Source organism: Thalassotalea mangrovi, from assembly GCF_005116735.1.
Taxonomy (GTDB): Bacteria; Pseudomonadota; Gammaproteobacteria; order Enterobacterales; family Alteromonadaceae; genus Thalassotalea_A; species Thalassotalea_A mangrovi.
Genome location: NZ_SWDB01000009.1, coordinates 1 through 57,671, shown reverse-complemented (window position 1 = coordinate 57,671; position 57,671 = coordinate 1). Strand labels below are relative to the sequence as shown.

Below are 57,671 nucleotides of genomic sequence, written 5' to 3'. Positions count from 1 at the left end.
TCTGAAAAATTACCTGCAGCAAATGATGGAAGAGGAATAGACGAGCGAGGTCTCAGGTCTCAGGTTTCAGAGGGGCGAGATCCCGGTCGACACCGGGATGACTAAGGTTTGGGCTGTTCGTTGTCACCGACGTAGGTCTGTCACCGAAAATGCGACAACAAGAGTATTTTATCCACCAGCGTAGCTTACCTCTTTAATATTGGCGTTGCGTAAGCATCGACAATAAACCTTTCCGTCATTTCCTGCCACGACAGGAAATCTCGGTCTATAGGTGGATAGAGCAGATCTCCACTTTCGCGGAGATGACGGGAAGTAAAGGTTTCGGGATTCAGGTTTCAGGTTTCAGGTTTAAGCACAAGCGACTTGGCAATTAACATGTGTACCTAACCGGTCCGTCATTTCCTACCACGACAGGAAATCTCGGTTTATAGATGGAAAGAGCTGATCTCCACTTTCGCGGAGATGACGGGAAGAGCGAGATTTCGGGATTCAGGTTTCAGCTTTCAAAGAGCGAGATCCCGGCTTTCGCCGGGATGACTGGGTTTTGGGTTGTGGGCTGTTTGTTGTCACTCTAAGTCAGCCATTGTCACCCTTAGTCAGCATTTGACATCCTCAACAGTCGGTATTTGTCACCTTTAGTCGGCATGTGACACCCTTAGATATCCACAAAAATCAGCTGCTTTCAGTGACACGCACAATAAAAAAGTCCGGTATCTCTACCGGACTTTTTTATACGGGGAAGAATTTTTTGATTAGGCGACGGCTTTTGCTTCGACGGCTAAATCCAACAGGCTTTCATCGAGTACCATTTTCGCCACCTGCGAACATTTACCACAGGTAGAGGCGATAGCCAGCTGAGTTTTCAGGCAGCGCATTGAACTTGCGCCTTCCGCCGTTGAATCTTTAATTTGTTGTTCGGTAATACCGTGACAAATACAAACGTACATGAGTGAATCTGTTGAAACATTGAACTGCTGTTAAGATTAATCTAAATGATAATGATTATCAACAATATTTGGGTTATAAAATTGTAAATTTTTAGGCAATTATTGCTCGTTATATCCATATTTAGTCTACAAACGTTGTTCTGCAGTGATATCAAATTACCTGTCCAATCTTGAGGCCTCATAGAACTCATTGATAAAATATTGGTTTTTTGATGTCTATGGAGTTGTTGTGAATAAAAGCTACATCACCAATACCATTGCCCTGGGTCTGGCGCTGGTCGGTTATTTTTTATCCCAGGATATTTTATTTTCAGTGGGTGTGTTCGCACTGTCTGGTGCTGTTACCAATGTATTGGCTATTCATATGCTGTTTGAACGCGTGCCCCTGCTCTATGGCTCCGGCGTGATTCCGTCGCAGTTTGAAGAGTTTAAGCGGGCGATTGCCAACATGATGATGACCCAGTTTTTTACCGATGAGAATATCGATAAGTTTCTTTCCCAGGGTGACGGCCAGGCGGTGCATTTCGACTTTTCTAATGTGATTCAAAAAGTCGATCTTGAACCGGCATTTAACTCATTAGTACAAACCATCGAAGAATCTTCATTTGGTAGCATGCTTGCCATGTTTGGCGGCAGCGAGGCTCTGCAACCGTTAAAACAGCCATTTATCGATAAGATGCAAACCTCATTATTAAACATCAGTGAACAGGATGCGTTTAATGAACTGGTGCGCGAGCAATTAGAACAACCGAATGTGATACGCGGTATGCGCGAAAAAGTAGAAGCCATTATCAACCAACGACTTGATGAGCTAACCCCGCAAATGGTTAAAGATATTATTCAGCAGATGATTCACAAACATCTTGGCTGGCTTGTGGTCTGGGGCGGCGTGTTTGGTGGTCTGATCGGCCTGGTGGTGGCACTGTTGTCTCGCTTTTTATAGTACACACTCAACTAGCTATAGGGCGATTGATTTTACCAAGTCAGTCGCCCTTTTTCTGCGTATAAAAAAGTTTGCAATATTTAATCAATTTCCCCCACTTTAGCCTTAATTTCCAACGACAACTAAGGTATGCTTTGCGCTTAACCCATCTTACTTTTTTCATTAAATAAGGTAGCAAAAACCATGTTTGGTAATTTATCAGCATTGCCAGCTGATCCTATTCTTGGGCTACTGGCAAAATATCGTCTTGACGAAAATCCTAATAAAATTGACCTTGGTGTCGGTGTCTATAAAAACGAATACGGTGATACCACCATACTGGATTGCGTTAAGAAAGCTGAAAAGTACCGATATGATAACGAAGAATCCAAGGTTTACATCGGTCCGGCCGGTTCACCGTTATTCAATGAAAAAATGACGGATCTCATTTTTGCTGAACATCAGGTCATTTCCGAAAATCGTGTACGCACGGTTTCTACCCCAGGCGGTACTGGTGCACTGCGTGTTGCCGCCGAGTTTATTCGTGCCTGTAAACCCGGTGCGACGGTTTGGGTGAGCGATCCGACCTGGGCAAACCACACTGGATTGTTCCAGGCATCAGGCCTGACGGTAAAAACTTACCCATATTACGATTATGAGAACAAATCGTTAAAGTTTGAGGAAATGAAAGCGGCATTATCGCAAGTTGCTGCTGATGATGTGGTGTTGTTGCATGCCTGTTGTCATAACCCAAGTGGTATGGACTTAGACCAGCAACAATGGCAGGAAATCGTTGAACTGGCCAAAAACGTTGGTTTCACGCCGCTAATCGATATGGCGTACCAGGGTTTTGGTGACGGTCTCGATGAAGATGCCTATGGTGTCCGTTTAATGGCAGCCAACGTCGAAGAAATGATCCTGTGCAGCTCATGCTCGAAGAACTTCGGTTTGTACCGTGAACGTATTGGTGCCTGCTCTATTATTGGCAAAGACATAGCGACGACAGACGTAGCCTATTCAGTATTATTGTCGGTAGTGCGTTGTATTTATTCAATGCCACCTGCACACGGTGCGGCGCTGGTTGAAACGATTTTATCGTCTGGCGAGCTAACTCAACAGTGGCACGCGGAACTGGCGGAAATGCGTAATCGTATCAATGATAATCGTCAGCTATTAGTGGATAACTTAAAAGCGCAGGGTGTTGAGCGTGATTTCTCATTCATTACCCGCCAGAAAGGCATGTTCTCGTTCCTGGGGATTACGCCGGAGCAGGTACAGCGCTTACAGGAAGAGTTCAGCATTTATATGGTCGGCTCTTCACGGATGAGCATTGCCGGTATTTCCCGCAGCAATGTTGAATACCTGGCGCAATCGATCGCTAAAGTATTATAACTAAAGCGCTAACAATCAGCCGGCATAGGGCCGGCTGACTTTTCTTCAAGCTAAGTTCAAAAATTCCGCAAAATTCGGTTGCCTGCTTACCATTAACTCGTTAATTTAGTTATTAAATCAGTACAATAACAATAATAAATACGAGTTTTTCATGAGCACTGGTAGCCATCATTCCAATGATGATGCTCGTAATGAGCACATTCAAATCAATATCAATGGCGAACTCTTTCCTCGCCAGCAAGCGAAAATTTCTGTTTTTGATTCCGGCTTTATCCTCGGCGATGGTGTCTGGGAAGGATTACGGTTGCATCATGGTAAACTGCCGTTTATCGACCAGCATTTAAAGCGCTTATATGAAGGTGCTAAAGCCCTGGATTTAGATATTGGCTTAACGCCTGAGCAGTTAAAACAACGGGTGATGGAAACCTGTATCGCCAATGATATGCAGGATGATGTGCATATTCGCCTGATGGTAAGCCGGGGCGTAAAATCGACGCCTTATCAGGATCCCAGGGTCACGGTTAGCCCGGCAACGATTGTTATCATTCCGGAGTATAAAGTGCCAGCACCTCAGACGGCTGATCGCGGGCTAAATCTGTATACCGTGTATGTGCGTCGGGGTTATCCTGATGTCCAGGATCCAAAACTCAACAGTCATTCCAAGCTTAACTGCATTTTTGGTTGCATTCAGGCAACCAAAGCCGGTGCCGACGAGGCCTTGATGCTTGACCCGCATGGTTTTGTTTCTACCTGTAATTCGACCCATTTCTTTATTGTTCGCAATGGCGAGGTATGGACCTCGACCGGTGACTATTGCCTGGCAGGGATCACGCGGTCGAACATTATCAAGCTTTGTAAGCTGGCGCATATTCCGGTTTATCAGAAAAACTTCTCCCTGGCCGAAGTCTATGGCGCCGATGAAGCATTCGTTACCGGTACCTTTGCCGGGGTAACGCCGGTGAAAACCGTCGATGGCCGTGATATTGGCGATTACCCGAGCCGACAAAGCAAAGGCCCGATGGTGCATCGCCTGCAACAACTGTATGCGCAGATGATTGCCAATGAATGTCACAACAGTTTGTTTGAAGTCTAACCAGAAGCCGTAACGGGAGTTGTTATGACCATACGACTGGCGATGTGGTCCGGACCACGAAATATATCGACGGCGATGATGCGCAGCTGGGAAAATCGTGCCGATTGTGAGGTGATTGATGAACCTTTTTATGCCTATTACCTCAAACATAGTGGCAAGGTACATCCGATGCAGGGCGAGATTCTCGCCAGCCAGCCGCAACAATGGCAACAGGTGGTTGAGCAATTACTGGCACCCAGGGATTGTCAGCTGTTTTATCAAAAGATGATGACCCATCATATGCTCGATGATGTCGATTTGAATTTTTGCCGGGAACTTAAGCATTGTTTTTTAATTCGTAATCCAGCGAATGTGGTCAAATCTTATGTTCAGAAAATCAGAGATGTGAGTGATGAAGATATTGGTATTAACCGGCAATGGCGCTTGTACCAGCAAATTTCGGCTATCACTGGTGAGAATATTCCGGTCATAGATAGCCAGGATGTCCTCAGAGATCCCGAGGGTATGTTAAGCGCTGTATGTGAGTACTTTGATTTGGATTTTGATACAGCCATGTTGTCATGGCCTGCGGGGCGCAGAGAGTCTGATGGCGCGTGGGCCCCACACTGGTATCAACGGGTAGAAGCCTCTACCGGTTTTGCTCCGTATCGATCTGATCCCATCAAACTAACCCCGGTACAACAAGCGGTTGCCGATGACAGCATGGACGCTTACCAGCAGATGTATGCAAAGCGAATCATTCCATAAAAAATCAAGGGGTCAGAGTTGTTGAAATTCAACAACTCTGACCCCTTGATTTTTAACCTTAGCTGAGATTCCCTGTCGAGGCAGGGAATGACTCAAGTTTTTTTTTGCTTTTCACTCGAAACAGCGTGTGCTCGGAGCTGATGACATCAGCGTGCTCGGAGTGACGTTTTTTGTCACGTGCTCGGAGTATCGTTTACGATACGTACTCAGGGAGTTCTAACTCCCGTTTACACCCGAACTGTTCTTTTCTTAGAGAAAACCCTATTTTTAGTTTAAAATAGCGACTTTTAATTTTGATCAATTTGGAGAGCCCGTGTCGGTCCCCGGTAATTTGTTTATTCTTTCTGCGCCAAGTGGTGCAGGTAAGTCGAGCCTTATCAAAGCCTTATTGGCGCAACCCAGCGAACGTGCTATGCAGGTTTCGGTATCTCATACCACCCGTGCACCACGTCCGGGTGAGGTAAATGGCGAACATTACCATTTTGTCTCGGTGGATGAATTTAAGGCTCTGATTGAAGATAATGCGTTTTACGAATGGGCTGAGGTATTTGGTAACTATTACGGTACCTCTGAAGCCGCTATTGACGCGCAGCTGCAGCAAGGCATCGACGTGTTCCTTGATATCGACTGGCAGGGAGCGCAACAGGTACGTCTGCGCCATCCGCAGGTAACCACCATTTTTATCTCGCCGCCCAGCAAAGACGAGCTATTAAAGCGCCTGCAATCCCGGGGTCAGGATAGCGACGAAGTGATTGGCGAACGCATGGCCCAGGCCAAATCCGAGTGCTCACATTTTGAAGAATTCGATTACATTGTGGTTAACGATGATTTTGAAACAGCGCTGGCGGATTTAACCACCATCGTTAACAATCAGCGCCTGAAGCGTTCCCAACAGGCAATTAAACATCAGCAGATGTTCCAGAAGTTGCTGGCGGATTAAATCGCTCTTGCTGATGCAAAAGATCTTAATTCACGGAAAAAGATCCTATGCATATCTAGCATAAACTTTAAGCATTTAGTAAACTACACAATCTTATAAAATATCTGTGGGTTTATAACCCTTGGCACTTGGAGTAAATACATGGCTCGCGTTACTGTTGAAGATGCAGTTGATAAAGTTGGTAATCGTTTTGATTTGGTATTGATCGCGTCACGTCGCGCTCGTCAAATCGCCACTGGTGGTAAAGATGCATTGGTTGAGATTGAAAATGACAAGCCAACCGTACTGGCATTGCGTGAAATCGAAGCCGATTTAATAAATACCGAAATCATGGACAATGCTGATCGCCAGGAACAGGTACAACAAGACTCTGCAGAGTTAGCTGCTGTTGCTGCAATCGTAGGCAACCAGATTTAATAGATCCCCAGCCAATGGCCTTGCACTCTGCTTAGCCATTGGCTTTCTTACATTTTCCACGTATTCTTAGATCAGCCCCTTCTGATTATCACCTGATTGTATTCCCTGGGAGAAATGGGTGTACTTATTTGAACCTTTAAAAAAACAAGCCGAGAGCTATTTACCTGCTGAGCAAATTGACATGCTCAAAAAGGCCTATCTGGTAGCATATGATGCTCATGATGGACAGATGCGCTCAAGCGGAGATCCCTACATTACTCATCCGGTCGCAGTTGCCCGCAACTTAGCGGAAATGCACCTGGATCATGAGACATTAATGGCGGCGTTGCTTCATGATGTCATTGAAGATACGGAAATCACTAAGGATGAACTGGCGGAATTATTTGGTTCTACGGTTGCTGAGCTGGTTGAAGGGGTCAGTAAACTCGATAAGCTAAGTTTTAGCTCCAAGCAGGAAGCGCAGGCGGAAAACTTTCGGAAAATGATCCTGGCCATGGTGCAGGATATTCGGGTCATTCTGATTAAGCTGGCGGATCGCACCCATAACATGCGCACTTTGGGGGCACTTCGTCCCGATAAACGCCGCCGTATTGCCCGCGAAACCCTGGATATCTATGCGCCGATCGCGAATCGCCTGGGTATTCATGGGATCAAGAATGAACTGGAAGTGCTTGGCTTTGAAGCCCTGTATCCAATGCGCTCACGGGCGCTGAAACAGGCAGTCAAGCAGGCCCGTGGTAACCGTAAGGAAATCATCCTTAATATTCAGAATGAGATTGAATCACGCCTCGAAGAATCGGGAATTGAGGCTCAGGTTATTGGCCGGGAAAAGCATTTGTATTCCATTTACCGCAAGATGCTTAATAAAGAACTGATGTTCAATGAAGTGATGGATATCTATGCGTTTCGGATCATTGTCGATAACAAAATCGATACCTGTTATCGCTGTTTAGGTGCCGTCCATAACCTGTTTAAACCCATTGAAACCCGCTTTAAAGATTACATCGCGATTCCTAAAAGTAACGGTTATCAATCGCTGCATACTTCGTTAATCGGGCCACACGGGATTCCGGTGGAAATCCAAATCCGTACTAAGGATATGGATCAAATGGCGGACCGGGGTGTCGCCGCACATTGGTTGTATAAGCAAGATGGCGACGATGATAGTGGTACAACGGCTCAGGTACGGGCGCGTAAATGGATGCAGAGCCTGTTAGAGTTACAGCAAAGTGCTGGTAGCTCATTCGAATTTATTGAAAACGTAAAAACTGACCTGTTCCCGGAAGAGATTTACGTCTTTACCCCGGAAGGTAAAATCATTGAATTGCCGATGGGGGCTACCGCCGTCGATTTTGCCTATGCGGTACACTCTGACGTTGGTAACAGCTGCGTTGGCGCCAAGGTTGAACGCAAGCCCTATCCGTTGCGCCAGCCATTACTATCGGGTCAGACGATTGAAATTATTACCGCCAGTGGTGCCCATCCCAATGCGACCTGGCTAAACTTCGTGGTTACCGCCAAGGCGCGCTTGCAAATCCGTCATTATTTGCGTTCCCAGGAAAAGAACCAGTCACTGGCACTGGGTAAACGCCTGTTAACGCATGCTTTAGGGCAAACCAAGCTGGAAGATATTCCAGAGGATAAGATCGAGCAGGTGGTTAATGACACTGGTTATCACTCGATGGACGAGTTGATGATCAATATCGGTCTGGGTAATGCGTTAAGTATTGGTATTGCCCGTCGCCTGACCGGCGATTTTACCTCTGAGAATGATGAACCGGTATACGGTAAAGCAAAAATGCCGATCAAAGGCTCAGAAGGCATGCTGGTGACTTATGGTAAATGCTGTCACCCGATTCCAGGCGATGACATTGTTGCCTATATTTCTTCCGGTAAAGGATTGATGGTGCATCAGCACGGCTGTCGAAACATAAGTGGCCGGGAAAAAGAACTAGGTAAATTCTTCCCGGTTAAATGGGATCCGGATGTCGATAATGAATTTATTGCCCTGTTGCGGGTCGAGATTATTAATCACCAGGGCGTACTGGCAAAGTTAACCACAGTGATTTCCCAGTGTGAGTCGAATATTCGCACGCTCAATACCGAAGAAAAAGATTCAAACCTGTACCTGATTTCGATCGAACTCACCTGTCGAAACCGGGTGCATATTGCTAATATCATTCGCAAGATCAAAATAATGCCGGATGTACAAAAAGTGATTCGGCCACGAAAATAATAATGTATAAACGCAACAAGGAATTAACATGAAAACCATCATATCAACCGATGATGCCCCAAGCGCGATCGGTACTTATTCACAAGCCGTAAAGGTCGGCAATACGGTCTATTTATCAGGCCAAATCCCATTAGATCCACAAACCATGGAAGTGGTATCCGATGACTTTAGTGAACAGGCCGAGCAGGTGTTTAAAAATCTGGCGGCAGTATGTGAAGCTGCTGGTGGTGAAATCAATGATATGGTGAAAGTAAACATCTTTTTAACGGATTTAAGTGTATTTGCCACCGTTAATGAGATTATGGCGAAATATTTTTCTCAACCCTACCCGGCTCGTGCCGCGATTGGCGTAAACGAACTTCCTAAGGGCGTTGCCATTGAAATCGACGGTATTATGAAAGTGCCGAGCGTAAATTAGTAAAGACTGACATTATGACCCCGCAAAGACATCAGCGTATTCTTGACATGCTAAACAAACGTCAAGTGGATTTAACCGTGTGTATGGAAGGGGTTCATAAGCCTCACAACCTGGCTGCCGTTGTTCGCACCTGCGATGCCATTGGCATCCACGATGTTCATGCCATCTGGAAAAATGAACGGATGCGCGTTGGCGGTGGCAGTGCCGTTGGTTCACAGAACTGGGTCAATGTTCATCATTATGATAACACCCGGGATGCGGTGCTGCGGTTAAAAGAGCAGGGAATGCAGGTACTGGTCACCAACCTTTCGGAAACGTCTGTCGATTACCGGGAAATTGATTACACCAAACCAACGGCGATTATTCTTGGCCAGGAAAAATTTGGTGCCAGTGAAGAAGCCCTGGCGCTTGCCGACCAGGACATTATTATCCCGATGGTGGGGATGGTGCAATCATTGAATGTGTCGGTAGCCTGTGCAGTAACCCTGTATGAAGCGCAACGGCAACGTCAACTTGCCGGCATGTATGATACCCCTAGCAACATCTCTGATGAAGAACGCAACCGGGTATTATTCGAGGGTGGCCATCCTATTTTTGCCAAGGCCTGTAAACGCAAAGGCCTGCCCTATCCGCAAATTGATGAAGAAGGCCACATTGTTGCCAGTGATGACTGGTGGCAGAAAATGCAAATGAACCAGGAAGCCTGGGAAGATTTAGATTCATAATCATGACAACGATGCGCCAGGGACAGGTTCAGGAAGGACTGAATAAACTCGCACAAACACCGGTGACGGTGCTCAAAGGAGTTGGTCCTGGCGTTGCGGCAAAGTTAGAAAAAATCGGCCTGAACACGCTTCAGGACGTGTTGTTCCACTTACCTTTACGCTATGAAGACCGTACCCGGGTATATGCCATCCGCGATTTGTTACCCGGGTTACACACCTCGGTCATCGGAGAGGTGGTTGACTGTCAGATAAGCTATGGCCGAAAGCGCATGCTGTTGTGTCGCATTAATGACGGCACCGGCGAACTTACCTTACGCTTTTTTCACTTTTCCGCCGCCCAGAAAAACAATTTAAGTGTCGGCACCATGTTACGTTGCTTTGGCGAAATTCATCGCGGTGCCCGCGGCTTTGAAATTATCCATCCGGAATATAAAAAATTCGACTCCGATGAACCCCACATTGCAGTCGAAGAAAACCTGACTCCGGTATATCCGACGACCGACGGCCTGCGCCAGGTAAGCCTGCGTAATATATGCGATCAGGCATTACAGCGTTTAAAGCGCGGCAGTGTCGAAGACCTATTGCCCGCCGGTACCTTTGATGAGGCCATCTCCCTGGTCGAGGCAATTCAGATTATCCACCGCCCACCCGCCGATGTGGCGTTGACGGCACTGGAAGAAGGTCGTCATCCGGCGCAACTTAGGCTGATCAAAGAAGAGTTGTTGGCACACAATCTCAGCATGTTGAAACTGCGCCAATCGAGCGATAAACATGCCGCCATTCCGTTACACATCGATGCCCAACTGGAGCGTACTTTCCTGGATTCCCTGCCCTTTTCGCCCACCAATGCGCAACAGCGAGTGGTTAACGAACTGCGCGAGGATTTGGCCAAACCGGTGCCTATGATGCGCCTGGTTCAGGGTGATGTAGGTTCCGGAAAAACCCTGGTAGCGGCATTGGCGGCATTGACGGCGATTGGCCAGGGGTATCAGGTGGCGCTCATGGCACCGACGGAAATTCTCGCCGAGCAACACGCAATAAATTTCAGTAACTGGTTTTCACCTTTAGGTATTAACGTTGGTTGGCTGGCATCGAAAAGCAAAGCTAAGGTCAAGCAGCATGCCCTGCAGGCCATTAGCGATGGCAGTATGCAAATGGTGGTCGGTACTCATGCGCTATTTCAGGAACAGGTACAGTTTGCCAATATGGCGTTGATTATCATCGATGAGCAACATCGGTTTGGGGTACATCAGCGCCTTGAACTCAGGGAAAAGGGTAAAATTGATGATTGTTATCCGCATCAATTAATTATGACCGCGACGCCAATTCCGAGAACCCTGGCAATGACCGCCTACGCAGATTTAGATACCTCGGTCATTGATGAATTGCCACCGGGGCGAACCCCAATCAAGACTGTTGCGATTGCCGATGTGCGCCGTGACGAGGTTATCGACCGGGTACGTTTGTCCTGTACGGAGCAGAACCGCCAGGCTTATTGGGTTTGTACCCTCATTGAAGAGTCTGAAGTGCTCGAATGCCAGGCCGCAGAAGATACCGCAAATTATTTACAGGCGCAGTTACCGCAATTGAAAGTCGGTTTAGTCCATGGACGTATGAAACCGACCGAAAAACAGGAAATCATGGATGCCTTTAAAGCCGGGGACATTCATTTACTGGTGGCGACGACGGTCATCGAAGTTGGCGTTGATGTACCGAATGCCAGTTTGATGATCATTGAAAATCCGGAACGGCTTGGCCTGGCGCAATTGCATCAGCTGCGTGGTCGGGTTGGCCGTGGTGGCGTGGCCTCCCATTGTGTGTTGATGTACAAAAGCCCATTATCGAAAACCGCAACCAAGCGTTTATCGGTATTGCGGGAATCGAATGATGGCTTTTTGATTGCCCAGCGGGACCTGGAAATTCGCGGCCCGGGAGAACTCCTGGGTACCCGACAAACCGGTTTGGCAGAGCTAAAAATAGCCGATTTAGTTCGCGATGGCGATCTAATTCCCGACATCCTACCCAAAGCCAGCGAACTATGGCGTCATCATCCTGATGTTGCCCAGGCATTAATTCAGCGCTGGCTCGGCAATAAAGAGAAATACTCGAACGCCTAATTACTGTCGGGGTTTGCTCCTGCTGCGGGCTTTGCAGTAAACTACCTATAATTACCTATTCGGATCCAAGTTGATGACTATCGATAAAAATTCCACCACGGATTTTGGCTATAAACAGGTCAAAACTGAAGAGAAAGAGCAACTGGTTGCAGGCGTATTTCACTCCGTAGCCCAGCAATACGACATCATGAATGATTTGATGTCATTCGGCATTCATCGCTTGTGGAAGCGCTTTACCATAGATGCCAGTGGTGCCCGTCCCGGCAACAAGGTTCTCGATCTTGCCGGTGGTACCGGTGATTTGACGGCGAAATTTTCAAAAATCGTTGGTGCTAATGGCCAGGTGGTCTTGGCTGACATCAATAGCTCGATGCTCAATGTGGGCCGCGATAAGTTAAGAGACCTCGGCGTCGTTGGTAATGTTGATTATGTGCAGGCAAATGCTCAGGCATTGCCATTTGAAGATAACACCTTTGATATTGTTACCATCGCCTTTGGCCTGCGCAATGTCACCGACAAAGATGAAGCATTGCGCTCGATTTATCGGGTATTAAAGCCAGGTGGTCGCTTGTTGGTTCTTGAGTTTTCCAAGCCTGAGCACGAGTTACTGAATAAGGTCTACGATTTCTACTCATTCAATATTTTGCCCAAAATGGGTGATATCGTTGCCAAAGATGGTGACAGCTATGAGTATCTGGCGGAGTCGATTCGCATGCATCCGGATCAGGAAACCCTGAAAGCGATGATGGAAACGGCAGGATTCGAACAGACCAGTTACCATAACCTGACTGGTGGTATCGTTGCTTTGCACAAAGGATTTAAATTCTAACATGTGGCTACCCGGGCTAATGCCACAATTGCTCTGCGGGGCGTTGGAGAAAGTGATTAATTCGACGTTATCACTGGATCCAAAACAGGCAACTGCCTTGCAGCAGATGGACCAGCAGGCATTGACGTTACAATTGCAGGAATTGCCATTTGCCATGGCCTTTATGGTTAGTCAGGGACAAGTGTTGGTGATGGCTACGCGCATTGAGCACAGCTGCTATCTGGCGACGGATATCTCGACCTTGCCTAAGCTTACCAAGCCCGAGTTATTGCCTGAGCTGATCAAAGTCGGTGCCATTGAAATCGAGGGCGATATTCAGCAAGCACAGCGATTTGCGCAATTGGGTCAGTCGTTGGATATTGACTGGCAACAACAACTGGCGCAGCACCTTGGTGATGTGCCAACCCATTATTTAACGAAAATAATGCAAAAAGTAAGGCAAAAGGCCCGCTTTGCCAAGCGCCAGGTTGAACAGGATGCCAGCGAATACCTGCTTTATGAACAACCCGTGTTGGTGAACCAGGCAGTTACTGACGATTTTAATCGCCAGGTCAGCACTTTAGCTGCCGATACCGATAAGCTTGAGCAACGTCTTAATCAATTGAAACAATCCCTGATAGCGAAGGAATAACGTGCGCAGTCAACGACTCTATCAAATCATTAAAACCTTTTTGCAGTATGGGTTAGATGACCTGTTACCAAAGCATAAAATCCCCTGGTACGGCAAGCTTATCAGGTGGAGCTTTTTCTGGTTGCAAAACCAGCATAAAGATAAGTCACTGGAACAACGATTTCGCCTGGCTATTGAGTCATTGGGACCGGTATACATAAAATTCGGACAGATGCTGTCGACCCGACGTGATCTACTGACACCGGCCTTTGCTGATGAGTTGGCGCGTTTGCAGGATAATGTGGAGCCATTTGACGGTAAACTGGCTAAACAGCGAATTATTGATGCCATTGGCAGCGACAAGTTCAGTCAGGCTTTCCTTGAGTTTGATGAGGCGCCGCTGGCCTCCGCCTCCATTGCCCAAGTGCACGCGGCGAAGATGATGCGAGCCGAAGATGATGAAGCGATCAATGTGGTGATCAAAGTGATTCGCCCGGGCATTGATGCCATTATTCTTGCCGATATCGAAGTGATGCAAATGTTTGCCGGATTAGTGAGCCGCTATTACCACGAAGGTAAACGCCTGCGTCCGGTGGAGGTCGTGGAAGAATATCGCAAGACCATTATCGATGAGCTTGATCTGTTGCGTGAAGCGGCCAATTCGATTCAACTGAAACGTAATTTTGCCGATGACAAGGTGCTGTATGTACCAGAAGTGTATAGTGATTATTGCAGCAAAGAAGTGATGGTGCTGGAACGCATTTACGGTATTGGCGTTGGTGAGGTGGCACAGTTAAAAGCTGCCCATGTAAACATGCAATTACTGGCAGAGCGCGGCGTACAGGTATTTTTTACCCAGGTATTTCGCGACAGCTTTTTCCATGCGGATATGCATCCCGGTAATGTCTTTGTCGATGTCACCAACCCTGAGGATCCGACCTGGATTGCCATTGATTGTGGTATTGTCGGCACTCTGAATAAGGAAGATAAGCGTTATCTGGCAGAAAACTTCGTTGCCTTTTTTAATCGCGATTATCATCAGGTGGCACAATTACACGTCGATTCTGGCTGGGTGCCAGTGGATACCAATGTTGAAGAATTTGAATTTGCGATTCGTACCGTTTGCGAACCGATTTTCGAAAAACCGTTGGCGGAAATCTCTTTTGGCCAGGTGTTAATTAACCTGTTCAACACCGCCCGTCGCTTTGATATGGAAGTACAGCCACAACTAGTGTTGTTGCAAAAAACCTTACTATATATTGAAGGTCTTGGCCGGCAACTTTACCCGGAGTTGGATCTCTGGAAAACCGCGAAACCTTATCTGGAAGATTGGGTGAAAGAGCAGATGGGGCCAAAGGCCTTGTTCAATCAGGTTAAAGAAAACCTGCCGTTCTGGGGTGAAAAGTTACCGGAAATTCCCGATCTGGTATACGACTACTTAAAAACCAGCCAGCAAAGCAAAGTCAATCAGCTAACCCTGGTAAAACAGATGCAACAACAGCATTTGCAAAGCAAGCGCCTGCAACTGACAGTGATATCCGTAGGCCTGTTAATCGCTTCAAGTGTGGTGGCGACTCAGGAGTTTTATCAGTTGGCGGCAATTGGCGGTGTCAGCGGCCTGATCCTGATGCTGCGCTCCCTGAAAGATTAGACCCACAGCGCAGTCACCACTGGTCAGGATTGGTATAACCACATTCTCTGACCAGCACGCCAGTCCGTTCTTCACCGACGGATTACTTGCTTTGTTTGGTGAAATATCCCTCAACCCGTAATGCAATACCTGGTGAGGTATCAAAGTTGCGGTCGTCTTCCCATAACAGGAAAGGCTCTACTTCAAAAAACAACCATTTGCGAATTGCATTGACTCGATACCGGTATCCTAAGCGATATTCGGTAATCTCAAAGCCGTTGTCACCCCAGCGCTCGCCTTCAATGGTCAAATTGGTGACCGATGCCCGGCGGTGGTCGTGTTGTTTAAAATAAAACAGGCCATGACGCCAGCGCGCTCCTGAATAAGATTCGGAACCACTGATCGAATAGTTTATCTGTAATTGTCGATCTAACTTAGGCGTGTAAGCATATTGCAAATAGAGACGGGAACCAAAGCCATCGTCGAGAAAGTAATAGACTGAGGGTTCCGCTTTAAAAGCGTGGGTTTTGGTGTAATCGGTTTGCAGTTTTAATCGGGCGCGGGTGAAAATGTCGCCACCGGAGATACCAATACGGGTATCGATATAACTGCTTTCTTCGTCGCGGTTAATGACCCGCAGCGCTGCGGTAAATCGTTCATCTTCCAGGTCTCGGGTAATTGGCAACTCGTTATTGTAGCTTTCGACGCCACTGGCATCCGCTTCGTCATCGGAAAATATCAAATCAACTTTATTCTCAAGGTGAGGCAGGCGCAGGCGGATGCGAAATCGTTGGGTAAATTCCCCCCAGTTCGCGGCACTTGGTTCCCAGCCAAGGCGGATTCGCGCCAGCGATCTCGGGTTAGCTTGTTCTTCTTCGTCATTAGCAAAAAAACTGTCGAACCACAGGGCGGTATTGAAAAAAGTATCACTGACGGCACCATGAAAACCCTCCAACCAGTGTTGCTCATCACCACTGGGTGCAGAATTCTCTTTTTGTTGGTCGATAGCGGTGACCTCGATGACTTCAATTTCTGGATCGGATGACTGTTGCTGAGCCTGGATATCTCCGGTATTCAACAACATCCCCAGCGCGAAGCACCAAATCACCTTATTGTTATTGTTCACGATGCACAGTAATAAGGTTGATAAGACGTTGGAATTATTGTTTTTTAACTATAGCAGAAACGAATTCGATAATTAAAATAGCTCTAAGCTACAAGGCGTTGGTGTCAGTTATTTGTAGGGCCGTCATTTCCTGCTACGACAGGAAATCTCGTCCAATTTTAAAAAGCGAGATCCCGGCCGTCGCCGGGATGACCATAAATTGGGTTTACCTGATTCAGGCGATAAGTTATCGACAAGGCGAGCATGATCCAGTAACTTGCTGATAGCAACCTGCCGCTTATCGCTTGCAGCTTAAAGCTAATCAGCGTTGTGAAAATTCCCAACGCTGATTAAGGGTATAATTAAACTATGACTCGACTTATAATAAGAACAATATCGTAAAAAGGAATCTAACTATGGCTGGAATAAGTCTTTGGCAATTACTGATCGTACTGGTCATCGTCATTTTGTTGTTTGGCACAAAACGTTTGCGTAATCTGGGCGGGGATTTGGGCTCGGCGTTTAAAGGCTTTAAAAAAGCCATCAATGACGACGATGCTAATAAAGAAGACACGCCGAAAGAGCAGTTGGCTGAGAAGTCCAAGGCAGAGCAAACCGACGCTAACGTTAAAGAGAAAGACCAGGCCTAATCCGTTATGTTTGATATTGGCTTTTGGGAGCTAATGGTGATCGCTGTAATGGGCCTGGTTATCCTGGGTCCAGACCGCTTGCCGACTGCGATTCGTTCGGTACGCCAGTGGGTACGCAACATTCAGCGATTCAGTCATAATGTACAGACTGAACTAAAAGAAGAATTGCGAATTCACGAGCTTCATAACAACCTCAAAGAAGCAGAAAAACAAGGCTTTGAAAACTTAACTGCAGACGTCAAAGAGTCTGTCGAAAGCCTGAAAAAAGCCGCTGATGAAGCCACCCGCCCTTATGCAGATGCAGTAAACGACGAGAGTAAGAAAAATAATGACGGATGATCACAGCCAGGGCTCATCTTTATTTGATCACCTGCTGGAATTACGCAATCGCCTGTTGGCTATGGTCGCATCCATTCTGGTCATCTTTTTGTGCCTTGCCTATTTCGCCAAAGATATTTATCGGGCGCTAGCGAAACCCTTAGTTGAAGTGATGCCTGAGGGTACCAATATGATCGCCACCCATGTCGCATCTCCTTTCCTGGCACCTTTTAAACTGACCCTGGTGGTATCGATCTTTATCGCCATGCCTTATATGCTCTATCAACTCTGGAAGTTTGTAGCCCCGGGACTCTATAAAAATGAAAAGCGCTTGGTTGCCCCGCTATTATTTGGCAGTAGCTTTTTATTTTATGCAGGTATCGCCTTTGCCTACTTTGTGGTGTTTCCGCTGGCGTTTGCGTTTTTTAACTCGGTTACACCGGAAGGTGTCGTCATTGCCACTGATATCAGCAGTTACCTGGACTTCGTGCTAAAAATATTTTTTGCCTTTGGAGCGGCATTTGAAATCCCTATCGCAATTATATTGATGTGCTGGACCGGTTTTACCACACCAGCAAAACTCCGCGAAAAGCGTCCTTATGTCATAGTTTCGGTATTTGTTATCGGCATGTTATTGACGCCGCCAGATGTAATTTCGCAAACCCTGTTGGCGATACCCATGTGGTTATTGTTTGAATTAGGTATTATCCTGTCGTCATTTTATCGTAAACGAGCGACAGAAGAGGAAGTGAGTGAATAATGAAAACCTGGATTAATCTACTACTGTTAACGTCGTTACCTTTCGCGGCAACTGCTACTAATGATATCGACCCTTTATTGTGGGGCTGTAGTGAAATTAGTGATGATAGCAAACGCCTGGCTTGCTTTGACGCATACCTTAAGCAAAAAAGCCAACAGCCTTCCGTGCCAGCTAAATCAACAGAACCTGAGGTAGACAACGTAGCCAACGATGCCGTTGTGCCAGTAAGCCCACAGCCTACTCGTCAGCAGGTAGAACAACAGTTTGGTCTCGAGCATAAGAAAACAGAAGCGGAACAGGAAGTGTCTGAGATCAGCTCTACACTGGCGAAGGTGCAGGAGCGAGCCCATAATGCCTGGTCATTTACCCTGGATAATGGCCAGCAATGGCAAACGGTTGAATCTACTTCAACTCGTTTTAAAAAAGGCCAGGAAGTGATCATCAAACGCGGTATGTTCAATTCATTTTCGCTGAAAAAAGCGGACTCAAACAGAACGGTAAAAGTTAAACGTATCGATTAACATGACGACATCGTTAGTTGATATTGGTGTAAATTTAACCAACTCGAGATTCGACAAGGACCGCGACCTGGTAATTGCACGGGCGAGGGCCGCCGGGGTCAAAGAGATGGTAATAACCGGTACCAGTGTCGATGAAAGCCAGGCGGCCTTGCGCCTTTGCGAGCACGATCCTGATTTATATTGTACTGCTGGCGTTCATCCTCATGATGCGGATAACGTGAGCGCTGATTACCTGCAGCAGCTCACGCGACTTTGCAGCAATGACAAAGTGAAAGCGGTTGGTGAATGCGGTCTCGATTTTAATCGCAACTTTTCAACGCCTGCCAATCAAAAACGGGTTTTCACCGAACATCTGGCTTTGGCGGCTGAATTACAATTGCCGTTGTTTTTGCATCAACGGGATGCGTTCGATACCTGGCAAGCGATTATCAATGAGCAGCGACATGCTTTGGTCGGTGGTGTATCACATTGCTTTACTGGCAACTTACAGGAATTAAAGCAGGTATTGGACATGGGGTTTTACGTGGGTATCACGGGCTGGGTCTGTGATCCTAAGCGAGGTCAGGAATTGTATGATATTGTTCGTTACATTCCCCTGGACCGCTTGTTGATTGAAACCGATGCCCCATACCTGACCCCTAAGAATATTCGTCCACGACCGAAAAGTAGCCGTAATGAACCCGGGTACTTACCTCATGTGGCAGACACTCTGGCATCGGCAATGGCGATAGATAAACACGTATTGATAACGAAAACTACTGAAAACGCCCGGCGTCTTTTTCAATTGAATGGAGATATGTAGAGCATGAACTCTTTTGGCCAATTTCCCGCAAGACGCATGCGTCGTATGCGCAAAGATGACTTTTCCCGTCGTTTAATGGCGGAGAATCAATTGACCGTGAACGATTTAATTTACCCGGTATTTGTGCTCGAAGGAGAGAATCAGCGAGAAGCCATCCCTTCGATGCCGGGGATTGAACGCAAGAGTATTGATTTACTGCTGGAAGAGGCACAGGAGTTGGTAGATCTAGGTATACCGGCGATTGCCATATTTCCGGTGACTCCTACGGAACAAAAATCACTGATGGCGGAACAAGCCTATAATCCACAAGGGTTAGCACAGCGTACCGTCAGGGCATTGAAAGAAAAATTTCCCGAGCTCGGTGTGATCACCGATGTTGCCCTGGACCCGTTTACTACCCATGGTCAGGATGGCATTATCGATGAACAGGGATATGTATTAAATGATGTGACTACAGAAGTATTGGTTAAGCAGGCATTGTCTCATGCCCAAGCCGGTGCTGATGTCGTGGCGCCTTCAGACATGATGGATGGTCGCGTTGGTGCCATCCGTGAAGCGTTGGAAGATAATGGTTTTGTAAACACCCGGATTCTTGCCTACTCGGCCAAATATGCATCTAATTATTATGGACCGTTCCGAGATGCCGTAGGCTCGGCGGGAAATATTAAAGGTGGCAATAAATATTCTTACCAGATGGATCCGGCAAATTCCGATGAAGCGATGCAGGAAATTGCCCAGGACCTGGCCGAAGGTGCCGATATGGTAATGGTTAAGCCGGGAATGCCATATCTGGACATCGTACGCCGTGTTAAAGATGAATTTAAAGTGCCCACATATGCTTATCAGGTTAGTGGTGAATATGCGATGCATATGGCGGCGATACAAAACGGCTGGCTTGCCGAACAACCGTCTGTCATGGAAGGGCTACTGGCATTTAAACGCGCCGGCGCCGACGGCATCCTGACTTATTTTGCTAAGCAAGTGGGCTATTGGCTAAAAGAGGCCAAAAAGTAATTTATTGGCCTCTTTGAGCCAATAGGCATGCAGGATTCAGGTTTCAGGTCGCGGAGAGCGAACGGCCTTTGAGTAAAGCATCAGTTTAAATGCGTCAGATAAAGTCTCTGAAGCCTGAACCCTGAGACCTGAGATCTAAAGTCAGTAGAGTCCGAGGCTTAGGATTCTCCGCCAAAACAATTAAGCAATTGGCTTCTTTGAGCCAATAGGCATGCAGGATTCAGGTTTCAGGTCTCGGATGGCGAACGGCCTTTGAGTAAAGCATCAGTTTAAATGCGTCAGATAAAGTCTCTGAAGCCTGGACCCTGAGACCTGAGATCTAAAGTCAGGAGAGTCCGAGGCTTAGGACTCTCCGCCAAAATAATACTCATACTCATCGATCATCGCTTTCAGCTTTTTGTCTTTACGTAAATCCTGTAAAAACATCGGAACCGTGGATTCCACCCAGGCTTTGGCTTCGTCGGTCAATTCCTGATTAGGCCCAGCCCATAAAAAGCCCGCGTCAGTGAAATTCTTGCTGTAGGAAAACTCACTGATGGTATTTTTTTGTAACCGTATGCGGTAGTAAATGGTTAAGTCATTATTACTGACAACCGGTACCAGTCCCAAGGTGCTTGCCGACAACAAACCCGTGGTAAATTGTGATACCTGACCACCCTGGGTGGCATGGTTTTCCACAAAGGATGCCAGTAAAAACGGACTGCCGTGGAGGTCTTTTTCAAGATTAACCAGTAATGGGTCTTTGATCAGCAAATCAAAGTTAATGTTATCGTCGACGGTGCTGATGAATTTCATCGCCGGAAAAGCCTGCTTAATTAAAATAGCCTCTTCACCTTCCGTCATTGGATTCGCCATGGCGTTGGTTAACGATAACCATAAGCCGGCCATTACCATCATTCGTTTGTTCATCATTGTTCTCCTTACTGGTAACAGGCAACTTGCGCCGTTGATGCTAACGTTGCTTCATTAACGGAGGTTGAGCTGATTTCGCTGGCTTGAGTTGCATAGGCAATCTGGTTACGGTCTAAAAAACGACTAACGTATTGACCATTTAACGCAAAATTGATGTTTTGCGGTACGATACCTTCTTTAATCAGCTCGGCAACGTTTAAGGTACTGGTCACGACACCGATGGCTTCGCCAGATTCGGAGACAATAGCACCGCCACTAGAACCCGGCTGGATCGGCGCGCTGAACTGAAATAAACCTAAGGAACCCTGCAGAGCCTTTTTCGAGGTAACATTACCTAAGGTTAGGTTTGGTGAACTGGCTAGTAATCCTTTTAACGGATAGCTTACTGATACCACTTTTTCGCCTAGTTCCAGGTCACCGGCAGCACGGATTGCCAGATAATCACTAGATTCGATATCGGTTGCCAGTAACGCCAGGTCAAGTAATTGACTGGTATTGGCAATTTTTGCATCGTACACCTGATCGGCAAATTTAATTTTGGTTACCAGGCAGTCACGAATGACGTGCTCCGCGGTTAACAGGTGCCCCGTTTTGTTAATTAAAAAAGCGGTGCCACTGCTGCGAGGTTTTTCTTCATCAATCAACAAATTGGTATTCACATCCTGCATAGCTAACGTTGCCGGATATTTCTCAGCGGTAGGCAGGTGTTTGTTTAACACGCGCACAACCAGTTGCTGCATTGCTTTGTATGTGGAGTTAAAAAACGCCGCATCGGTTTGCGAATAATTTAGCCCCGCTTTGTTACTGACTTTGCCCTGATTAATCACCTTGCCGGTCGTATCAAACAGCTTATAATCAAACGAAGCGATTATCTGCCCATACTCAAATTGCCAGTCAGGCTTGATATCCAGTAGTAAACCGATGGGCTTGTCCGAGCTGACGTCAAGGAAAGAGACGTCGGAAAAATAGGGAGAAAACGCGGCTGCTACCCCTTCCCTCAGGGCCTTACCAGGTTTGTGTAAGCCATTGGAATAGAATTCGCTTTCCAATTCGGATTTGGCGATGTAGATACTAAGTACTGTCTCGTTAGGTATCTGTACCGATTTGCTGACTTTGAACTTATTTTTCGCGGGATCGGTACTGACCCGGGCGGTGTTGGCACAACCAAAGACTAAAAGCGCGCAACAAAATGATAAAAACAGGTTGTGGGACTTCATATTTGTTTCTCTTGTTATGATAAAGCTTGTCACATTGACTGCTCAGTACAGGCTTTTTTCTGGCGACAGACATGACGGATAATATCGTGCAATATACGTCCATTCTGTATAAATTTTATCAATAGGTAAATAACAAAATGAATAAAAACAGGAAACTGGCTTATCTGAAACTGCAACTTGCGGTCTGGCTGTTTTCCCTATGCGCCTTGTTTGCCTATTGGGTTGATGTTGGCACTGTGCACCTGGTGTTTGGCCGTACCTTGTTTGCCGCCCTGGCAATATTTCTATTGCTTGGCTACCGTCAAAAACTGCAATGGCGCTTTTCTCCGGTCATCAAAATACGCTTATTTGTCTCTGCCCTATTACTCGTTATCCATTGGTTGGCATTTTTTTATGTAGCCCAGAACGTCAGTGTCTCAACGGCATTGATAACGTTTGCCAGTTATCCGTTATGGGTATTGCTGATTGATTGGGTCCGAGGAAACCGATGTAGTGCCTTGCTGATGTTATCTCAGTCGCTGCTGATCATAATCGGAATCGCCCTGGTCAGCGGTCATTACACGCAGCAAAATCCGGGTATCTGGATCGATGGGATTGTCATAGGCCTGGTTTCGGCATTCACCTTTGCGCTTCTGACGTTTGTGAATCAGGCTTTGTTGGCAGACATTCAACCGGTATCCTTGACCATGTGGCAAAATGCACTGGCGACCCTGTTCCTGATCCCCGGAGTGCTGTATTTACCCTTTACCGGGACCGGAGCAGACATTGCTAAGCTGATGTTGCTTGGGGTGATATTTACCGCGTTTGCCCACTCATTGTTGTTAATGGCAATGCGCAGTGTGCCGGCATTTTTGGTCAGTGTTACCGTATGCCTGGAGCCGGCATACGGAATCTTAGCGGCAGCCTTGCTGTTTGCCGAACCAATATCTATAGCGGTGGCCGCTGGTATTGTTTTGGTGCTGGTGAGTAATGTCTGGGCGGTCAGGGAACACAGCTTGAATGTTGCTGTGCCTAAACACGAATGATGGTCAGGTTAATCGCCAAAGCGGCAATATCGATGATTTCCTGTTTTAATTCCGCCGATATTAACGGATGGCGCTGCAACCAGGCATGTGGCAATGTCAGTTGCAACTCCTGATCGACCCCGGTTAATGCAAACTCTGGCATCACATCATCTTTGCGTCGTTTCGATAATATGACCGCCAGGCGCAGTATCGCCAGTAACTGACATGCCTGCCAGACCGGCGCAAAATTCTGCTGTTTAAGCAGTGTCAGGTCTAAATCGGTTTTATAGTTACCAACCAGGGCACATAACAGCAATCGTTCTGCCGGTGAAAAGCCGGCCAGATCCGCGTGCTGGAGAATATATACCGCATGTTGTTTGTTACCTTTAAACTCCAGCAATAAACCAATCTCATGCAATACACAGGCGGATTGCAGAATACTGCGATAGTGTTGCGGTAATTGCCAGGATGCGCGTAATTGCTGGCAGGCCTGGTCGGCGATATCCGCGACCCGGTATGCCTGTCGCTCATCGATACTAAATCTTGCTATAAGTGCGTTGAGGGTGCGGATGCGAATATTCTGATTACGCATATTGGGCAATAACTCGTAAAGCAGGCCTTCACGAATGGCGCCACCAGCAAGCTGCAACTCGGTTATTTCTAACTGTTCGAATAGTGCCAGTAAAATTGCCAGGCCACTGACAAACACAGGTTTTCGTTCATTTACCAGGCCAGCAATATCGAGATTGTTTAAACTGCCGGCGCTTAGTACCTGCAATTTCAATTCCTCCAGCTTTGCCCGGGTAATGATTGGCAGGGATTGCTGTGCCGTCAGCACTTCAATAATTGCCTGTAGCGTACCAGAAACCCCGAGGACACTCTCCCAACTCGCTTCCATGTATGTTTGCCGGAATGGAGCCAGTACCTGTGATGCGTGAGTTTGTGCCTGGTTAAATGCTTCGCCTGAGTATTGGTCGCCTGGGAAAAACTGCTTATTAAAGGTCACACAGCCCATTGGCAGGGATTGCATGATTTGTGGCTCAAAGCCCTGGCCGACAATCAATTCCGTACTGGCGCCGCCGATATCAATCACCAGGCGGTTGTGCTGAGAAATGGTGGTATGAGCAACACCAAGGTAAATCAGCCGGGCTTCCTCGTCGCCGCTGATAAGGCGAATCTGATGGCCTAAAATTTGCTCGGCTTTGGCCAGGAAATCCGAGGCATTTTGGGCCAGGCGCAGGGTTGCGGTGGCAACGATACGAATGTTATTGGCGGGAATATCCTGTAATCGTTCGGCAAAAAAGCTTAAACACTCCCAGCCACGAGCCATAGCCTTGGCATCGAGGTATCCTTGGGAGTCTAGGCCTGAGGCCAGGCGCACTTTGCGCTTCACTTTATCAACCACCTGAACGCTGTCAGCGACCAGGCGGGAAATCAGCATGTGGAAACTATTGGAGCCAAGATCGATGACCGCATAGAGCGGTTGGGTATGGGCTTGAGATTCTGCGGTCATCCATTGAGATCCTGAACTTATGGTTTGTTTCGCCGGTGGTGAGGACGACCAGTCGACTTACCGCCTTTGCCGCCACGCCCACCGCGCGGCTGGTGGCGACGATGCCTGGCCTTAGGTTTTGGTAAATCCGTTAGTAATGCCTCTGGATCATATTTGCTAACTGGCAGGCTGTGGTCGATGTACTCTTCGATAGCCGGCAGGTTAAATACATACTCTTCGCAGGCAAAACTGATCGCATGTCCGGTGGCTCCGGCACGACCGGTGCGGCCAATACGGTGCACGTAATCCTCGCAATCGTCAGGCAAATCGTAATTAAAAACATGGGTAACGCTAGGGATATGCAGGCCTCGGGCAGCAACATCGGTCGCAACCAGAATATCCAGTTGGCCTTGAGTGAATTGCTCGAGGATTTTCAGACGTTTTTTCTGAACCACGTCGCCAGTTAGCAGGCCGACTCGTAAGTTATCTGCATCCAAATGGGCATAAATGTTTTCGCAACTGTGTTTGGTATTGGCGAAAATTATCGCTTTATCCGGCCACTCTTCTTCAATCAGGGTCTGCAGTAACGCCATTTTATCTTCATTGGATGGATAAAATAGTTCTTCTGAGATACGGACGTTGGTTTTTTGTTCCGGCTCAACTTCGACACTGACCGGGTCATTCATGTGCTCAAACGCCAGTTCTTTTACCCGAAATGACAAGGTCGCCGAGTACAGCATATTAAGGCGTTCGGTCGCTGGCGGCATTTTTCGGAACAGATAGCGGATATCTTTTATAAATCCTAAATCAAACATGCGGTCTGCCTCATCGAGTACCACAGCTTCTATGTGACTTAGTTTATAAACGCCCTGTTTGTAATAATCTATCAGGCGGCCACAGGTGCCGATCAAAATATCAACACCATTTTCCAGGGTCTGGCGTTGACTTTCATATCCTTCACCCCCATATACAACACCAAGGCGCAGTCCAGTCGATTTAGCCATGGCAATAGCGTCGCGGTGAATCTGGATTGCCAGTTCGCGAGTCGGTGCCATCAAGATGGCACGAGGCTGGTTGTGATCAGACTTGCCCTTTTGCAGCAAGTGATGGAAGGTGGCAGCCAGGAAGGCGATGGTTTTGCCTTCACCGGTTTGCGCTTGTCCGGCAATGTCTTTGCCAGATAATAAAATAGGTAACGATTTTGCTTGAATCGTTGTGCAGTATTGAAAGCCCATCGAGTTCAGTCCGGTCACCACTTGTGGTGCCAGATCGAAGTCGGAAAACTTACTTTCGGTTAAATGTGTTTTTTTCATACACTCAAGAATAACACTATCTAACTGATCAATTAAGTAATATCTGGCGGTCGCCAAGAAAAACTGTTCCCGGGTAATGGCGACCAGCCAACACAGGGAAAATGGTCAATTGCGTATCATATAACCAGGTTTTCTAATGAAAATTGGTTAAATTCGTTACGCTATTGTTACTTGAATGGGTTAATTCTTGCATTCACGGTTCAGATAGATAAGATTATGCAACATTATTGGCAGCAGGTAGCTTGCCTTTCTAACGGAGATAAAAATGAGCGAGAAAATTGTTCAGCTTACAGATGACAGCTTTGACGCTGATGTGATAAATGCTTCTGGCCCGGTCCTGGTAGACTTCTGGGCGGAATGGTGTGGTCCTTGTAAAATGATCGCTCCTATCCTGTCAGAGATTGCTGAAGAATATGACGGCAAGGTAACGGTTGCCAAACTAAACATCGACCAAAACTCTGGTACACCACCTAAGTACGGTATCCGCGGTATTCCTACCCTGTTATTGTTCAAGGACGGTGCGGTTGCAGACACTAAAGTCGGTGCCCTATCTAAGAACCAGCTGAAAGAGTTCTTAGACGCAAACCTGTAATTGCTGATGGTTTAAAAGGTCGGGTTCCCGACCTTTTTGTACACGGATGTATTTTGTCGAGAAATAGCCTCCATGGTATCCAGACATACCGTAAATCCGTTTACATATCCTGAACAAGCCATGAATGGTGTTAGTCAGGTGTTGCTTCATTTTCCACAAAATTTTTGTGGAATTGCCAGATTGCTTTACCTAAGCGATTTTTAATGCTAACTTAAATTGCAAACATATCTTTTTTAATCCATAAACCATTTCGTTCTGACCGCTTCCCGGCGCGTTGAAACATTGTAAATATTTACTACATAACAAGACCCATCCTATGAATCTAATTGAACTCAAAGATAAACCTATTGGCGATCTGATTAAGCTTGCCGAAGAAATGAAGCTTGAACATCTTGCCCGGACTCGTAAACAAGATGTGATTTTCGCCATACTCAAAGCGCACGCAAAAAGCGGTGAAGATATTTTCGGTGGTGGTGTTTTAGAAATTTTACAAGACGGTTTTGGATTCTTACGATCGGCAGATTCCTCTTATTTGGCAGGACCGGACGATATTTATGTGTCACCAAGTCAGATTCGTCGTTTTAGCCTTCGTACCGGTGACACCATTTTTGGTAAAATCCGACCACCGAAAGATGGCGAACGTTATTTTGCCCTGTTGAAAGTTAATGAAGTCAACTTCGACAAACCTGAAAACTCCCGCAACAAAATCCTTTTCGAAAACTTAACTCCCATTCACGCTAATCATCGCCTAACCATGGAACGTGGTAACGGTTCTACCGAAGATATTACTGCGCGGGTGTTAGATTTGGCATCGCCAATCGGTAAAGGCCAGCGTGGTTTGATTGTAGCGCCACCAAAAGCGGGTAAAACCTTATTGCTGCAGAATATTGCCCAAAGTATTGCCCATAATCATCCGGAATGTGAGTTGATGGTCTTGCTTATTGATGAGCGTCCGGAAGAAGTTACCGAGATGCAACGCCTGGTTAAAGGGGAAGTGGTTGCATCAACATTTGATGAGCCTGCATCTCGTCATGTTCAGGTTGCAGAAATGGTTATCGAAAAAGCTAAACGATTAACTGAGCATAAAAAGGACGTAGTGATCCTGCTGGATTCCATTACTCGCCTGGCACGTGCCTACAATACGGTAATCCCGTCGTCCGGTAAGATTTTGACCGGTGGTGTTGATGCCAATGCCTTGCACCGTCCGAAACGATTCTTCGGTGCAGCGCGTAATATTGAGGAAGGTGGCAGCTTAACCATTATCGCCACCGCCTTGGTTGATACTGGTTCGAAAATGGATGAGGTTATCTACGAAGAATTTAAAGGTACCGGTAATATGGAATTACACCTGTCTCGTAAGATTGCCGAGAAGCGTGTATTCCCAGCGATTCACTTTAACCGCAGTGGTACTCGTCGTGAAGAGCTTCTGACTAAGCCGGATGAACTACAGAAAATGTGGATTTTACGTAAGATTGTCCATGAAATGGGCGAGATTGACGCGATGGAGTTCATGATTGATAAGCTGGCAATGACCAAGACCAATGATGAGTTCTTCGATTCGATGAAACGCAACTAACGATTTGGTCAAATCTGTTTTAAAGGGAAGCTTCGGCTTCCCTTTTTTATTGCTTATTAAGTGCAAACTCACCGGGTATAAGCGATAATTGCGACCATTGGTATGATATCGACAGAGCAAATCATTGACGGAAGTAACGGGTAAACGCCTGAATAAATTTATCAGCGAATCTGGGTTTTGTTCACGCCGCGAAGCGGATAAATTGATAGAAGAGCAGCGGGTGAAAATAAATGGCAAGCTGCCTGAGCTTGGTACTAAAGTCATGCCGGGCGATGAGGTACAGGTGGATGGTAAATCCATTGCCGCCAGTCCGGACAATAAATCCGATCGCATCTACATTGCTTATAATAAGCCAATCGGTATTACCTGTACTACCGAGCGTCAGGTTAAAGGGAATATCATTGATGCCATTGGCCATAAACAGCGGATCTTTCCTATTGGCCGATTGGATAAGCCTTCGGAAGGTTTGATTTTCCTTACCAGTGACGGTGATATCGTCAATAAAATTCTGCGCGCTGAGAACGCTCATGATAAAGAATATATTGTGACCGTCGATAAACCGCTGTCACCGCGCTTTGCCGAGCGAATGGCTCGTGGTGTGCCCATTCTCGGCACCGTGACTAAACCCTGCGACGTAACAATCCTAAGCAAGTTTGTGTTTAAAATTGTTTTGACCCAGGGACTGAATCGCCAGATCCGCCGGATGTGTGAATATTTGGGCTATGAAGTCACTAAGTTAAAACGTACCCGAATTATGTCGGTGAGCCTGGATAAGTTAAAGCCGGGACAGTGGCGTAATTTAACTCATCGAGAGATGCGAGATATTAATACCGCGGTGGCGACATCGAGCAAAACTGCGCCTGAGGGCGTAAAGTCACAAACCGCACCTCAAAGCCCTGTCACTGTTACAAAATCCGAAAACCGGCCATCAGCCCGAACAAGTGATTCATCCGCGTCGAATCGAAGACGTCATTCAGATAATCGAGATAACAAGGTTAAACCTGGTAATAAGCCACAAGCTGCTGATGCAAACCGTCGAGTGGAAAAGACTTCGAGACATCAGGATAATGCGAATTCAAGACGACCGGGCAAATCCCAATCCACTCAGGACCGTAAACCGACAACACAGAATAAGCCTGCCTCTAAGACACCCGCGCGAACTGACCGCGCTAAATCCCGAAAAGGCACACTAAGCCTTAAGAAATAGTCGTTAGTCTGACTCGGCGGTTGTAAGTGCGAGGCATTGCTCGACACTGCGCCATCTCCCATCTCCCATCTCCCACCTCTAGGCACAGATTCCGTGCAGTATCACGGAATGACAGGGTTGGCATGCCGTTGTTTGCAACAACGTGTGCCCGGAGCGAGGTTGTTTGTCGTGTGCCCTAAGTGGCGTTTTTTGCCACGCACTCGGAGCGAAGATGTTTGTCGGGTGCTCGGAGTAGCGTTATTTGCCACGTACTCGGAGTAATGCCTTGGCGATACGTTCTAGATAATCGCTTTAGCGATAATTTTCATCTACATTAAGAACAACATCTGACGATGATTTTAGGGAATAACATTATGAAATTGGGCGCATTTTCAGTTTCTCTGGCGGTAAAGGATATTCACGCATCGAAGCAGTTTTATGAAAAGCTTGGATTTCGCCAAATTGGCGGTGAACTCGAACAAAGCTGGTGTATTTTGCAAAATGGTGAGCATATTATTGGCTTGTTCCAGGGAATGTTTGAGAAAAACATGCTGACCTTTAATCCGGGTTGGGATCAGCAGGCTCAGGCGCTCGATGAATTTGCAGACGTTCGTGATATTCAGGCCCACTGCAAACAGCAGGGATTGCAACTACTGTCTGAGGTTGACCCAGATTCCAACGGACCAGGCAGTTTTATGCTCGAAGACCCGGATGGCAATCCTATCTTGATTGACCAGCATCGCTGATCACAGGACAAAATGCTTTTGGGTTTCAGGTCTTAGGTCTCAGGATTCAGTACCAGCGACTTGGCAAAGGTTAGTCGCCTGGCGCAATCTAGGCTCACATGCCAGGCATGAAATGTGCGAGTAGCGGGAAGCCGAGGCTGCTAGTGATGGCGTGCGATATGCAGTGGCATAGTGATTTTGCTTTTCCACCGTCCTCTTCCACTTTTCTCTTTCCTCTCTCTCATCGCTATTCGAAATCATTTCTTTAATAATATTCAATTTGTTATCGTAATTTCACTAACTGTTGCCATACTCATAATTAGGTTAAGGTATTAGGCCTTTTTCTCTTCAATAACGATAATCGCCCGTAAAAATGAGGTCAGTGTTGCACTTTTTGCAAAGGATGATGCGAGAAAACTTTCCCCGATTAATGATGACTGCTCGGTTTGGGTCAGGTTTCTCTGTACTTCTTATCCTTACCCTTGTTTCCGCACCTTTGCTGGCGGCGAACCTGCAGGTGCAATTGCCTGAAGAGTTGCCAAAAAAGTTTAAACGAAACATTCGCGCCCACCTTGGTGACTTGCCGGATACCGAATCGGAGCGAGAGAGTTTTGTCTTTACCGCCACCGATAAAACCAGAACCGCGCTGCAGGCGATGGGGTATTATCGCAGTGATATTGATATTCGTGTCGATAAAGAGGTGGTGGTCGACGATGAAAAAATATGGCGTTTGTTTATTGATGTGGTGCTCAATGAGCCGACCCGCTATTCACAAATTTTGATCGATATTCAGGGAGAAGCGGAACTCGATAATCAATTTATTGAACTGGTCACGGAAATTCAGACAAAGTTACTTAAATCTCAGGATATTGTCGATCACAGCGTTTATGAATCGGTAAAGTCGAAGATTTCCAATCTTGCCCTGGACCGAGGCTACTTCGAGGGTCGCTATTTGCGATCGCGCCTTGCGATTCGCGATGATTTTACCAGCGCTGACGTTGAGCTCGTTTATCAAAGTGGCCGGCGTTATTACCTGGGGGAAGTGAATTATTCAGAATTCGATCTTGAGCCTGAACTGCTTGAGGTATTAATCCCATTTGATGTTGGTGAGCCCTACACCAGCCAGAAATTATTGCAGTTTCAAAACCTGCTGCAGCAAACCCAGTATTTTGGCAATCTCCTGGTTGTCCCTGATCTGAAAAATCCGGTAAATCAGCTGATACCCATCGATGTTACCCTGGGGGAAACCAAGTCCCACTATGTTGATGTAGGTTTTGGATATGCCACCGATACCCTGTTTCGCATATCCACCAGTTGGCGCACGCCAAAAATAAACAGTAAGGGGCATAGCCAGGAAACTAAAATCGAATATTCGCAAATTAATCCAACCGGGCGGTTTACCTATCGCATTCCTCTTTCTCACCCTCTCAAAGACCTGTTGCAATTTCAGGTGACCTTTGAAGATGATGAATATGGTGGGCTGGTGGGCAAATACCTGGAAGGCCGGGTGGGTAATGTGCGTATTTATGATCATTGGAGTGCGCAGTACTACGTTCGTTTTCTGGCTGAGCGTTGGCGAATTGATCAATTCCCCGATGATGAGGTTGAGAGCGGTACCTACTTGATGCCTGGCATGATGCTATCACGGACATCCCGTAAAGGGCCGCAACTTGATCCATCCTGGGGGTTTAGCCAGTACTATATCGTTGAGGGTGGGGCTGAAGGCGCTGGATCAGATATTAGTATCGCCAGGGCGATTGCTCGCTGGCGTTTTATAACCACACCGATGCGCCGTCATCGCCTGGTGTTTAGGGGAGAATTGGGTATTTCCGACATCTTTGATGCACCGAAAACGCAACTAGCGCCATCTTTACGCTTTTTTGCTGGTGGCGACTTGAGTATTCGCGGGTTTGATTATCAGTCGCAAGGACCAACGGAGATCATCAACGAAGGAGAATTTGCGGGTGAGGAAATCGTTGTTGGTGGTAAACGCATTGCCCTGGCCAGTGCTGAGTACCAGTATTATTTCACCGAGAAAATCCGCGGCGTTGTCTTTACCGACGCCGGTAACGCGACGGACGATATCCGAATCGACCCGGTATATTCCGTCGGTCTCGGATTACATTATATCTCGCCAGTAGGCGCTATCCGCGTTGATTTTGGTTATGGTATCAGCGAAGACGATCCAAGCTGGAAGTTACACATAAATCTGGGAGCGGAGCTTTAATGATTAGGAGGTTGCTAAAGTGGGTTGTCGCACCGATTCTAATCTTGCTGCTACTTCTCTCGTTGTTAATCTTCACTCAGTGGGGCAACCGGCTATTGGTGGCTGGTGTGAATACCCTGTCATTTATCGACATTCAGTTTCGACAGGGACATCTGCTCAACCAGGCGGAGTTTGAGCAGATCCAAATCGAACTGGATGGTTTGTCGATCGTCCTTGATGAGGTGAGTTATCATTTGCATAAACGCTGTTTATTGGTCAAACGGCTTTGCCTACCCTCCTTACAGGCGGATTCAGTACGGGTTGTTATGTCGCCGACAGAGAAGGTACCCGAACCGGAGCCTGAACCGCTTCCGCCGGCGTTGATAGATATTCCAATCGACATAAGTATCGATACCATTGAGGTAAAGCATATTGCCTTTGAAAACCCCGGTGTAGCGGTTGCTATTGAAGAATTGACATCGGCAGTCGCGGTGCAGCAGAGCCAGGTTAACCTTGCCAGTACTTCGCTATCCCGTGTCGAAGTAAAAACCCTTACAGCTACTGACCAGGTGTCAGACAAAGCAACCGCCTCTGAAAGCAATGACAAGCAAGCATCAACAGCGGATTCGGAAAATGACTGGCCACTTGCGGCCCTGCCAGAGATTTTTCTTCCGGTGGAATTGCTCGTTGCCCAGGTCTCAATTGCGGACATTATGTTGTGGCTGAATACATCTTCGCAACCGCAACCAGACGTTGCTATCCAAGACTTTGTCCTGGCCCTGAACTGGTCTGGATATCAGCTTGATATTACGGAACTTGATTTGCAGGCCCGCGATTATGGCCATGCGGATTTAACCGGTAACATTGACTGGCAAACTCCCTGGGGCGTGAATCTTCAGGCTAATACTGAAATTAGCCATTTCCCCTGGTATGAGGAATTAGAAAACAGTAAGCAGACACTGCAGGTAAAAGGCAACCTGGCAGAACTTGAAGTTATTTTGCTGAATGCAGGAAATGTACCCGTCAGCCTAGATGTGCGTGGCAACCTGCTCGATAGTAAACTGCCTTTCGTTGCCAATTTGCAAAGCCAACGCATCGATTTAACCACATTGCTTGGCCAGCCCCTGATCATTAATAACAGCCAGTCGCAGGTATACGGTGATCTTCAGCAACAACAATTCAATACCGAGATTAAGTTAAATGGTTTTGGCTATCAGCAGGCTAAGGTTAACGTTACAGGCACTCATAGTGAGCAGGTTGTCGATTTAACTAAGCTTAACTTTGTCGATGCGGCAACGAAAAGTTCACTGTCAGGCCAGGTAAGCCTCGATTACAGTAGTGATTTCAGCAGCAAAGCCGATATTAATATTCCCTCGTTTCAGCTGCCCCAGATAATGGTAAACAAGCAAACCATCGATGGCAGAATTGAAGGGCAACTGCATTTATTTGCGATGCTCGACAAGGACGATTTACCGAAAAGCCTCGAGCAACCGGGAACCTGGCAGGTCTCCTCATATAACTCTCGCTTGAAGGGCCTTGTTAACGAACAACCGATTGCCCTGAATGCCAATTTTTCGATTGATAACGAATTGCGCCTTGAAGATGGCCGGTTAATGGTCAGCGTGGCCGAGTCTGAGTTAAATATCAGTGGTTACAGTGATGAAAACTGGCACTTGAAAGGGCAATGGCAGGGAGTCAGGTTGCAACGTTGGCTTGAACAGATTGAGGGACAATTAGCGGGCGATATTCAGGTCAATGGCGAGATACGTGACCCTCAAATTGAGCTGCTCGCCAGGTTGCAGGAATTTTCCATGCAAACCATACAGGTTCCCGAGGCCTTACTTACCCTCAACTATCGTCCAATCAGCAATCATCAGGCCGATATCGAAGTCAAATCCGCGGCTCTGCAGATACAGGAAAAGCAAGTGTCCGATATCAGCCTTAAGGTTAACGGTGATCTGGATAAGCAAACTCTGCAGCTCAACACCAGTGGTGATATACCAGTGCTTTTGGCGTTGGATAATCAGCTGGATCTTGAAGCACAACGTAGCCAACTTCAGGTCAATAGTGCCAGTGTTGGCTTTGAAGGCATCGATTGGCAGTTGCAGCAGGCACTGCTGGCGCAGATAGACATGCAAGACCCGAATGTCGAAATAGAGCCTCATTGCTGGCAGCATAATGACAATCAAATCTGTGTCACCCAACAGAGTCAATTAGGTAATGACGGTGATCTGTACCTGAACTGGTTTGTGGCGCTGGATGATTATGATGAATTGATGCTGGGTAAAGTGCTGGAGCTAAAATCCGCTATTAATGGTGACGCCCAGGTATCCTGGTCGGCGGGGCAGCTGGCAAAACTTTCAGTGGTTAACCATCTGCAAGGCGGGCAACTCACCCTGATTAGTGAAGATAAAACCGCTGATTTAATCCGCTGGCAGCAGGGCAAGGTCGAGGTCACAGGCAATGCCGAGCGGCTAAAGGTTGACCTGTTTGTCGATAAAGATGCTGGCAGTCGACTGTTAGCGGGCGATTTAGAGGTCGATTTACAACAGGCGTCCTACCCGATTTCCGGCAAGCTGGATATTGAACGGTTTCGCATTCAGTTACTGGAAGAGTTAGTACCCGGGATCAGCAAAGCCCGGGGCGACATCTCTTCAGCTTTGGTTATTGCGGGGACGGCTGAAAAGCCGGCGTTAACAGGCCGCCTGTCACTGCACGATGGCGAGTTTGAAACCTATCAAAGTCCAAATAGCATCGACAATATCAATATTGATGCAAATTTTACTGGCCAGCAGGCAGATATCGATGGCGGTTTCAAAATTCGCAGTTTCCCGGCAGAACTTAGCGCCACGGTTGACTGGCAACAGGGGTTAGTCGCCAATGCCCGATTGTTTGCAGAGAAAATACCGCTGTTATATCCCCCCAATCTCGATGCGGTGATCGGTACCGACATTCGCTTTGCCTTCGCTGAGCAAGAGGGGCAGATAAGCGGAGAAATTCAGGTATTAGATGGATTGATGACACTGGAAGACCTGCCGGAGGGAAGTATTGATGTCAGTGACGATGCGGTTATTGTCGATGCCTCTGGTGAAGAGGTTGAGCAAAAAAGTCGGTTTGCCATCGCCACCGATGTTGATTTACTGATTAACCCGGAGTTTCGTCTCAAGGGTCAGGGGTTTACCGGAAACCTTGGTGGTAAACTGAAGATTCGCCAAAAAGCGCATCAGCCGTTGCAATTATTTGGCTTACTGAAAATATTAAATGGTGAATACAAGGCATACGGTCAGGATCTGAAGGTAGATAGTGGCGAAATATCCTTTGCTGGTTCGCCGTCTAATCCAAACATCAATGTAAAAGCGATTAGGGAAATTAAAGATGAAAATGTGGTGGTTGGGCTGTCGATAGTCGGGCCAACGGAAGCGTTAAACCTGAGCTTTTTTTCTAACCCTGGCATGGCACAGCCGGAAATTATGTCGTACCTGATCCGCGGTCGTGGCCTGGATGCCAACTCCGGTGGAGGCAGTGCGGTCGGTGTAGCATTGGCTAACGCCCTGACCAAAACCACGCCGATTCAAAATGTGGTACAGAATTTACCCTTGTTGAGTGATGTCACCATTGATGCAGAGGTCGAGGATGACGTTACCCAGGCCACGATTAGTGGTTATCTGGGAGAACGAATCTTCTTAAAATATGGTATTGGCGTTTACGAGCCTATTAATGAACTTACGGTTCGCTTTTACCTGATGTCGAGATTATGGCTGGAGACCGTTTCCGGGCTGGAAAACTCCGCCGATATTTATTATTCCTTTGAGATTGATTAACCAATAAACCGGATGCCTTTGTTTATCGGTGTAACCAGCTTAGCAAACTCAAGCGTTTATCACCCGCCCATGGCGCGACCGGTTGCACCGCATGGCGCTGTGGAATTCTGAAGATATTCATGGTGTTAAACGATGGGATCAGGGCTTTGTCAATGTTTCCCTGCGAGTCATAAAAAGCCAGGTGGCCACCCCAGTTAAGCTGCCAGTTTTTCGTCAGTGAAAAGGTGCAGGCGGCAACCCTGTCATGCTTGGGGTGAATATCATCATGTTCGCTCAGGAAGTGACCCGGAGCATAATAGGAAGCATAGCTATCTGCTTTTGCGATTTTTCTTTCTTCGGTCAGAAATCGCATTTTTTCGAGATATTCCTCACTGTTTACAAAGGCCTCAAAGGCATGCAAAGGATGACCATCATTTTCTCCCAGGCTGATTGCCTGTGATATGTAGTATTGAAAAAATACATATTGAAAGTGATTTTGCGCCCGACGTTCGATATTGGCGCGAAATTTATGTCGTTGCTCATCGGTGAGCTTTTGTAAATCTTCTAACGAGCTTTCGTAAAATTGGTTGCCATTATTAAACGCCAGGTACCAGTCTTGATTCGACTGTAAAAGGTGTAATAAATATTCGGCAGTGTCGGCGCTGAAAAAGTCTTTGATTTGTAATCGGGATTCTCTTTGATATTCGCGCTTTAACGCGTCCCAATCCAGTTCTGGGTTTATTGTTATTGTTGTATTCATATGAAGGAGAAGGTTACTACAAACTTACCAACCATTCTCGCACGGCATTAACGCTATGGCTAGTTCACCCCCTCAACTTGTTGTTAAGTTGAGGGGGGCAGGTTTTCGGCGTTATTTAACCGTCTGATGCTGAGTAAGTGGCAGCGGACTGGCAAATACCGTATCGGACATGATGCGCTGTTGCATCTGTTGTTGGGTCAATCGCTGTTGTTCAGGTGTCAACACCACCTGTTCTGCAGTTTCTTTGTTGCTGGCAACGCTGTCGATTATTAGCTGCGAGTTAATGTCGGTAATCCTTAATTCGATACCCGGTTCGATATTAATTCTGGTTAGCGAATAAGGCGGGATGTCCAGCACCATAACACCTGCAAAGTTTTCAGTGGCGACCCGGTAAGTCGAGCCCAATCCCTGATTTTTATACACTGCCTGTAATTGCCCCTGGCCTAGTTTAATCTGAAATTTAACATCGCTAAGGGTTTTGGGAATACGCGGCGCAAAGGTGATTTCCTGTTTAATCAAATCCGGACGAATGCCGAGGAAATATTGATACCATACCCTGAGTTGCTCGGCATTTGACCAGGCCTGTAAATAGGTGCCGGTTATTTTCGCATGGGTTTGTCCGGGAACCGGATAAGCATCGGCGTTTTCCGCAAGCCCACCGACCACGCCCCGGGTTAATGCCTGCGCGTTCATATTTTCAAATAATTGATAGGCAAGTTCCGTATCGCCGGCCTCAATCATACGTTGCATGGCAATGCCGTTGTTCCATAGCCAGACCGTACCGTTATGGTAAGCCGAATCCTTGTGATAGGCATCAGTCAGGTGATATGGGTGGAAGTTCGGATCGCGATTGTCGAGAGAGGCGACGCCCCAGGGGTAGACCAGTTGTTGCCAGGCTTTGCGGGTCGCCCGAGTGGTAAATTCGTTATCGCGAACCATATCAAAGGCGTACAGTTGATTCGGACGTAACTGCATATCAGCGGAGTTGTCTGTGTTTAAATGATCGGCAAGCATATCCTGTTCAGTGAGCACAAAATCCTTGCGGAAATTCGCTTGCAGCTTTGCTAATGCCTGCTGCCACGAAGCCAGCGATGCCTGATCGCCAACTACGCTGGCAAAGTAGATGCCCGCCTGAAGTTGCTTGAACCACAATGCCTGAATATCATTTGCCCGGCTACCCCGCGGTGAATAGGGGACTTTATCTGGTTCGCGACGGGCATCCATCCAGGTTTCATTATCGGCGTGCAATAAATATCCCTGGTTATCCACCCAGTTTTTTAACGAACCGTTTATTGAATCTTTTACATTCGGATAAAGTTGTTCAATTAAGCTGGCATCGCCACTGTACTGCACGTAATGCAGCATTTCGATGACAAATCGCGGTGTACCATCTGTGGTGTGGTAGTCAATGTCTTCGATGCGCACTCGGTTTGGAACCCGGCCAAAGAATTTTGAATCAGGATCCCGGTCCTGAAATTTGGCAAAGGCGGTGATCATATCCCGGGCGAATTCAAATTGACCGGTTACCAGTGTCGCACCAGGTAGCGAGATAAAGCTATCGCGTCCCCAGTATTCATTGAACCATGGCAGGCCGGCGTAGATGCCTTTTCCATGCTGGTTGGTCATCAGCGAGTCGAGATTGAGTATCTGCCAGGCAATGGCTTTGGTTAAATTGCCATCACTGCTATCGAAGGACGTGAGGCTATTGATAAGTTTTAGCATTCTCTGTTGGCGCTGTTGCTGCCATGTTGCATCATGCTCTCGCACTTTGCTTAGTAATGCGTTTGCTTCACTCAGATCATCGGCAATCAGAACGTAGAAGCCTTGCTCCTGATTATTGCCAATATCTTTTGTCCGGATTATCGGTGCAACCGCAATCACCTTTTCCGGGTCTTCGCTACTCTGGTATAGCGATAATTCCCCGTCGCTGCCCTGCTTGTGGATTTGTTCTCCGGTTAAGGTCAGGGTTGCCTTGGACGGCCCACTGCTTAGACCGATGCGAACAATATCCTGGTTATCAAATAACATCAGGGTTTCTATGGTGTTGTCTGGATAACGGCGAACCAGCTTGTCCGGATACACACTGACACTCGCTTGCTGGCGGTTTAATAACTCTGAGTCCAGGCGAATTTGATAATCGCTGAACAAACGTTTCTGGGCCAGGTTATAGCCGCTAAACCAGGCGTGTTCAGGATGGTTATTGGCATGGGTCTGGGTGTGGTAATAACCGGAACGTTTATTAGTAAACGATACCGGGCGATTTTCTGCGGCACTAACATCGATAGCCAGTTGTTCCAGGCTAACCTTGGTGATAGCGATTGGTTGCGACTCTGTCTGGTCGTTACTATGATTCACATCTACGGTTGGCTGGCAGGCGAAAGTCAAAAAAACCAAGGTTAAGTATACAGGTAAACGAAAAGTCACCGTGAAATCTCCTGTCGGGAATTAATTACTTGTACTCAGGGATTGTCCCTGGATGTGGGCGATAAGCATAATATGATAGCGCAGTAAGGATTGGATTCGCCGTTGGCTCTTTATGGCATTTTGACTCTTGGCAAATGCCTTGAGCACACGAATCCTCTGATAGGCTCGATACACTAAGTCCTCGGTCGACTGGCTCAGGTATTGGTTAAACTCACGGATCTCCCGGGTTGTCGACACAGTTAGTTTTTGTTGGTTGAATGTGTTGAAATCATAACCTTGCTGGCAATAATACATAAATGCTGAATCACTTAAACTGGCAATCAGATCCGGACTGTCATTGGGGCTGTCCAGCGCTTCTGCCAGTAAGCAAAGATTGGTTTTCATTTCCTGCACTAAAGCGCGGCCCGCACCGCTGGCGAGACGCCGCGATTGCAGCTTGTGCTGATAAATATCAAATAGCTCTTTCCAAAAACTCATCGACTTATGCAAACTCCTTTGCGCAGCGGGAATGGTATTAAGGTACTGGCTGGCCATTTCTGGCCTGCAGCAATCGGTACCAGTCTTCGCGTCGATAATTAAGCTCCAGTGCCTGCTTGGCCATGGCGATACGCGCTGGGGTGGTCGAGCCGATAATCGGGCAAATATTGGCGGGGTGAATGAGCAACCAGGCCAGGGCAATGACCCATTTTTCACAGCCATAAAAATCGGCCTGACGCTGGTACTCTTGATTTATCCGGGCGATATCTGCATCGCTGAAAGTGTTGCCCCAGGCTTCATAGGCCACGGTGGCAATCGGACACCATGCCATTGGCGTGATCCCGTATTGCTGGCACTGATCTAAGGTGCCATCGGAAAACGCGCTGATATTGTGAATATTTATCTCAACCTGGTTAACCAGCAATGGTTCATCCATTTTTGACTGCAATAACTCCAGCTGCGACGGGCTAAAATTACTTACACCAAAATGCTTTACTTTGCCCTGCTGTTTCAGTTCATTCAAGGTGTGTGCGACCTGCTCGGCATTAAACAGATAGTCAGGACGGTGCAATAAAAACATGTCGAGCGCATCGATGTTTAAACGCGTTAACGATCCTTCTACCTGCTGGATTAAATAATCGTGAGAAAAATCATAACGTCCGACTTCACCTTGCACCGGTGTATCGGCAAAGCGAATGCCAGCTTTCGAGGTGATCAGGAGTTTATCGCGTAGATAGGGTTGCGCTTTTATCACCTCGCCAAAGACAGATTCACAGGCGCCACCGCCATAGATATCGGCATGATCGAAGTGGTTGTAACCTTCATCAATGGCGGCTTCTATCGCCCGCTTGCCCTTTGCCCGGTCTTCGGCAGAGTTATTACCGCTAATCCGCATACAACCGTATATGAGCCGGGAAGAATGCAATGGTAATTGTGGGATAGTTAAGGTTTGCATATTTGTTTGTGCCTCCAATGATTTTCATTTGAGAAAATTATGACTTATTTAGGGCCCGTAAGTTGTTGTGATGATCATTAAAATTAAGGCTGCATCCCTGTAGAAATGATGCAATACCTTTTTCTTTGTAAAGATCGCCTTTGCCAGGCTGATTAGGTGCCAGTGGTGGAAATGTACCGTAGCCAGCAAGCAGGCAATTCCAGGATATCGCGTCAAAATGGGTATCCAGGTTTTGGCGCTGAATTTCCTCGCTCAAATCGTTACGCTGATACCAACAATCGAGAATGCTGATTAATGATTGTGATAACTGGTCATTATTCCGGTTTGCTCGCCAGTATTCGCTGTCGTCACGGGTATTAAGCTTATAGTGTGCGACGATGTAATCCCTGACCCGTTCAAACCTTTCGCTTATTTTCTGGTTATATTCATGGGCATAGTGATGACTGAAATTGCCCTTCTCTAATAAATTGGCAAACAGTTCGATGCTAATCTGCACCAGATGCAATGCGGTCGCTTCCAACGGTTCGATAAAGCCTTGTGACAGTCCCAGCCCCAGGCAATTATGCGACCAGTGTTCGCTTAGCTGACCCACCTGCATGCTTAAAAAGCGGCATTCCTGCTCTGAATCCAGCATCCCCAAATGTTGGCGAAATTCTGTTTCAGCCTGATCCCGACTGATAAAGTCACTGCTAAATACATAGCCATTTCCGTAGCGGCTGGTCAGGGGAATTTTCCAGCACCAACCAGAACTAAGTGTCGTCGCTTCGGTTTCCACGGGAACGATGCGGTCGATTGGCGTTGGCATCACCACCGCAGAGTCATTAAAAAGATTTGATTTAAAACTTTTGTAAGGCACCTGCATGGCTTTTTGCATCAACAAAGACGAAAAGCCGGAACAATCGATAAAAAAGTCACCGCTAAAGACATTGCCCTGATCATCAATTAACGCCTCCAACTCCCCCGTTGCCGCGCGTTTCGACTGGCTGATATGGGCAGTTTGATAATTAACTCCGGCAGCTATCGCCTTTTGTTTTAAAAACTCTCCCAGTTTAGCGGAGTCAAAGTGATAGCCATATTCCATAATAAAGGGAAAATTGTTCGGTGTGATTGGTCCTTTGCCCTGACTTGCCAGCACGCCATTTAGCAGAAAGTCATCAGGTCGGGTATGAGTATCCAATCCCATGCGTCGGGTGCGACCATTGACTAAAAAAGCCCGTTTGGTAAAGGTATCGACCTGAGTGGTGAACGGATGTGAATAATCCTCTATGCCTGACTTAGGGCTCCAACCTTTAAAGCGAATATTGATTTTATAGGTAGCATCACACAGTGGCATCCATTCTGATTCTGGAATTTGCAGATCTTCAAAGAAGCGCTTCAATGTAGGTGTGGAACCTTCACCAACGCCGATAATACCAACATCCTTTGATTCAATCAGGGTGATTTTGACCGGGCGATGTTGCGCCTGATTCTGCCAGCGTTTGGCAAACAGGTTAGCCGCCATCCATCCGGCCGTTCCTCCACCTAAAATAACAATATGAAAAGGGTTCTGCTCTGACATCTTATTACCCACAATAGCGTTTTAAAAACTCATCATGGCTTGGGATCGAAGCCAGTGGCTCGTGTTTGATAGCTTTGATTTTTTGCAGCATGGATTTCACCTGGGCTTCTGGCATAGCATTGGCCATCGGATGATAACTATTCGGCACCAGCCCCTGTCCTAACATCACCTGTAACCAGGAACTTTCCAGGAATAAGTCGTTTTGATCCCGGAACAGGCGGCCATCCTGTTTAAATAATTCAATTTTGTGAGCCAGGGTATCCGGTATCGCCATATTTCGCATGTCTTGCCAAAACAGGCTGTCGGTACGCTGATTGACATGGTAGTGGAGAATTATAAAATCTCGGATTTGTTCAAATTCCAGTTTTGATTGTTTGTTGTACTCGTCGACAATCGCCTGATTGATGCCATGTTGCGGGAACAAATGGACCAGTCGTACGACCGCTGATTGAATTAAGTGGATAGAGGTGGACTCCAAAGGTTCAAGGAAGCCACTGGAGAGGCCGACAGCAATAACATTCTTATGCCATTGCTGATAACGACGACCAGTTTGGAATTTGATTATTTTCGGATCGGTTAACGGCTTACTATCGAGGTTACCCAGTAGTAAGTCAGTCGCTTCATCATCAGTGTAATAAGCGCTGTTATAAACTAAACCATTACCGTTTCTATGTTGCAACGGGATGCGCCATTGCCAGCCGCCTTTGTGGGCAATAGAGCGGGTGTAGGGCAAGGTCTTATCAAAACGTTCAGAGGCAACTGCAACTGCCCGGTCACAACGAAGCCAGTGGCTCCAGTCTTCATAGCCGGTCTGCAGGGTTTGTTGAATCAACAGACCGCGAAAACCGGAACAATCTAAAAACAGGTCGCCATCAATCAGGGTTCCGTCTTTTAATTCCAGCGTTTGGATAAATCCGCTTTGTTGATTCTGATGCACCCGGGCGACGGTGCCCTCGGTGCGTTTAACACCGATTTTTTCCGAGAATTTACGTAAATATTTTGCATATAGGCCGGCATCAAAGTGATAGGCGTATGGTACTTCCAGGATTGGGTCTTGATGGCGAATATGGGCGTATTTTCCGTCTTCCGCTAACAAAGCATTTAAGTCGTAATCCCAGAGTTTACTGTCATTTTCCAGCTCACCGGTACGTTTCAGGAAATGGTGAAAATGACAAAAGGCCATGCTTTTGCCCGCTGCTCCAAAGGTATGATAATAACTGTGATTTTCGTTCTTCCAGTTTTCAAATTTAATCGCCAGTTTTATCGTACCCTGGGTCTCTCGTAAGAACTCGGCCTCGTTCAAACCCAATACATCATTTAATAACTTAATTGGTGGAATGGTTGCTTCACCGACACCTACGGTTCCTATTTCATTGGATTCTACCAATTCTACGTCAATGGCATTACCCAGGAGTTTTTTTGTCAGGGCTGCGGAAATCCAGCCAGAGGTGCCACCGCCAAGGATGACCAATTTTTTTATTGGTTGTTGCATTGCCCGAAACCTACAATAAATCGCTTAGTGAAAGTAAGATAAAAAAAAACCTGTCAGGAATCATCCTAACAGGTTTTTCATTGACATCAGAGTTTATTAGAACTCGTAGTTGATACCTAACAGGTAGTTAGCACCATACGCTTGATATAGAGTAATCAAACGAGGATCGGTAGCGTCTGCCTGGATATCGTCTTCTTCGGTTAAGTTTTGTGCTTTAAAGGTTACACGTAAACCATTTAGAGCTTCGATACCTGATTCGCTGAAATCATAGCCAATCTGCGCATCCCAAAGTTCGCCGCCTTTACCAACGAATTGCTCTAACGCCAGACTCAAACCACGAGCTTCGGTTAAGAACTCATCACGTTTGGTACCTGAAAAACGGATTTCAAAGCCGTTGATTTCATAGTATGCAGTCAGAGAGTAAGACTCTTCTGACAGACCTGGAATTAATCCACCATCATCTAACTTTCCGTCAAGGAAAGTCGCGCTACCATACAAACCAAAACCATCTAGTGATTCAGCAAATACGTGGAATGGCAGGCTCGCCTGTAGCTCGTAACCACGAACAAAACCTTCGAAACCGTCGATGGTTGAGTTTACAAAACCTTCAAGCAGAACCGGAGCAGTACCGTCTGTTGCCTGGTGTAATTCAGGGATGTAAACGTCAGAGAAGTCAGTGACTACGTCTGCGGTACGATGCCAGTTAGTCAGGTCTTTGTAGAAGAACGCCGCCGCAAAATAACCGTCATCAGCAAAGTAGTTCTCATACGAGATATCAAACTGGTTTGCTTCAAGTGGTTTAAGGGTTGGGTTACCTACACTACCACTCCAAGGACCATTCTGGATATCTGAGCTTTTGATGTTGTTATCGTTAAACGCAAATGAAGCCTGAACGTTTGGTCTCATTTGGTCCATACGAGGACGAGATTGTACTTTACCAAGAGCAGTACGGATGAACTGATTCTCAGCGATCTCAAAACTTAAGTTCAGGGTTGGTAAAACGTCAGTATAGCTGTCACCACCAGTTACGGCTGTCGGGGCGATAGTACCATCGGCTTGTTGTGCGGTTGAGAAACCTGAAGACGACTGATCAACATCAATCACCTGCACACCGAAATTACCGGCCACATAGATACCGGCAAATTCGGTATCAATATCTAACTTACCATATAACGTGGTGAGTTCTTCATTGACCGTGTAGGTATCGCCTAAGCGATCAGCTTGCGTCAGCGACGCTTCAACTGCACTGTAGTAGCCTGACTTAAACAAGCCTAAAGAATCGTAGGCAAGTACACCATTGATGCCGATAAAGCTTAGGTCAGCAACACCTAGAATCTGGTCGTCAGTCAACAATGCATCACCAGGATACGTTGGAGCCGTTAAGTAGTCACCTTCGTTTAACTTAGACTTGCTGCGATCGGAATAAATAATACCCGCTTCAACCGCAGAGATTGGGCCCCATTCAACCACACCATCGATTGATAAGCGAATGCTATCCAGGCTCTCGTCAAATTCTGGACGGTTTACGAAACCATCTTGAGCATCAGGACCCGGAATGCTACCACCCCATGCCTGAGGACCGGCAAGGCGGATTAAGCTTGGATCGGTGTAATCGATCAGTGGCAGAGTTGGGTGTGCAGAATACATAACACCAGTAGAGGTCATTTCCCAAGAGCGTGCAGCTGCAGGACGGTTATCTTCGCCTTCAAGTATTGCACGGCCAACGCCAGAGTAGCTTTCCACATCAAACAGGGATTTCTCAACATCACCAGTAGAAATGTCAGCTTCTAACGTCCAGTTATCGGTTAATGCGTATTCAATGTTAAGACCGAACGTGGTTAACTCGGCTTCCTGACTACGGGCATCGTTACGAATAACTGAGTAAAATCCATCCCAGTAACCTGAAGTCACCAGACCGTCTTCCACTTCGTTTACGGTGTAATTAACGCCACCCCAGACTGGGCCACCTTCTTCCAGACCACGACGTACGTCATTTTCGTTAAAGTCGATGTAAAGAGCGTCTAACTGAAGTTTCAAATTGTCAGTTGGTGCCCATTCAACGATACCGGCAATCGAATCACGTTCTAGCATTGCAGAACGAACAAAAGAGTCGTGACCACCTAAAATTTTGCCATCATCGGAATCCGCATAACCCCATGCACGGAATTGCTCTTCCTGACGAGGAGTTTCCTGGGTAGCTACTGTTAATGCAACACCCAGAGAGTCATTGGCGAATTGATCAACCCAGTTAAATGATAAACGATGACCGGTGTTGTCATAATCAGGGTTCGCTGCATCTTCACCGTTTTGCTCGAAGTCGGCGTTAATGGTGAAGGTAGAATCTGCATTCAGCGGGCTAACGGTTTGTAAATCGATAGTACCACCGATACCCTGGGATACCAGGCCTGCTTCCGGTGTTTTGTAAACTACGATATTGGATACGATTTCGGTTGGGTATAAGTCAAATTCAACGCCGCGGTTGTCACCCATACCCAATAATTCACGACCGTTTAGTGAAGTACCTACGTAGTTTTCGTTAAAACCACGAACAGATAAGCCACTGGTACGACCGTTACGACGCTCACCAGCAAGACCTGGCAAACGAGATAGAGATTCAGCAACAGAGGTATCAGGTAATTTACCGATATCTTCTGCAGACAGCACTTCAACAATTGAGTTGGTGCTCATTTTAATCGCTTGTGCTTTTTGAAGACTGCCACGGATACCCGTAACTTCAATGACTTCGACTTCTTGTTCAGACACTGCTTCTTCAGCAGCAAAGGACACTGAACTCATGGTCATCAGGCCAGTAGAAACCAGCGCCAACGCCACCTTGTTCGGCTTAAAATTTAACATATTGTTTCTCCCCGTATACATCCTTGCATCATTATTTTAATAATCGTCCTGACTATTTATATGTGTTTTTTGTTTAAAAATCACCCACTTTTTGCGGATTCTGACTATGTTAATGGCAGAAGTCACATAAAAGAATTTTTTGCATACGTATTCATAACGAGTGCCCGATGTGCTTACAAGTTTTACATAAACTTAACAAGGGACTATTAATGTTTAATAAAAACAGTTGGTTATATCCAGTTTGTGGCATGAAATTAATTCACCTATTGATTTTGAATACGTATGCATTTGCTAATTTTCGATGCTTAGAGCATCCTACTTTGGAAATCTTCCAAGGCGCATTACCTTGGTTTTAAACACTATTTTGTCAGCTCTGGATTGGTGCTGGCAATGGTCTGGATCATTATATGAATATTGCCCCTACCCGCAGGTTTTTTGGGAAATCTAAGTCAGTTTCTATCCCTGCTTTCACTGTTACTCTGTCGCTGCTTAGCGGTTGCCTGGCTGAACCTGATTCTTCTTTGCCGCAGTTGGATAGCCAACAGCTTATTACCCAAACTCAAACCGCACAGGCGCACTGGTTAACGTCAGAAAATTTGTTGTTAGTTGCCGAAACATCACTAGCAATCGAAACGGACATATATCTTGCTACCAGTTCTGGCACCGGTAATTTAGATAATCTTGTAAAACTAAGTAAGCGCCAGGTTGACGATGATCTTCTCGACAATTTTCCTCATTTAGCCAGTTTCGACACGTTACTGTCATACCGGGTTGACCTGACCAACGCTGAGATTAAAGAGTTCGTTAAAGGACCCGTGTATCTGGTCAGTTTCGACGAACAACAGCAAGTGGCGTTCTCAACCGCTGTTCAATTTGGATTTTTGCTGGATGAGTTGTATACCCGTGCTGTAAATGATGCCGATGAATATCAGCAGTTTGGTGCCACTCATGGCATCGAACATGGCAAACCTTATGTGCAGTTTTCATTGTGGGCACCGACGGCAAAATCAGTCGCGGTAAATCTATACCAACAGGCAGATAGTTCGGCTCAGGCACAGCAGCTGCAAATGGTCGAAGATAAAAATAGCGGCATCTGGTCGGCACGCCTGCCTGGGGAATATCACGAAACCTATTATCAGTACACGTTAAGTACTTACCATCCCGAAGCCGGGAAAATAGTCGAGATCACCACAACTGACCCTTATTCCCTGTCGTTGTCGACCAACAGTGTCTATTCGCAAATCATCGATTTAAATGCGGCAAAAACCATGCCTGAGGGGTGGTCTGAGCATCTGGTACCAGAAGTAGAAAATATTGAAGACAATGTTTTTTATGAAACCCATATCGGCGATTTTTCAGCCCATGAGAAAAATCTCAGTAACCCGGCGTTCTCGGGCAAATACAAAGCCTTTACTGAGAAAAATAGTGATGGCATCCGCCACTTTAAGGAGCTACAAAAAGCCGGCTTGAATAATATCCATTTATTGCCCGCATTTGATATTGGTACCGTTAATGAAGATCCGGATTTGCGCGTTTCTTTGGCTGATACGGTTGCCAAGCTGTGTCAGTTAAAACCAGAGCACAGCTGGTGTACTGGTGAAGCCAAGCTAGGGCAGGAAAGATCGCAGGAGACCTTATTATCAGTACTTCAGTCATTTGACCCAAGAAGTGCAAATGCTCAGCAGGCGGTAAGTGAATGGCGTGATATTGACGATTATAACTGGGGTTACGATCCGTTCCATTACACCGTACCGGAAGGCAGTTACGCTACCGATCCGATGGGTGTTACCCGTATCATCGAATTTCGCGAAATGGTACAGAGCCTGCATCAATTAGGCTTTCGAGTGATTATGGATGTGGTGTATAACCATACCCATAAAGCCGGGTTAGAAACCACCTCGGTACTGGATAAAATCGTCCCTAATTATTATCAACGGCTAAATCCGATAAGTGGAGCCATCGAGCAATCTACCTGTTGTGACAATACCGCGACCGAGCGGGCGATGATGGCAAAATTAATGGTTGATTCTTTAGTGGTGTGGTCGCGCGATTATAAAATTGATGGTTTTCGTTTTGACCTGATGGGTCATCAGCCAAAAGATTTAATGCTTGAAGCAAGAGAAGCGGTCCAGGTAGTGGATCCGGATACCTATTTTTATGGCGAAGGCTGGAACTTTGGTGAGGTCGCCAACAATCAACGCTTTGTCCAGGCCAGCCAGCTTGAGCTTGCCGGTACCGAAATCGGTACCTTCAGCGATCGCTTGCGCGATGCGGTGCGCGGTGGAGCGTTCAATGCCTCCGGCGATGATATTCGCAAAGCCCAGGGTATCGGTAATGGCCTGGGTACCTATGGCAATGAACTGACAACCGACAGTCATGATCAATTTAACAATGCCATGGATCAGATTCGTGTTGGCTTGGCCGCTAATCTGGCGACCTTCCCGCTGACAAATTCAGCGGGAAAACAGGTGCAGGGTAAGGATATTTTATATGGCGATCAACCAACCGGTTACGCCCTTGACCCGGCAGATACGATTAATTACGTCTCTAAACACGATAATCAAACCTTATGGGACAACAATCAATATCGCCTGCCCTATGACATGAGCACTGAGGACAGAGTCCGGACTCAGATCCTTTCCCTTGCCTATCCGCTGATGGCGCAGGGCATCCCGTTTATTCATATGGGCTCCGAACTATTGCGCTCAAAAGCCTTTTTGCGGGACAGTTATGATTATGGCGACTGGTTTAATCAAGTCGATTTTTCCATGCAGACTAATAATTACAACGTAGGCTTACCACCGGCAGAAAAAGATCAGCAAAACTGGTCGTTGATAGGTGATCTCCTGAGTCGCAACGAAGGGCGAGATCTGGTTAAAGAGAAGCACATTCGCTGGAGTAAACAACGTTTCATCGAATATTTGTCGATTCGCATGTCGTCTCCCCTGTTCCGCTTAACCAATGCCGAAGATATCCATCAGCGAGTCTCGTTTGAGAATGCCGGGGCCGACCAACAGCCAGGAATTATCGCGATGAAGCTCAGCGACAGTATTGATGCGGGTACGGATCTTGATGCCAAGGTTAACGATATACTGGTGATCTTTAATAACCAGGCTGAGGCCGTTAACTTTGCATATGCGGATTTGGCAGGCTGGCAACTTCATCCTGTTCAACAGCAAAGTGATGATGCACTGATAAAGGCAAGCCGGGTAACTAAAACCGGCTTCGATATAGGCAAGTTAACCGTTGCGGTTTTCGTACGATAACGCCAATTCAACAGTAAAAGGAAAATTCATGAATAAGTTTACGCGAGTGAATAACAGCATTTGTTGCCTGATAGCAATGCTTGGCGCGTTAAGTGCAACGGCGTTGGCCAAAGAAGTAAAAGTTTCCTCTCCGGATGGACGAATCACTTTTACCGTTAGTGATGATGATAAAACCCCGAAATATCGAATCGACTTTGACGACAAGGAGATCATTGAGCCGTCGCAGCTGGGCCTGGTCTTTCGCGATAGTGAATATTTTGAAACCGGGTTTGAGATTAAATCTACGACGCGGAATCAGGTAAATGAAACCTGGCAGCAACCTTGGGGTGAAAGCAAAGAAATTGTCGATCATCACAATGAATTAAAGGTCGTTTTCTCGGCCGATCGCGATAAGGTAAATACCTATGGTTTACGCATCAGGGTGTTTAACGATGGTGTTGGTTTCCGATATGAAGTGCCACAACAAGCGGGATTGGATCAGGTAAACATTACCAATGAGTTAACCGAATTCGTGATGGAAAAAAATGCCGATGCCACCACCTGGTGGATCCCAACTCGTGGCTGGAATCGTTATGAATATGTCTATAACACCACCGCGTTACGCGAAGTTGATCGCGCTCATACGCCATTTACGATGAAATTAACCAATGGTGTTCATGTCAGCATTCATGAGGCGGCGCTTGTTGATTATGCCGCAATGAGCCTGGATCAACGGCGCCATGGTTATTTGAAAGCGGACCTGGCGCCTTGGTCTGACGGTGTTCTGGTGAAAAAGCAGGGAGCGTTCAATACGCCCTGGCGTACCGTGCAAATCAGTGACGATGCGACGGGCTTGCTTAATTCACACCTGACCCTGAATTTAAATGAACCCAATAAACTCGGTGATGTGACCTGGGTAGAACCGGGCAAATACGTCGGTATCTGGTGGGGAATGCATATCAATGAAAATACCTGGGGTAGCGGTGACAAGCATGGCGCAACCACTAGTGAAGTAAAACGTTATATGGATTTTGCCAGCAAATATGGTTTTGACGGTGTACTCGTTGAAGGCTGGAACATTGGCTGGGACGGCAACTGGTTCTTTAATGGTGATGTGTTTAGCTTTACCGAAAGTTATCCGGATTTTGATATCGACGCTATCTATGAATATGGCAAAGATAAAGGCGTACGTTTAATTGGTCATCACGAAACGTCCGGTAATGTGACCAATTATCGTAATCAAATGAAAGATGCGTTTGCGCTATATCAACAACACGGCGTTGCCCAGGTAAAAACCGGATACGTTGCCGATGGTGGTAATATCAAACGTATTGATGAAAATGGTGTTGCCCGCAAAGAGTGGCATGATGGCCAGTTTATGGTCAATGAATATCTGTACAACATTGAATTGGCCGCTAAACATAAAATCTCAATTAACACCCATGAGCCGGTGAAAGACACGGGTTTACGTCGTACCTATCCAAACTGGATTTCCAGGGAAGGGGCTCGAGGACAGGAATTCAATGCCTGGGGCAATCCGCCAAATCCACCAGAGCACACTGCAATTTTGCCTTATACCCGGATGTTGGCAGGGCCAATGGATTTTACCCCGGGAATTTTCGATATGACCTTTAATGGCCTCGGGGCAGATACTAACCGTCCACAAACCACCTTGGCGAAACAGTTAGCGCTATACGTAGTGTTATACAGCCCGATTCAAATGGCTGCTGACTTACCTCGCAATTATGAAGCGAACCTGCCGGCGTTCCAGTTTATCCGCGATGTGCCGACGGATTGGGAAAAGAGTGTTGCTCTGGCCGGTGAAGTTGGCGATTATGTTATCTTTGCCCGTCAGCAAAGAGACAGTCAGGACTGGTTTGTTGGTGGTCTGACCGATGAAGATGCCAGGGATGTGAGTGTTGATATGTCCTTCCTGAAACCAGGGGTAACATATCGGGCACAGATTTATCGCGATTCAGAGCAGACCAACTGGGTTGATAATCCGGCAGAGATTACCATCGAAGAAAAAATGGTAACGGCTAAAGATACTTTGAAACTGACGATGGCGAATAGTGGTGGCTTTGCAATTCGATTGCAGGCTACAAAATAAATAACGACAACGGGTTTTAAAATTTGGGGATGGCGCCTGCGCCAAAAATAGAAGTATGACAATGAAACAAAAGCCACAATTATCGTTTTGGCAAATCTGGAATGTGAGTTTCGGATTTTTAGGGGTGCAATTCGGATTTGCGCTACAAAATGCCAATGTCAGTCGCATTCTCTCCGATTTGGGAGCTGACCTGCATTCACTGTCTCTGTTCTGGCTGGTAGCGCCGATCATGGGCTTAATTGTGCAACCTATAGTGGGATCTGCATCTGATAGAACCTGGAGCCGCTTTGGTCGTCGTAAGCCCTATATTCTTGCCGGCGCGGTATTGGCTGCTTTAGGGATGATTCTGATGCCAAATGCGCCATTGTTTGTGGCAATTATGGCGCCAATGCTATTCGGTGCGATGATTCTTGCATTTATGGATGCGTCATTTAATGTCAGCTTCCAGCCATTTCGTTCGCTGGTTTCCGATATGGTACCAGCGTCACAACGTAATATCGGTTATTCAGTGCAATCCCTGCTGATTAATATCGGCGCGGTAGTTGGCTCGATCCTACCATTCGTATTGACTAATGTGATTGGCCTTGAAAATACCGCCAAGGCCGGTGAGGTAGCTCCGTCAGTAACCTGGGCATTTTATATCGGCGCCACCGTATTACTAGGCTCAGTACTGTGGACTTTTATTCGCACCAAGGAATATCCACCGGAAGAGCACTATGCCTATCGTGGTGAAGATGCTGCTGCAATTGCCGCTGAACATCAGCAAAAAACCAGCATTGGTCAAAGCCTGCGTAATTTTTTTGGATTGATGAAAACCATGCCGCAAACCATGCGTCAACTGGCTGTGGTGCAGTTTTTCTCCTGGTTTGCATTGTTTATTATGTGGGTCTATTCAATGCCGGCGATTACTCAACATATCTGGGGCGTAGAAGCCAAATGGTTTGATCCGGATTATCTGGCTCAGGTCGGTGCAGTGCCGCAGGCCATTTTGGATGCCAAAGGCGCAGCGGGCGACTGGGTCGGTATTATATTTGCCGCATATTCTCTGTTTGCTGCGGTGTTCTCGGTATTTCTATCGAGATTAGCGGATAAATTCGGTCGTAAACTGGTCTACTCATTGTCGCTGTTGGCCGGTGCCTTGGGGTACTTTGCCTTTATGTTATTTGAACCTTCAAATGCGGTAGAGGTTAACCTGCTGATCACTCAGGTCGAAGTCCCTCAGGCGGCGGTGTATTTATTGTTACCTATGGTTGGCATCGGCATTTCCTGGGCTGCAATTCTGGCAATGCCGTACGCTATTCTTGCCGGTTCACTCCCGGTGAGCAAAACAGGCGTCTATATGGGAATATTTAATTTCACCATTGCCGCACCGCAAATTGTGTCCGGTATTTTCTCCGGTTGGATCTTAAGTGCGGTGTTTGACAATCAGGCTATCTACATCATCATGCTTGCCGGCGTGTCAATGTTGTTAGCGGCGATTTCTGTTGGCTTTGTAAAAGACAACGAAGAAGCCTAACGGTTGTTGGGATATTATTCCCATCAACCATCCCAGTCAGTGCGCAGGATGCTCTATTTAGCTAATGCTTTTCGCTAGCTATTAGTGATTCTTAGGGGCACACCCTGCGCACCGCTTATTTATATCCTATACAAGCCTCTGAAGTTGGGTTAACATTTTCTCATTGAGTTATATCCAGACGGTTTAATGTGAAAGCAACTTCTTTTGATATCGCCTATCGAGCCGGTGTCTCACAATCCACGGTTTCAAGGGCACTGCGTAATAGTCCCCTCGTGAATGAGGAGACGCGTCGAAAAATTCAGGCGATTGCCAAAGAGTTAAATTACAAAGTCGATAAAAACGCTCGTAATCTGCGTTCCCAGCAAAGTAATACCCTCGCCCTATTGTTATTTGAAGACACTGACGTTGACGAGTCACAAATCAATCCATTCTTTTTATCCATGCTAGGTTCAATTACTCGCGCCTGTTCAAATGCGGGTTATGATTTATTGGTATCGTTCCAGGAAATGGATAACGACTGGCACGCAGAATATGCCGATAGCAACAAAGCCGATGGTATTATTCTGCTCGGCTATGGTGATTACACGGATTATCGGGAAAAACTGGTGCAGCTGCATCAGCAAGGCACCCATTTTGTGCGTTTTGGTGCCGAAGTTTCGGATATGCCGGTGACCAGTATTGGTGGTGACAATGTTTCTGGCGGCAAGCAGCTGACCGAACATTTAATCAGTCAGGGTTGTAAAACCATGGCTTTTATCGGCACGATTTCGGCGGCAGCACCGGAATTTCTCGGTCGTTACCAGGGCCACAAGGAAGCGCTTGAAGCGGCAGCTTTGACGATTGATTCAAATTTACAAATCAACGCCATTTCGACAGAACAGGCCGGTTACCAGGCAACCAAAGAACTACTAAAACGCGGAGTGGCGTTTGATGGTTTATTTGGTGCCAGTGATCTGATTGCTATCGGTGCCATGCGAGCACTGCAGGAAGCCGGACTGCAGGTCCCTGGCGATGTTGCTGTAGTCGGTTATGACGATATTCCCATGGCGCGCGTCTCAAAACCCGCATTAACAACTGTGAAGCAAGATACCTTGTTGGCGGGACAGTTGCTGGTAGACAACCTGTTGGCGATGATTGCCGGTTCCAAACCGAAAACCATTTTAATGCCAGTACAGCTCATCAGCCGCGAGTCGTCCGTTAAATAACTATTGCCTGAACCTGCCTATCACTGTTAAGTTAACCTCAAGTTAATTGCTTGTTGTCAGGTTGTACCGTGCAAAATCCTTTAATTTTTCTTCTCGCCTTCTCCGGCGGCTTTTCGATTATGGGCATTCAGTTGCTGGGCGGCAGAATCCTCGCCCCTTACTTTGGATCCAGTGTTCATGTCTGGGGTAGTATCATTACCGTATTTATGTTGGCGTTATCCATTGGCTATTTGCTTGGTGGGCGATTGTCCCTGCACAATCCATCGTTAAAGCGCTTTGGTATTATCTTTGTCCTGGCTGGGGCGACATTATTACCCTTGATATATTTTACCACTGATATTCTCGACTGGGTTTTTATCAATATAGAGGACAGCCGCTACGGTTCCCTGGTTGCCTCGACCATTTTATTTCTTATCCCGACCATTATACTAGGCATGATATCGCCCTATTCGATTCGCCTGTTGGTGACGCACCAGGATAAAAGTGGCCAAATCGCCGGTTTATTATATTTCGTATCAACCATGGGCAGTGCGCTGGGAACACTGTTAACTTCATTTTACCTGGTGTTATGGTTTGAGGTGAATCAGATACTCTTCTCCCTATGCGGGCTGCTGGTGGTGTTAGGTGCCATTGCCTGGGGGTATCAACAATTCTTCTTGCGTAAGTCACCAGAGGTAATGGTTCATGGATAGCGTTAATCGTAATCATTCGAAATGGGTATTCACAGCACTAACAAGCCTGTTGTTGCTAATGCCTACCGTCGGTGTTGCCAAGGTGATCAAAGAGCAGCGCTCACTTTATCGAAATATATTTGTCGAGGATAAGAAGAATATCCGCTGCTTAAAGTTTTCGGTAAAGCGCAGAGTTTCCAGCCAGTCTTGCATTGATAAGCAGGATCCTAATCGTCTGGTATTCGATTACACTAAATTTGTCTTTACTGGCTTGCTGGTGACGCCTAACCCTGAAAAAGTATTGATCATTGGTCTGGGTGGTGGAACCTTATCGAATAGCCTGCAAATGTTATTTCCTGATATTCAGGTAGACAACATAGAAATAGATCCTGCCGTCGTCGATGTTGCACGTGAGTACTTTGACTTTAAAGAATCAGAGAACATTCGTACCTTCAACCAGGATGGCCGGATTTTCATTAAGCGCGCTGCGATGAAAAAGCAACAATACGATTTGATTATTCTTGATGCTTTTAATGGTGAATACATTCCCGAACATTTATTGACTCGCGAATTTCTGCAGGAGACCAAATCTTTATTAACGGATAATGGTGTGGTTGTCGCTAATACCTTTTCCAGTTCCTTGTTGTATCACCATGAGACGGCTACCTACCATGACGTATTCGGTGACTTTTACTCGGTAGCTAAGGGAAACAACTCAGGTAATCGTATTATTCTGGCCGGTAAACATCTTCCTGATGAGGGGACGATATTAAATCGGGTGAAAGACTGGCAGGAGCCGTTGCAGCAATTGGATATTGATTTGAAATACACCGCTTCATTAATTGAACGCCAGGAGTATCAGGAATCGTCTTATCGGGTACTGACCGATCAATATTCACCAGCGAACCTGTTGCAATAACATCTGTTTTGTAAATAAAAAGGGCAGGTTTATAAACCTGCCCTTTTCTTTTATCTGGTGGTAACAAGTTTTGGCTTATTAATAACGCGTATATTACTTGGCTAGCTTGGCAGCCATTAGTAATAACTGCGGCTCTAATCTCACGCGGAAGTTAGGGTTCACATATTGAAAGTGAATGAGACCTTCATCATCAATAACGTATACCGCTGGAGCGGGTAGCACTAATCGTTCTTCTCCTGCTGCATTTTTTTGCAATGGATTTTGTAAGTCCAGTTTATCCAGATAGCGATCCGTTACCTTTTGTGAAGTAAAAAACGCTAAGCCAAATGCCTGGCTCATTTTTGAATCAAAATCTGACAGAAGCTGATAGCTGAGTGCTTCCTTGGTGATACTTTTTTGCAGGTCGGCTGGCGAGTCAGTAGAAACACCGATTAATTGATAGCCTAAATCAACCAGATCTTTTTCAATGGCCTGTAACTGTCCCATTTGCACATTGCAGAATGGACACCAACCACCGCGATAGAAGAATAGAACCGTAGGTTTGCCAGCAAGTACAGATTTTAATGAAACCTGTTTACCTTCCAATGTCGTAGTTGTTACTTCAGGAACTTCCTGGCCAACCAATAATGGCGCGACTAATTCAGCGGATTCTGCAATCGGCTTACTGAAGCTTGAGGCGCTCACAATAAGCATTAGACTTGCGATAATTGCGTTAACTAATTTCAAAATGGTTTCCTTTTTATATTCATTAATTGTCATTGTAATTGGAATTATTACCCGGATGACTTCTTTTGACCGTAGATAAGTTAATTTAATTACAGTTTGTTTGATATTAATTACTCGGGTTAGATAACATGCTTCTCCTAATCTACCCTCGGTTTTACGGGATATTTGCTAATTATTGTGCGCTTTTTATTCGCTTTGTTCTGTTTTTGAGCGAACGATCGTTTTTTTGCATTTTTTCTTGCAACAGGTGTTGACGGCGCCAGGAAAATCCCTAAAATGCGCATCCACTTCCACGGGACAAGTCAACGACTAACCAGGAAGGGTTTTGAAGCCAGAAACTTTTCGAAAATAATTTTCAAAAAGCGGTTGACATCAAAACTGGATGACGTAGAATGCGCATCCGCTCTGAACGACAGAGCAAACGCCAGACACGAGTGTGATGTCTGGTTAACTTCGAAAGAAGTTGTTCTTTAACAAGTAGTTATCAAGCAATTTGTGTGGGCACTCAAGTTAAGACAGTTTTACCATATAGCTCGTAAGA

At 46.5% G+C, this 57,671-nt stretch carries 47 protein-coding genes (1 of these 47 running past the window's edge); 33 read left to right on the top strand and 14 right to left on the bottom strand.

Features of this window, described 5'->3' with window-relative positions; translation table 11 throughout:
• A protein-coding gene (gene bfr, locus E8M12_RS04420) for a bacterioferritin (protein ID WP_136734879.1) crosses the window boundary here: on the top strand, positions 1-40 show its end. It extends 434 nt beyond the left edge of the window; the window shows 40 of its 474 coding nt (coding positions 435-474); its start codon lies beyond the left edge, outside the window; the stop codon is at positions 38-40.
• A 712-nt stretch (positions 41-752) separates the two neighbouring features.
• Here the strand turns inward: bfr and E8M12_RS04415 are convergent.
• On the bottom strand, positions 753-947 hold the full coding sequence (locus E8M12_RS04415) for a (2Fe-2S)-binding protein (protein WP_136734878.1): 195 nt from the start codon (positions 945-947) through the stop codon (positions 753-755).
• Between the two features lie 229 nt (positions 948-1,176).
• Here E8M12_RS04415 and E8M12_RS04410 point away from each other — a divergent pair, with 229 nt between their 5' ends.
• From E8M12_RS04410 to ubiB, 13 genes are all read left to right on the top strand, one after another.
• The gene (locus E8M12_RS04410; protein WP_136734877.1) at positions 1,177-1,890 is read left to right on the top strand and encodes a DUF445 family protein; all 714 of its coding nucleotides are present in this window, start codon (positions 1,177-1,179) and stop codon (positions 1,888-1,890) included.
• Between the two features lie 183 nt (positions 1,891-2,073).
• Complete coding sequence (locus E8M12_RS04405; protein ID WP_136734876.1) at positions 2,074-3,261, top strand: amino acid aminotransferase; 1,188 nt, start codon at positions 2,074-2,076, stop codon at positions 3,259-3,261.
• Positions 3,262-3,412: 151 nt separating this feature from the next.
• Positions 3,413-4,354, top strand: a complete 942-nt coding sequence (locus E8M12_RS04400) for an aminotransferase class IV (RefSeq protein WP_136734875.1) — start codon at positions 3,413-3,415, stop codon at positions 4,352-4,354.
• Positions 4,355-4,378: 24 nt separating this feature from the next.
• The gene (locus E8M12_RS04395) at positions 4,379-5,101 is read left to right on the top strand and encodes a sulfotransferase-like domain-containing protein (RefSeq protein ID WP_136734874.1); all 723 of its coding nucleotides are present in this window, start codon (positions 4,379-4,381) and stop codon (positions 5,099-5,101) included.
• Between the two features lie 313 nt (positions 5,102-5,414).
• On the top strand, positions 5,415-6,041 hold the full coding sequence (gmk, locus tag E8M12_RS04390; RefSeq protein WP_136734873.1) for a guanylate kinase: 627 nt from the start codon (positions 5,415-5,417) through the stop codon (positions 6,039-6,041).
• A gap of 141 nt (positions 6,042-6,182) precedes the next feature.
• Complete coding sequence (gene rpoZ / locus E8M12_RS04385) at positions 6,183-6,458, top strand: DNA-directed RNA polymerase subunit omega (protein WP_136734872.1); 276 nt, start codon at positions 6,183-6,185, stop codon at positions 6,456-6,458.
• Positions 6,459-6,576: 118 nt separating this feature from the next.
• Complete coding sequence (gene spoT / locus E8M12_RS04380; protein WP_136734871.1) at positions 6,577-8,694, top strand: bifunctional GTP diphosphokinase/guanosine-3',5'-bis pyrophosphate 3'-pyrophosphohydrolase; 2,118 nt, start codon at positions 6,577-6,579, stop codon at positions 8,692-8,694.
• A 28-nt stretch (positions 8,695-8,722) separates the two neighbouring features.
• Positions 8,723-9,112 (top strand): RidA family protein, encoded by a 390-nt coding sequence (locus tag E8M12_RS04375; protein ID WP_136734870.1) that lies wholly within the window; start codon positions 8,723-8,725, stop codon positions 9,110-9,112.
• 14 nt (positions 9,113-9,126) lie between these two features.
• On the top strand, positions 9,127-9,837 hold the full coding sequence (trmH, locus tag E8M12_RS04370) for a tRNA (guanosine(18)-2'-O)-methyltransferase TrmH (protein ID WP_136734869.1): 711 nt from the start codon (positions 9,127-9,129) through the stop codon (positions 9,835-9,837).
• Positions 9,838-9,839: 2 nt separating this feature from the next.
• Entirely contained in the window at positions 9,840-11,954 is a 2,115-nt protein-coding gene (gene recG / locus E8M12_RS04365) for an ATP-dependent DNA helicase RecG (protein WP_438363453.1), read from the top strand.
• 73 nt (positions 11,955-12,027) lie between these two features.
• Positions 12,028-12,783 carry a bifunctional demethylmenaquinone methyltransferase/2-methoxy-6-polyprenyl-1,4-benzoquinol methylase UbiE gene (gene ubiE, locus E8M12_RS04360; RefSeq protein WP_136734868.1) on the top strand — a complete coding sequence of 252 codons (756 nt, stop codon included), beginning with the start codon at positions 12,028-12,030 and terminating at the stop codon, positions 12,781-12,783.
• 1 nt (position 12,784) lies between these two features.
• On the top strand, positions 12,785-13,414 hold the full coding sequence (locus E8M12_RS04355) for a ubiquinone biosynthesis accessory factor UbiJ (protein WP_136734867.1): 630 nt from the start codon (positions 12,785-12,787) through the stop codon (positions 13,412-13,414).
• A 1-nt stretch (position 13,415) separates the two neighbouring features.
• On the top strand, positions 13,416-15,044 hold the full coding sequence (gene ubiB, locus E8M12_RS04350) for a ubiquinone biosynthesis regulatory protein kinase UbiB (RefSeq protein ID WP_136734866.1): 1,629 nt from the start codon (positions 13,416-13,418) through the stop codon (positions 15,042-15,044).
• Positions 15,045-15,126: 82 nt separating this feature from the next.
• Here ubiB and E8M12_RS04345 read toward each other — a convergent pair whose 3' ends face one another.
• Positions 15,127-16,149 carry a hypothetical protein gene (locus E8M12_RS04345; protein ID WP_136734865.1) on the bottom strand — a complete coding sequence of 341 codons (1,023 nt, stop codon included), beginning with the start codon at positions 16,147-16,149 and terminating at the stop codon, positions 15,127-15,129.
• A gap of 395 nt (positions 16,150-16,544) precedes the next feature.
• Here E8M12_RS04345 and tatA point away from each other — a divergent pair, with 395 nt between their 5' ends.
• From tatA to hemB, 6 genes are read left to right on the top strand one after another with little or no spacing between them, the layout of a single operon-like run.
• A complete protein-coding gene (gene tatA / locus E8M12_RS04340; protein ID WP_136734864.1) occupies positions 16,545-16,778 on the top strand; it encodes a Sec-independent protein translocase subunit TatA in 234 nt (77 codons plus the stop codon).
• 6 nt (positions 16,779-16,784) lie between these two features.
• Positions 16,785-17,117, top strand: a complete 333-nt coding sequence (gene tatB, locus E8M12_RS04335) for a Sec-independent protein translocase protein TatB (RefSeq protein WP_136734863.1) — start codon at positions 16,785-16,787, stop codon at positions 17,115-17,117.
• Positions 17,107-17,856 carry a twin-arginine translocase subunit TatC gene (tatC, locus tag E8M12_RS04330; RefSeq protein ID WP_136734862.1) on the top strand — a complete coding sequence of 250 codons (750 nt, stop codon included), beginning with the start codon at positions 17,107-17,109 and terminating at the stop codon, positions 17,854-17,856. Before tatB ends, tatC begins: the two co-directional genes overlap by 11 nt.
• A complete protein-coding gene (locus E8M12_RS04325) occupies positions 17,856-18,377 on the top strand; it encodes a hypothetical protein (protein WP_136734861.1) in 522 nt (173 codons plus the stop codon). Before tatC ends, E8M12_RS04325 begins: the two co-directional genes overlap by 1 nt.
• Position 18,378: 1 nt before the next feature.
• Entirely contained in the window at positions 18,379-19,179 is an 801-nt protein-coding gene (locus E8M12_RS04320) for a TatD family hydrolase (protein ID WP_136734860.1), read from the top strand.
• 3 nt (positions 19,180-19,182) lie between these two features.
• Positions 19,183-20,193, top strand: coding sequence for a porphobilinogen synthase (gene hemB, locus E8M12_RS04315; protein ID WP_136734859.1), 1,011 nt, complete (start codon positions 19,183-19,185; stop codon positions 20,191-20,193).
• Positions 20,194-20,535: 342 nt separating this feature from the next.
• On the opposite strand, the gene E8M12_RS04310 is transcribed toward hemB, so the two are convergent.
• Both E8M12_RS04310 and E8M12_RS04305 read right to left on the bottom strand, forming a co-directional pair.
• A complete protein-coding gene (locus E8M12_RS04310) occupies positions 20,536-21,105 on the bottom strand; it encodes a hypothetical protein (RefSeq protein ID WP_136734858.1) in 570 nt (189 codons plus the stop codon).
• Between the two features lie 8 nt (positions 21,106-21,113).
• On the bottom strand, positions 21,114-22,322 hold the full coding sequence (locus E8M12_RS04305) for a S1 family peptidase (protein ID WP_136734857.1): 1,209 nt from the start codon (positions 22,320-22,322) through the stop codon (positions 21,114-21,116).
• A gap of 137 nt (positions 22,323-22,459) precedes the next feature.
• Here E8M12_RS04305 and E8M12_RS04300 point away from each other — a divergent pair, with 137 nt between their 5' ends.
• On the top strand, positions 22,460-23,347 hold the full coding sequence (locus E8M12_RS04300; RefSeq protein WP_136734856.1) for a DMT family transporter: 888 nt from the start codon (positions 22,460-22,462) through the stop codon (positions 23,345-23,347).
• Here the strand turns inward: E8M12_RS04300 and ppx are convergent.
• Positions 23,334-24,839, bottom strand: coding sequence for an exopolyphosphatase (gene ppx, locus E8M12_RS04295; protein ID WP_136734855.1), 1,506 nt, complete (start codon positions 24,837-24,839; stop codon positions 23,334-23,336). The genes E8M12_RS04300 and ppx overlap by 14 nt on opposite strands.
• Before the next feature lie 17 nt (positions 24,840-24,856).
• A complete protein-coding gene (rhlB, locus tag E8M12_RS04290; RefSeq protein ID WP_136734854.1) occupies positions 24,857-26,131 on the bottom strand; it encodes an ATP-dependent RNA helicase RhlB in 1,275 nt (424 codons plus the stop codon).
• 265 nt (positions 26,132-26,396) lie between these two features.
• Here rhlB and trxA point away from each other — a divergent pair, with 265 nt between their 5' ends.
• The 6 genes from trxA to E8M12_RS04260 all read left to right on the top strand — a co-directional run bounded on the left by trxA (position 26,397) and on the right by E8M12_RS04260 (position 36,237).
• Positions 26,397-26,723, top strand: a complete 327-nt coding sequence (trxA, locus tag E8M12_RS04285) for a thioredoxin TrxA (RefSeq protein WP_136734853.1) — start codon at positions 26,397-26,399, stop codon at positions 26,721-26,723.
• A gap of 316 nt (positions 26,724-27,039) precedes the next feature.
• Entirely contained in the window at positions 27,040-28,299 is a 1,260-nt protein-coding gene (rho, locus tag E8M12_RS04280) for a transcription termination factor Rho (RefSeq protein WP_136734852.1), read from the top strand.
• Positions 28,300-28,423: 124 nt separating this feature from the next.
• Positions 28,424-29,506 (top strand): 23S rRNA pseudouridine(2604) synthase RluF, encoded by a 1,083-nt coding sequence (gene rluF, locus E8M12_RS04275; protein WP_136734851.1) that lies wholly within the window; start codon positions 28,424-28,426, stop codon positions 29,504-29,506.
• Positions 29,507-29,859: 353 nt separating this feature from the next.
• The gene (locus tag E8M12_RS04270; protein ID WP_136734850.1) at positions 29,860-30,231 is read left to right on the top strand and encodes a VOC family protein; all 372 of its coding nucleotides are present in this window, start codon (positions 29,860-29,862) and stop codon (positions 30,229-30,231) included.
• 409 nt (positions 30,232-30,640) lie between these two features.
• Entirely contained in the window at positions 30,641-32,437 is a 1,797-nt protein-coding gene (locus E8M12_RS04265) for an autotransporter assembly complex protein TamA (RefSeq protein WP_169303033.1), read from the top strand.
• Positions 32,437-36,237: a translocation/assembly module TamB domain-containing protein gene (locus tag E8M12_RS04260; protein ID WP_136734848.1), complete on the top strand. Its 3,801-nt coding sequence runs from the start codon at positions 32,437-32,439 to the stop codon at positions 36,235-36,237. The genes E8M12_RS04265 and E8M12_RS04260 overlap by 1 nt, the downstream gene beginning before the upstream one ends.
• A gap of 22 nt (positions 36,238-36,259) precedes the next feature.
• Here the strand turns inward: E8M12_RS04260 and E8M12_RS04255 are convergent, their stop codons facing one another.
• The 7 genes from E8M12_RS04255 to E8M12_RS04225 all read right to left on the bottom strand — a co-directional run bounded on the left by E8M12_RS04255 (position 36,260) and on the right by E8M12_RS04225 (position 46,738).
• A complete protein-coding gene (locus E8M12_RS04255; RefSeq protein WP_136734847.1) occupies positions 36,260-36,976 on the bottom strand; it encodes a 2OG-Fe(II) oxygenase in 717 nt (238 codons plus the stop codon).
• A 111-nt stretch (positions 36,977-37,087) separates the two neighbouring features.
• Positions 37,088-39,331 carry an amylo-alpha-1,6-glucosidase gene (locus tag E8M12_RS04250; RefSeq protein WP_136734846.1) on the bottom strand — a complete coding sequence of 748 codons (2,244 nt, stop codon included), beginning with the start codon at positions 39,329-39,331 and terminating at the stop codon, positions 37,088-37,090.
• A 90-nt stretch (positions 39,332-39,421) separates the two neighbouring features.
• Positions 39,422-39,877, bottom strand: coding sequence for a hypothetical protein (locus tag E8M12_RS04245; protein ID WP_136734845.1), 456 nt, complete (start codon positions 39,875-39,877; stop codon positions 39,422-39,424).
• A 37-nt stretch (positions 39,878-39,914) separates the two neighbouring features.
• On the bottom strand, positions 39,915-40,832 hold the full coding sequence (locus E8M12_RS04240; RefSeq protein ID WP_136734844.1) for an aldo/keto reductase: 918 nt from the start codon (positions 40,830-40,832) through the stop codon (positions 39,915-39,917).
• Between the two features lie 37 nt (positions 40,833-40,869).
• Positions 40,870-42,390 (bottom strand): tryptophan halogenase family protein, encoded by a 1,521-nt coding sequence (locus tag E8M12_RS04235; protein ID WP_136734843.1) that lies wholly within the window; start codon positions 42,388-42,390, stop codon positions 40,870-40,872.
• A 4-nt stretch (positions 42,391-42,394) separates the two neighbouring features.
• Positions 42,395-43,882, bottom strand: coding sequence for a tryptophan halogenase family protein (locus E8M12_RS04230; protein WP_136734842.1), 1,488 nt, complete (start codon positions 43,880-43,882; stop codon positions 42,395-42,397).
• 96 nt (positions 43,883-43,978) lie between these two features.
• Complete coding sequence (locus E8M12_RS04225) at positions 43,979-46,738, bottom strand: TonB-dependent receptor (RefSeq protein WP_136734841.1); 2,760 nt, start codon at positions 46,736-46,738, stop codon at positions 43,979-43,981.
• A 407-nt stretch (positions 46,739-47,145) separates the two neighbouring features.
• Here E8M12_RS04225 and pulA point away from each other — a divergent pair, with 407 nt between their 5' ends.
• The 6 genes from pulA to E8M12_RS04195 all read left to right on the top strand — a co-directional run bounded on the left by pulA (position 47,146) and on the right by E8M12_RS04195 (position 56,404).
• A complete protein-coding gene (gene pulA, locus E8M12_RS04220) occupies positions 47,146-50,004 on the top strand; it encodes a pullulanase-type alpha-1,6-glucosidase (RefSeq protein ID WP_136734840.1) in 2,859 nt (952 codons plus the stop codon).
• Positions 50,005-50,032: 28 nt separating this feature from the next.
• Complete coding sequence (locus E8M12_RS04215; RefSeq protein ID WP_211244981.1) at positions 50,033-52,093, top strand: glycoside hydrolase family 97 protein; 2,061 nt, start codon at positions 50,033-50,035, stop codon at positions 52,091-52,093.
• A 61-nt stretch (positions 52,094-52,154) separates the two neighbouring features.
• A complete protein-coding gene (locus E8M12_RS04210) occupies positions 52,155-53,609 on the top strand; it encodes an MFS transporter (RefSeq protein WP_136734839.1) in 1,455 nt (484 codons plus the stop codon).
• A 188-nt stretch (positions 53,610-53,797) separates the two neighbouring features.
• The gene (locus tag E8M12_RS04205) at positions 53,798-54,814 is read left to right on the top strand and encodes a LacI family DNA-binding transcriptional regulator (protein ID WP_136734838.1); all 1,017 of its coding nucleotides are present in this window, start codon (positions 53,798-53,800) and stop codon (positions 54,812-54,814) included.
• A 119-nt stretch (positions 54,815-54,933) separates the two neighbouring features.
• Positions 54,934-55,506 carry a fused MFS/spermidine synthase gene (locus tag E8M12_RS04200; RefSeq protein WP_136735018.1) on the top strand — a complete coding sequence of 191 codons (573 nt, stop codon included), beginning with the start codon at positions 54,934-54,936 and terminating at the stop codon, positions 55,504-55,506.
• Entirely contained in the window at positions 55,499-56,404 is a 906-nt protein-coding gene (locus E8M12_RS04195) for a spermidine synthase (protein ID WP_438363452.1), read from the top strand. Before E8M12_RS04200 ends, E8M12_RS04195 begins: the two co-directional genes overlap by 8 nt.
• A 93-nt stretch (positions 56,405-56,497) precedes the next feature.
• On the opposite strand, the gene E8M12_RS04190 is transcribed toward E8M12_RS04195, so the two are convergent.
• Complete coding sequence (locus E8M12_RS04190; RefSeq protein WP_136734837.1) at positions 56,498-57,163, bottom strand: peroxiredoxin-like family protein; 666 nt, start codon at positions 57,161-57,163, stop codon at positions 56,498-56,500.
• Between the last annotated feature and the right edge of the window lie 508 nt (positions 57,164-57,671).

Coding starts and splice junctions, on each gene's coding strand:
- trmH (WP_136734869.1), top strand. CDS start 9,127: ATGACCCCGCAAAGACATCAGCGTATTCTTGACATGCTAAACAAACGT.
- rho (WP_136734852.1), top strand. CDS start 27,040: ATGAATCTAATTGAACTCAAAGATAAACCTATTGGCGATCTGATTAAG.
- trxA (WP_136734853.1), top strand. CDS start 26,397: ATGAGCGAGAAAATTGTTCAGCTTACAGATGACAGCTTTGACGCTGAT.
- pulA (WP_136734840.1), top strand. CDS start 47,146: ATGAATATTGCCCCTACCCGCAGGTTTTTTGGGAAATCTAAGTCAGTT.
- E8M12_RS04215 (WP_211244981.1), top strand. CDS start 50,033: ATGAATAAGTTTACGCGAGTGAATAACAGCATTTGTTGCCTGATAGCA.
- E8M12_RS04225 (WP_136734841.1), bottom strand. CDS start 46,738: ATGTTAAATTTTAAGCCGAACAAGGTGGCGTTGGCGCTGGTTTCTACT.
- recG (WP_438363453.1), top strand. CDS start 9,840: ATGACAACGATGCGCCAGGGACAGGTTCAGGAAGGACTGAATAAACTC.
- E8M12_RS04260 (WP_136734848.1), top strand. CDS start 32,437: ATGATTAGGAGGTTGCTAAAGTGGGTTGTCGCACCGATTCTAATCTTG.
- tatB (WP_136734863.1), top strand. CDS start 16,785: ATGTTTGATATTGGCTTTTGGGAGCTAATGGTGATCGCTGTAATGGGC.
- E8M12_RS04305 (WP_136734857.1), bottom strand. CDS start 22,322: ATGAAGTCCCACAACCTGTTTTTATCATTTTGTTGCGCGCTTTTAGTC.
- rhlB (WP_136734854.1), bottom strand. CDS start 26,131: ATGAAAAAAACACATTTAACCGAAAGTAAGTTTTCCGACTTCGATCTG.
- tatA (WP_136734864.1), top strand. CDS start 16,545: ATGGCTGGAATAAGTCTTTGGCAATTACTGATCGTACTGGTCATCGTC.
- E8M12_RS04195 (WP_438363452.1), top strand. CDS start 55,499: ATGGATAGCGTTAATCGTAATCATTCGAAATGGGTATTCACAGCACTA.
- ubiE (WP_136734868.1), top strand. CDS start 12,028: ATGACTATCGATAAAAATTCCACCACGGATTTTGGCTATAAACAGGTC.
- E8M12_RS04270 (WP_136734850.1), top strand. CDS start 29,860: ATGAAATTGGGCGCATTTTCAGTTTCTCTGGCGGTAAAGGATATTCAC.
- E8M12_RS04210 (WP_136734839.1), top strand. CDS start 52,155: ATGAAACAAAAGCCACAATTATCGTTTTGGCAAATCTGGAATGTGAGT.
- E8M12_RS04400 (WP_136734875.1), top strand. CDS start 3,413: ATGAGCACTGGTAGCCATCATTCCAATGATGATGCTCGTAATGAGCAC.
- E8M12_RS04240 (WP_136734844.1), bottom strand. CDS start 40,832: ATGCAAACCTTAACTATCCCACAATTACCATTGCATTCTTCCCGGCTC.
- E8M12_RS04235 (WP_136734843.1), bottom strand. CDS start 42,390: ATGTCAGAGCAGAACCCTTTTCATATTGTTATTTTAGGTGGAGGAACG.
- E8M12_RS04190 (WP_136734837.1), bottom strand. CDS start 57,163: ATGACAATTAATGAATATAAAAAGGAAACCATTTTGAAATTAGTTAAC.
- rpoZ (WP_136734872.1), top strand. CDS start 6,183: ATGGCTCGCGTTACTGTTGAAGATGCAGTTGATAAAGTTGGTAATCGT.
- E8M12_RS04200 (WP_136735018.1), top strand. CDS start 54,934: ATGGGCATTCAGTTGCTGGGCGGCAGAATCCTCGCCCCTTACTTTGGA.
- E8M12_RS04245 (WP_136734845.1), bottom strand. CDS start 39,877: ATGAGTTTTTGGAAAGAGCTATTTGATATTTATCAGCACAAGCTGCAA.
- tatC (WP_136734862.1), top strand. CDS start 17,107: ATGACGGATGATCACAGCCAGGGCTCATCTTTATTTGATCACCTGCTG.
- E8M12_RS04265 (WP_169303033.1), top strand. CDS start 30,641: ATGATGACTGCTCGGTTTGGGTCAGGTTTCTCTGTACTTCTTATCCTT.
- E8M12_RS04355 (WP_136734867.1), top strand. CDS start 12,785: ATGTGGCTACCCGGGCTAATGCCACAATTGCTCTGCGGGGCGTTGGAG.
- E8M12_RS04230 (WP_136734842.1), bottom strand. CDS start 43,882: ATGCAACAACCAATAAAAAAATTGGTCATCCTTGGCGGTGGCACCTCT.
- E8M12_RS04395 (WP_136734874.1), top strand. CDS start 4,379: ATGACCATACGACTGGCGATGTGGTCCGGACCACGAAATATATCGACG.
- E8M12_RS04320 (WP_136734860.1), top strand. CDS start 18,379: ATGACGACATCGTTAGTTGATATTGGTGTAAATTTAACCAACTCGAGA.
- E8M12_RS04300 (WP_136734856.1), top strand. CDS start 22,460: ATGAATAAAAACAGGAAACTGGCTTATCTGAAACTGCAACTTGCGGTC.
- E8M12_RS04415 (WP_136734878.1), bottom strand. CDS start 947: ATGTACGTTTGTATTTGTCACGGTATTACCGAACAACAAATTAAAGAT.
- E8M12_RS04405 (WP_136734876.1), top strand. CDS start 2,074: ATGTTTGGTAATTTATCAGCATTGCCAGCTGATCCTATTCTTGGGCTA.
- ppx (WP_136734855.1), bottom strand. CDS start 24,839: ATGACCGCAGAATCTCAAGCCCATACCCAACCGCTCTATGCGGTCATC.
- E8M12_RS04255 (WP_136734847.1), bottom strand. CDS start 36,976: ATGAATACAACAATAACAATAAACCCAGAACTGGATTGGGACGCGTTA.
- E8M12_RS04375 (WP_136734870.1), top strand. CDS start 8,723: ATGAAAACCATCATATCAACCGATGATGCCCCAAGCGCGATCGGTACT.
- E8M12_RS04325 (WP_136734861.1), top strand. CDS start 17,856: ATGAAAACCTGGATTAATCTACTACTGTTAACGTCGTTACCTTTCGCG.
- E8M12_RS04310 (WP_136734858.1), bottom strand. CDS start 21,105: ATGATGAACAAACGAATGATGGTAATGGCCGGCTTATGGTTATCGTTA.
- hemB (WP_136734859.1), top strand. CDS start 19,183: ATGAACTCTTTTGGCCAATTTCCCGCAAGACGCATGCGTCGTATGCGC.